This window comes from Treponema denticola, assembly GCF_024181645.1.
GTDB classification, from domain to species: Bacteria; Spirochaetota; Spirochaetia; order Treponematales; family Treponemataceae; genus Treponema_B; species Treponema_B denticola_A.
The window spans coordinates 2,303,346-2,361,016 of sequence record NZ_CP058624.1 but is presented as its reverse complement, the minus strand read 5'-3'; the positions used below and the strand labels follow the sequence as shown (position 1 = coordinate 2,361,016).

Here is a 57,671-nt window from a genome sequence, read left to right as displayed (position 1 = left end):
ACTTTTGAATACGGCTCCTGAGCATATTATTTTTACATCGGGAGGAACCGAGGGAGATTATATTCCTATGCTCTCTCTATTATCCCTGCCGTCTCCCTGTTCGATTGCGGTCAGCGGTATAGAACATTCCGCAGTCAGGGAACAGGCTGCCGTTATGAAGGTACGGGGTTATAAGGTTTTACAAATCCCTTCAGACAAAAACAGCTTTATAAGTGCCGATGCGGTTTTAAAAACCATAGAGCCCGATACGGCCTTTGTTTCGGTAATGGCGGTAAACAATGAAACCGGAGCAATCCAGCCCATCGCCGAAATAGGAAAGGCTCTTGAAGAATATTCTAAGGGAAAACGAAGAATCCATTTTCATACTGATGCAGTTCAAGCTATAGGAAAGATTCCTTTTGAACTTTCAAAACTATCCATTCATTCGGCTTCTTTTAGCGGACATAAAATAGGAGCACCCAGAGGAATCGGTTTTTTGTATCTTGCTAAAAATATGGAGGCCTTTATCCGCGGGGGCGGGCAAGAAAATGGCATAAGGCCAGGAACCGAAAACCTTGCAGGTGTTTTAGCCCTGTCCGGCTGTCTTAAAAAATATTATGAAAATTTAGATGGTTATGTTTGTCATGCAAAAGAATTAATGGATTTTTTAATTGAAGAACTTTCAGGTATTGAGGGTTTAATTTTTATCCCCGAAGCTCGTCCTCAGCTAAAGGATAAATTTTCGCCTTGGATTTTACAGTTTGCGGTTAAAGAATTAACCGGAGAAGTCCTTGTTCGCTGCTTGTCGGAAAAGGGTATCTGTATTTCTACAGGTTCTGCATGTTCATCAAAAAAACAAACCCGCCCCGTTTTAGAGGCTATGAAAATTGATGCTAAAGTGCAACAAAATTCAGTGCGGGTTTCAATAGGGCCTTTAACGCAAAAGAGTGAGCTTGAAATCTTTGTTAAAACTCTAAAAGAAACTTTGATAGAATTCCGCTGATTAAATTAGATGGGTTTATTGGGATTCCCTACTTGCTGTTTTCTTGTTCTTCTTTTAGTTTTGCCGTAATCTTTGATTGACGGGCCAGCCGGTTTGCTAACAGCCGGGATAAGAAAATACCGTAATGGGGATACTCCTCAATCAACTGCATAAACTTCATCTTAGGAATCTTTACAAGAGAGCCTTCTCCGATAGATACGACAGTCGCAGATCTTCTGTCATTCATTAAAAAGGCCATTTCTCCTATAAAAATATCAGCCGGTGTTAAAACCGACATCAATTTATTGTTTACATAGACGGCGTAGCGTCCCGAACTTATATAGAAAAGATCGCTCGAATCTTCATTTTCGCGGCAGACAATCTGCATGTGTTTGAAGGTTAGTAATTGCTGGGATTTTAAAATAGCCGGTGTCAAGTTTGCTATATTTCTTTGGTTATTTACCTCAAATGAAACCTCATTCCCAATATTATTATAGCGTAGATTTTTTACAAGGGTTTGAGAAAGTTTAATGCCCATTCCGTGGAGGCCTGCTTCAAAGTCGGCTTCAAGATGGCTTCTCCAGTCAAAACCGTTTCCTTCATCTTTGATGGTTATCTTTGTTTTTTCAGGCAGTACCGAATATGTGATATACACCTTCTTCTTTTTTATTTCAGGCTGTTTTTGTTTTTCGGCAATTAAATCGAGCATATTTTTTCCGCTTCGCAGCCATTTATTTTTTTCCTCATAAGAGATATTACAGTTTCCGTGTTCTACTGCATTAAGTAAAAATTCCATCATTGCAGTTTGTAAAGAAGACCTTTCTTCTTCATTGACTCTGTCGGTATTGTAAAGATAGGTTCCTATAAGGTTTGCATAAAAAACTATTTCAAAGGGGTCGGTATCGCTTACAAAATGACCTGTTTCTTTTTCATCAGGTCTCTGATGCATTCCTCTATTAAAAAGAAAATGCTGATGTTGGTTTAAAATCTTTATAATCTGTTCGGTATTTTTTTCAAAATCTTTTCTTGTACATACAAATAAAAAGTTAGGTTCCTTTATTTGTTCAAGTTTTGCTTTTTCTTGGCGGTCGTTGGTAATGGCTATAATCCCTCCGAATAAAAGCCACGGATCATCCTTTATAACCCTAACACAAGCTTCTGCATCAATATTAGGATCTCCGAAATCGATGATCTTGATTTCAGGCATTTCATATTTAAAAAATGAAACAATGTTTTCATATCTATCAAAAACTGCAATATCGACATTTTCTATGTTTTGTTTTTTTGCGGCTGCTTTTAAGCTGTTCACGGTAGTCTGTATTGTGCTTATTATAGGGACCTTTTTCATCATTATTTCCTTTAAAATGTTATTTGCATTATAGCATAAATTTGAAATACATACTATACTTTAATGATGAATATGAACGATTTATCTTTTTTTCAAGGAAAAGCTTCTCCCTTAGGCGCAAAATTAAGCCGCGGTGGAGTGAATTTCAGCATCTTTTCACGAAACGCAAAGGAAATAGTTCTCCATTTATTTGAAAATGTAGAGGATTCCGAGCCGATAATCTCATATAAACTGGATCCTCAAATAAATAAAACGGGTGATGTTTGGCATGTGTTTGTTTCCGGTTTAAAAAGTTGGGCGTTTTATTTGTATACGGCTGACGGAGAGTTTTTGCCTTCAGCGGGCTTTTTATTCGATGAAAATAATTACTTGCTTGACCCTTATGCAAGGCTTATAAGTTCTCATTCCGTATTTAATTCGGAACAAACTTTAAATCAAATAAACAGTAAAATTTCCGACGGTAAAAATCAACATAAAAGAACGGCAAAGGGATTCCCAAAATGTGTAGTTATCGATGATAAGGAATTCGATTGGCAGGGAGATAAACCCTTAAATATTCCGCTCCAAAGATGTGTGATATATGAAGCTCATGTAAAGGGTTTTTCTTTTTTAAACGATAAAATAAGTCCTACAAAACGAGGTAAATATTCAGGGCTTGTGGAGCTGATTCCGTATTTAAAGGATTTGGGAATTACTTCTCTTGAGCTCCTGCCTGTTTTTGATTTTGATGAAAACGAAAATATGAATATAAATCCCAAAACGGGCATTCGGCTAAAAAATTATTGGGGATACAGTACAATTGCTTTTTTTGCACCTAAGGCCCTCTATGCCGAAGATCCCGGCAATGCCGTAAACGAGTTTAAATTTATGGTCAGGGAATTTCATAAAGCAGGTATCGAAATAATCTTGGATGTGGTGTTTAACCATACTGCAGAAGGAAACGAAAACGGCCATATTTTTTCTTTTAAAGGATTTGATAATTCCATTTACTATCATCTTGAAGATAATAAGATTTATTATAAAAATTTTTCGGGCTGCGGGAACAGCCTAAAAACTTCGGAAATACCTGTTATAAAATTTATATTGGATTGTCTGCGGTATTGGGTAACGGAAATGCATGTAGACGGATTCCGTTTTGATTTGGCTCCCGTTCTGGCACGCGATAAAACCGGAAGTATAGATTTAAATTCTTTTATGATACAGGCCGTCGCAGATGACTCCGTGCTTCGTTCTACAAAGATTATAGCTGAAGCTTGGGATGCTGGCGGTGCGTACATGGTAGGAAAATTTCCCGGGCGTTGGGCGGAATGGAACGATTTATTCCGTAACTCTGTCAGAGAGTTTTGGTTGCAGCCCAATCCTGATATAAGACACTTGGCAACCAGAGTAACCGGTTCTGCGGATTTATATTCTCAAAAAGGCAGAAGGCCTTATCAGTCAATAAATTTTGTTTGCTGTCATGACGGCTTTACCCTTTGCGATTTGCTAAGCTATTCCGAAAAACATAACGAAGAAAACGGGGAAAATAACCGTGACGGCTCGAATGAAAATTTAAGCTATAATCATGGAATAGAAGGAGCCGCATCTATCGAAATTGAAAGAATGCGTATGAGGTCTGCAAAAAATATTTTGACAACGCTTATTCTTTCAGCCGGCACGCCTATGATTAATATGGGAGATGAGGTATTCCGTACACAAAACGGAAACAATAATGCTTATTGTCAGGATAATGAGATGTCGTGGTTTGATTGGGAGCTTTTAAATGAAAATAAAGACTTGCTCGAATTTACCAAAAAGCTTATCAATTTAAGAAAGACTCATTTTTCTTTTTTAAGAAAACATTTTTTTACCGGAGTCTCGAAGACTAACGGTACTCCAAGCGATATAACTTGGTTTGATTATCAGGCACAAAAACCTAATTGGAACGCACCGTCAAATTTCTTAGCCTTTTTAATAGACGGCAATAAAATTAATTTGGAAAGCGATGAGGACGATAGTGATTTTTATTTTATGGCAAATAGCTACAATAACGATATAACCGTGAGGCTTCCCCCTCCTTCTTCAGGCGGGAAGACATGGCATCGTCTTATAGACACCTCGTACACTGACGGAAAAGATTTTTTAGATGAAGAACATACCGAGCAGATTATGAATCAGCAAATATATGTAGTGCTTGCCCGTACGGTTGTTGTTTTAATTGCAAAATAAAGGGAGAAAAAAGATTGAAAAGATTTGAAGATTTAACATTTACAGATGATTTTATGTTTTGTAAAGTTATGCAAAACGAAGGTTTATGTAAAAAACTTATCGAAATGATTCTACCCGATACGATAGGTAAAATTACATATATTTCTATACAGCATGCTATTAATACCTATGAACAGGCAAAGTCTATAAGATTTGATGTTTTGGTACAAACAGAGAATAGTAAATTTTATGATGTAGAAATGCAGGTAAGCAATGAACGCAATATCCCAAAACGTATGCGATTTTACCAAGCTGCCATAGATATTTCTTTTTTAGACAAAGGTAATTCCTATAATAATTTAAATGACAGCTTTATAATTTTTATCTGTTTATTTGATGTTATAGGCAAAAATAGACCAATTTACACCTTTGAAAATATTTGTATAGAGGATAAAAATACCCCTTTACAAGATGGTACAAAGAAGATTATAATAAATGCAGAGGCTTTTACAAATACTGAAAATAAAGATTTAAAAGAATTTTTGGAGTATCTTAAAACAGGTAAAGCAAAAAATGAATTTACAAGGGGGATAGAAAAAATGATACAAACAGTAAAACAAAACGAACAAGCAAGACAGGAATACAGATTGATGTCTACTTTTGAAATGGATATTACAGATAAAACCAAGCGGGAAACAGCAAAAAATATGAAAATGGAAAAACTGGATATATCTTTAATTAGGAAGATAACCGGCCTTCCTATTGAAGAAATAGAAAAACTGTAAGAAATTATAAACGAAATAGGTAATAGAGCTTTCGGCCATGATGAGGACTCTTGGTGTAAAAAAGTTGGTATAAAATACGGTTCTAATTTTGAGCGTATAAAACAGCTTGTAATAAATTCAGGCTATCCTGAGAATAGGATACAAGTATACTCATACTAGTTATTTACTTCCCCTATTCGGCTTATTTCAGGATTTGATAATCCTTATAAAAAGTTTTTATGGTGGATAAATATAAAATTTTATTATTGCGGAAAAATTACGAAACCCGCAGAAAGGAGATTAAAAGATGAATTACTACAATTTTAGGATTGACAGAAGGCACATGGGTGAACTTATAAAAAGGCTCAGGGAAGAATCGAAAGTTTCTATGGGTTGGGGAGGTAACAAGGTTAATATCGACCTGACGAATAGCGAAAACATAAAAGAAAGATTTAGGAAGGCTTATCCGAATATTAAAAGTCGAAAAATAAACAATATCCGTAGAATAGAGTATTTAAAAGATGATGACGTTTTAGTGGTACCTCATCTTCCTGAAAACGGAAGATTTATTGTAGGTGTTGTCGATGGAGATTTCCCTGCCTGTTACAGTTATATCGAAAATGATAACACTCACTTAAACCATACTATTAAATTAAAAGAGATTTATGGTTTGGATGGAAACCTTGATATTCATAATATTGAAGTGCATGAATGGTATGCCAAGTTAAAAAATATGCAGTTGCCTATTTATCCTCTTTTTAGATACGAAAAAGTTTTTGCAAAACTGCTTCTTAAGTTGAGAGGCACGCCTGATTTGTCTTTACCTATAAGCGATTTGGATAAATACAATGAAGAACTAAAATTAAGCATAATACAAGTCCTTTGTAAAAAGTTAAATAACATAAGTCCTTCAAGCAGTAATATAAACTTTGAAAATATTTGCAAATATGTAATCGAATCTTATGGATATAAGTATTTAAGAAATCATCATTATGCAAATGGAGGAGATGCAGATTTAATTTTTGAAAGTTCTTCAAAAACTTCTTCACCCTTTGAAAGCGGAATATCAAAACTATATGTTCAAGTAAAAAAACAGACCGGAGATTCGAATACACGGGCTGTTGAACAGCTTGTTTCAATAATGAAAGAAGATGATTGTAGTGATGATGTTCAGGGCTGTGCAATTACACTCGGCTCATTTAATGAGGACGCAAAAAAATTAGCACAACTTGAAGATATTGTTCTTATTGAAGGTGAAGAACTTGCAGAATTATTTTTAGGCAGTTTATTTGCAAACACAGAAATATAAATAGTATTATCAACCATTCCCCTTGTTTAAACTGTCCGATAGTGTTATACTTATTTAACAAAAATTCTTAAAGGAGAACTTTTATGAAGACAATAAAGTTGGATGATTTTAAAAATTACGAATTTTTAAGTAACCTTAAATTTTCGGAAGACGGAAGATATGCGGCCTATATTTGTGCCCATGCCGATCTAACCGAAAACGATTATAACAAGGCTCTTTTTCTTTTGGACATGGAAACAAAAAAGACAAAGCAGCTTACGGGCGAGGATGTAAATTCTTTTTACGGCTTTGACGGCGACCGCCTTCTTTTTTCTGCAAGAAGAACAAAAAAAGAAAAGGAAGAAAAAGAGAAAACCTTTGTTTATTCTATTCCCGTTTCGGGCGGTGAAGCCTTGCTTGCTTACACCTTCCCCCATCCCGTTTTAAAAATGGAATTTGCCGATAAGAAGACGGCTGTTGTTTTACACTCATGGAAGGATGACCCGTTTAAAAAGCTGCCTAAAGAAAAGGCAGAAGAAGCAAAAAAAGATGAGGCCGATTATGAAACTTTTGAAGAGATTCCGTTTTGGAGCAACGGGGGCGGCTTTACCTCGCGCAAGAGAAACCGTCTCTTTGTTTATAATCTTTCAAACATGAAGGGTACGGCTCTAACCGATGAGTTTACTCAGGTTGACGGTTTTGATTTTGATAAAAAGACCCAAGAGATTTTATTTACAAAATCAACTTATACCGATAAGATGCCCATCTATAATGAGCTGATGCTCATGCCCTTAAAAACAAAAAAGGCAAAGCTCTTAAATGGCGGTCAAGATTTTATGTACGCCGATGCCAAATTTTTCAAAGATAAAATTCTTTATACGGGTGCCGACGGGAAAAAATACGGCGTAAACCAAGATGCCGATATTTATCTTATTCCCAAAACCGGAACAGGAGCGAAGATGATTTCGCCCAAGGATTACGACAAGAGCTTGTGGAATTCCGTGGGTTCCGATTCAAGGTACGGAGGCGGTGCTAACTCCCATGTCAAGGACGGAAAATATTATTTTATTACAACCGAGGATGATTCTTCCTTTTTAAATGTCATTGACGAAAAAGGAGAATTAAAACAGCTTATTACCGAAAAAGGTTCTGTAGACTGCTTTGCCGTTCATGAAGAAAAAATTCTTTTTATCGGTTTTAGAAAACAGGAATTACAAGAGGTTTATCTTTTTGAAGATAAAAAAGAAACCTGCCTAACAAAGCATAATACTTATGCTGCAAAATTACAAAAGATTGTGCCGGAAGAATTCGAGTTTACAAATGACGGGGTTAAACTCCACGGCTTTGTTTTAAAGCCCTTAAACTACAAGACCGGAAAAAAATATCCCGGAATCTTGACAATTCACGGCGGGCCTAAGACCGCTTACGGTTCAATCTTTTACCACGAGATGCAGTTTTTAGCCCAGTCCGGTTACTTTGTGTTTTATACGAATCCCCGCGGTGCCGACGGAATGGGCCGAGCCTTTGCCGATATTCGGGGCAAGTACGGAACAATCGACTACTCCGATTTAATGAAGCTTACGGATGAGGTTCTAAAAAAGTATAAGGATATCGACAAGGAAAGGGTAGGCGTTATGGGCGGCTCTTACGGCGGCTTTATGACCAACTGGATAATCGGCCACACGAACCGATTTGCTGCAGCCTGTTCTCAGCGTTCAATTTCAAACTGGATTTCCAAATTCGGAATTACCGATATAGGTTATTATTTTAATTCCGACCAAAACGGAGGAGTTACTCCTTGGAAGGGTGTAGAAAAAATGTGGGATCATAGCCCGCTCAAGTATGCCGATAAGTGCAAAACTCCGACCCTTTTTATTCAATCGGATGAGGACTACCGCTGCTTTGAGGCCTGTGCCTTCCAAATGTTTACGGCTCTAAAATATCACGGCTGCGAAGCAAAGCTTGTTTTGTTCCATGGTGAAAATCATGACCTATCCCGAACGGGAAAGCCCAAGCACCGAATCCGCCGCTTAACCGAGATATTTAACTGGTTTGAAAAGTATCTTAAAAAATAAGGTCTTGCTCTCCGCTTAATTCCAAATACTTAAACCCGAAAGTTTTTTGAGTAAATCTTTTTTGGATTAAGGCGGAGGCTCTTATAATTCTTTCCCTGCCCAGCTCGGCTATTGTTTTAAAGCCGGCCTTGAGGGCAGGGGAATCCTCGGGGCAAGGCTCGCCCCTTTGTACCAAAATAAATTTTCGGTTTTCGTTAAGCTCTGCGTTTAGGTCCATCACGGCATGGGCCGTTGATGCCGAACCCGAAAAAAAATCTAAAACAATCGCATCCTCCGAATTCGGAACCAGCTTAAAAAGATATTTTAAAAGAGAAACCGGTTTTGCATAATCAAAAATCTTTGCTCCGAATAAGACTTTTTGTTCATATACACTTTGTATATTTGTTTTAACATATTCTGCAGGAAGGAGCGATTTCGGAACCGTTTCTTCCTTTTTTTCAAGGTAGGTTTTTACATAGATAGTCCATTTTGTAGGCCGCCCATTTATATCGGTAAAAACGGATTTGTCCGATTTTTTAAATTCTATTAGATTTTTTTCTAAAAGATTAAAAAAACTTTTTTCGACAAAGCGGTAAATGTAGCCTGCCTTAGGAATGATAAAATTCCCGTCAGGCGTTTTTATAGGATATTTTTGCCTTTTTGCATCCGTTTTATTTTTCCATGCAAATTGCTGGTATCTAAAAAATCTTCCGTCAGCATCCCTGTATTTATACATTTTCTTTGCCTTTTTCGGTATCGGGGCTGTCATGGACTTAACCTTAGTTTTATCCTTGGCATATAAGATGATGTACTCATGCGATGTGTTGATATGCTTTTTACGTAAGCCTCCGCCGGTCGAGTTATTCCATACGAGGGTAGAAATAAAATTTTCCGTACCGAAGATTTCATCAAGGATTATTCTTAAATAAGGGCAGGCCTTATCGTCAATGCTTATAAAAATAAGACCGTCATCAGTTAATAAGTTTTTTGCAAGGCTCAATCTTACATAAAGATAATTCATCCATTCTGTCTTACTTTGAAAATTATCGGCATAAGTAAATTTTTTCCCCGTATTGTACGGAGGATCAATGTATATTATTTTAATTTTATCTTTATAATCTTTTTGTAAAAAAAGAAGGGCATAGAGATTGTCGGATTCAATGTATAAATTTTTTGTATCTTCAGAATTAAAACTTTTTACTTTGTTTTCCGTAAAAGAAAATTTATTTTGATTTTTTAATAAAAGGTTCAGTTCGGAAAGAGCCTTATCCTTTTCTTCCCATGTGAAAACGCCCATATTCTGCCCTGAAAATGACTATATAATAAAAAAGGCTTTTATTCAATAATGTGTTAAAAAAAGGTAAGCCCCTCTTTACATTTTTTCTATATATTATACAATGTTCAAAAATATTTTTATATGGAGAAATATTATGAAATCAAAAATTATGGTTCTTTTTTGCTTTGTTCTTTTTGTATTTTCGCTTAATGCTTCAGGTGCTGCAGAAACCTCTTCTTATGATGCAATAGGGGGCGCTACAGAAGGCAATTCGAAGGCCGGGATTGAACAAGCTGCCGTTCATTGTGAGTTAGAAATAGATTTCCCGATTTTTGAAGATGTTCCGGCTTTAAATGCTATCGTGTCAAAAACGGTAAAAGGCAAGGTTACCGCATTTTGGAATAATTATTATTCCGTTTCTCCCGATGATATGGCAAAATCGTCCACTCCTCAAAATTTTGAGCTGATTATCGGTTATGATGATATTGTACGGGATGGAAATTATATAAGTTTTGTTTTATCGGTCTATGAATATATGGGAGGTGCTCACGGCCTTACATCGTTGGTTCCTATAAACTATGATATAAAAACAAAAAAACTTGTATCCTTATCTGATGTTGTACGCCCTGCTTCAAAAAACTGGCTTGTCAAGTTATCGAATGAGGCAAGAAAAATACTAATGGACAAGGTTAAGAAAGGGGATTTATCATCCGATGAGTCGATGATAAAAGAAGGAACTGAGCCTAAAGTTGAAAATTTTAAAGTTTTTAAAATCGAAAACGGAAAAATCAAAATTATTTTTGAGCAATATCAGGTTGCTCCATATTCAGAAGGATTGCCTGAAATTATAATTCCGATAGATTTTTTTAGATAACACCCGCTTAACTACCGCTTAACCTGCAACAAGACTTGTCCTTGTTGTCAGAGTTGAAGCGGGTGTTATAAGTTTTTGAATTTTTGTAAATTAATATCACATTATAGTCTTTTGTCTATGATTTCTTGAATAATAACTGAAATCTTTTCGCTATCAATACCACCATTTTCTTGGTCTTCTGTAGTTTTCAAGATAATATTTTCAACACTTAGATAATCTTTCTTTTTCTTTTGCCATCGTTCTTTGTAATCTTTTCTATTAATGAGACCTAAATGCTCCCAGTAATATGTTTTACCATTATGGAATATGACAAAATCCGGTAAATACTTGTTACCATTAATTTCTATATAATTTCCATCATTTTCATAATGCCAATCAAGTCCTGCATTTTCTAATTCATTTGCTATTATTACCTCTGATTTAGAACGAACCATTACACCGGTTTTTGTTCTATGAATTTTGCCTTCTTCATACCATCCCTTATTTTCTATATTAATGAACTTTGGTGCCGTAAACAAATCGGTACACCGCCTAGCTAAATCTGAATGCTCATCCGAAGAAAATCGCAAGAGATTTCTAAATTCATCGTTATATAAAATTACAAGTCCATTTTGTTGACGAGTTATTGCTGTATACAGAAGTTCCCGAGATAACATTCTGTTGTTTCTGTTTAATACAAGAATAACATTGTTAAATTGACTTCCTTGTGCTTTATGAACGGTAATGGCATAAGCAAGTTCCAAATCCCCGTCTGCTTCATCACCATAATATTGCCAATGATACATTTGACCAGAATACTTTTTTCCATAATAAGTTACTCCAAGTTGAGTAGAAAATTCAACATTTGGATATTCCTTTCCTTTTGCACAACCAACTCTTATACCTATTTCACCGTTTGCTATATAATTAAAATTATTAGGAGGATATGCGTCAGAGTTTCCATTTTTGGTACAAATAACCTTATCCCCAACACCAATTTTTTGAAGACCAAATACTTCAGAATTGTAGTTGTTGAGTTCTTTATGTCCATAGTATTTTGTTGGGCGGTATTTTTCGTGGATTGTTTCATTAATACTATAAATCCCATCAGGAGAGTTTTTTACAGGAGTTAGGATTTGCCAAGCTTCAGCCTTCGAACCAGAGCCACCGTTTATATCTATACCAAAAATTCCTCCCGCATTAAAATTTGTGTATTTTCCATTAATAACAGCCCCTAAACTTATGTCAAAATTTTTAATGTCATCTTTGTCTTTCATTCCAGTAACTTTTACAATTTCATCAATAATGGCATCATTTAGTTCTTCATCTTCGTATTTTCTAAAACGAATACCTGTTGTACTGTTTTCTTTTTTTTCTATGGAATCCAAAATACTTTCATCTGGATTGCTATTACTTTTAAACCAAGAAGCAAAATCATTAGTTTCTGAAATATTACTTCGCATGGTCTGAGAAAGTTTAGCGATATGGGAAGGATGTTCCTTTGTAAAATAGTCGACTAAATCAGAAAATGGTTTACCACAACCTATTGGGGGCAGCTGATTTGGATCGCCTACAAAGATAATTCTTTTTGCACATGATGAAGCCTTTAAAACAGCTGCAAACATTTCGGTTGTAAGCATTGAACTTTCATCTATAATTACTGTACTATCGGATAGTTCCATTTTTGAAGTTTTTGGAAGCAGATATCGTCCTGTATCCCAGTTATAACTTTTATCTGCAATTAAAAATCCAGCAATGGTTTTTGATTCATATTGTTTACCGGTCGCGTCCCACATTCTAACTCTAGCTTTACCTGTAGGTGCAAGTAATAATACTTTTGTACTTATTTCTGAGTGTGCACACAAAGCAGAAAGTACTGTTGTTTTACCGGTTCCTGCACCTCCAATTAAAACAGAAATTCTATTCTGGGCAAGCTTTGTTAATGACTCTAGTTTTTCTTTTTCTGCCAATTTGCCTTTTTCAGTATCATTACCTTCAAAGTTTGAGATTTTCTTCTTTAGAATATTCTTAAAGCAATCTATATCTAAATTTATTTTTTCAGACTTTACTCTTTCTTCTATCTCCTCACGAGCAACTTCATCAAACTGTTCTATACTCTTTAATTTTAAATAAGTTGTTCCTTCAATTTCTTTGATGATTATTTTTTCTTTTAAAAAATCTTCAAAGAGCTCTATACTGTCACTATCAAAATGCAAATCTTGTATCAAGTTTCTTGTATTTATTAACTCAACTAAACGTGTAACCGGCAATGTCGTATGACCATAGTTTTGTGCTTGCTCATCAAGTTCACGTATTAAAAAAGCCCTAAGTCTTTCTTTAGAATCTGCCTCAATTATAACTAAATCATTATCGTTTTTTTGTTTTTTTAAATTAAAAAACATTCCGTTATCAAGAATTGTTAATGGAATCTGTAAATCAAATTCGTTTTGCAAAGAGTTCTCAAATAATAAATATGGATTAACTATGTAATCACCATATTTTGCTTCATTTTGTAAAATATCTTTGAATTGTTTCTCGGTACAAATAAAACGAGAAAGATTTTTAATTATTTTAAGTTTTTCCTCTATGAATTTTTTTGCTTTAGCCTTTTGTGTTGCGGAAAAATCACCATTGTAATTAACAATTGCCTTATTTAATTTATCAACAGAATCTTGAGTTCCGTCAAATAGAATGTTTTTGATAATATCAATAGCAATATTTTTATTTTCATCATCAACTTTAGTCGTAAACTTTTCCGAGGAAAGAAGCAGCGTTCCTAAAGCCGGATATATCCCTCGTTCATTTTGTAAGCGTTCAATTTGTGTATCTATCCAATTAGAAATTTTATTATAATTAAAAATAATGGCAGGAATGTCTTTTGAAATTTCTTTATAACATTTTTTAGATTGTTTTAAAATACTGATTAATGCATCGTATGATATTAATTCTGACCCGTTACTAAATTGGTCACGATAATCGTCATCTGCAAATATAATATATTTGTCAATGTTAGGCTGGCTGTTTGATTGCCAATAATCATACAATTCCTTATAAGGAAATACAAAACCATTGTTAACAATATCATGTTCAATGATTTCGTCCCATAAATAAGGCGTAATCTTCTTTGTAACATCAGATGAATTATAAACTTGTATATCGTGTACGCTTTTTACAAATCCAATACCCAAAACAACACGACGGCTATCTTCTGTAAAAGGAACATTCTTTAAATAAGGTACAATCAAAGAGTTATTATTAAGACCGTCATAGTAATATTCCAGTACAGCTTTTTGATTTTGCGGTTCATTTATCCAAATTTTATTTATTGGATAATTACTAGAACTTTTATGGGAAAGTTTATACTCTTCCTCACGCTTTTTACTGTAATTAATAATAATAGAAGCAGGTGAATCTTCTGTTCTAAGCCATCGGTAAGGACGAGAAATTAAAGAGTTTGGTGAAACATCAACTTTTGTAGGCTTAATATGTCCAAGACCTGAATATGATGAATATGGGTACACAGCCACAAAAGAAAAAGTATTTTCTGATAAAAATGCTGCGTTTTCTTTAATACAGGGAATCTTTTCTTTTTCTTCTTCAGTAAGTTCTATAAATTTTTTAGAAGCAAGGGGGCATTCAAAATCAGAATTTTTATTTTCTGCTATGTTTTTTAAGTACTTGCATGAAAAGTTATTTTGTGGATTATTGCATACTGTTCCTTTCCAACCGTTATCCTGCCACGGAACCCTTATTGTTATGTTTTTTGAATTCTGCATAGGTTACCTTTTACTCAATTTTATATAAGCACCCCTGAGGGGCTTCCTCTAACACGTATTATACGGCTTTTAAAAAAAGATAAAAGCCGTACAAATTGATATTTTTTTCTTAAAAATCTAAAACCTATTTTGCTCCCAAGGCAGCCATAGTTATGTAATTATACGGCTTATTAAAGTGGGGCAAAAAGAAGATGTCTAAAAGTTTAAGCTTATCGATTGTAAGTTTTTCTTGGATTGCGAGGGAGAACATGTGAATTCCCATAGACATATCATAGGTTGAAGCCATTTGAGCACCGATTATAATCCTCGTTTTTTTGTTATACACAATTCTTAATTTTACCGGAGGATTATTGTGTTCCATAAATTCGGGACGCTGCAAATCTTCAAAGTCGGTAAACTCAACATCAAGCCCCAGCTTTTTTGCACGCTCTACAGTAATGCCGCTCGATACCATCTTCAAGTCATAGATATTGATTCCGTTGGAACCTTGAACGCCTATTCCTTCTAAGGGAACTCCTGCTGCATTATGGGCGGCTATAATTCCGCTTCTTACTGCATTTGTTGCAAGGGCAATATAGGATTTTTCTCCTAAAGAGTTATCAAAAACAGTTGCACAGTCTCCTATTGCGTAAACATCTTTTATGCTTGTTTCTTGTTTTAGGTTGACCGAATAGGCTCCGTTTTTAAAGGTTTCAAGTTTATCTTTTCCAAGGTCGGTATTGGGCCTAAAACCGATGCAAACCACTACCATGTCGGCAGGATATTCTCCTTTGTCCGTAACAACGGCTTCTACCTTTGTTGTTCCTTTGATTTCTTGGACGAGCTGATTATATGCAAGTTTGATTCCGTGATCGCTTAAATTTTTATCCATTAAATCGGTAAAAGGTTTATCATAATAGTTTGAAAGACTTGACGGCATCGCATCAATGAGCACGACTTCCTTATTATGCCTTTTAAAAGCTTCGGCAAGTTCGACACCGATGTATCCGGCTCCTACGACTGCAATTTTTTTAATATCAGGATTTTTTAGCTTGTCGATAACTTCTTGAGCATTTTGAAAAATCTTTACCTGCTGAACATTTTCCAAGTCCATGCCCTTAATCTTCGGCATTATAGGAATTGAACCTGTTGCAAGGATTAATTTATCGTAGGATTCTTCGATAGGCTGTGAACCCTTTACCGTTCCGTACACGATTTTTTTATCGAAATCTATGCGTGTAATATCGGCTTCCATTGTAACCTTAGCGCCCTTTGCTTCCAGTTTTTCCTTATTGGAATAAAAAAGCCCTTCGGAACCCCTGATTTGATTTCCTATCCAGAGGGCCATTCCGCAGCCTAAGAAGCTGATATTGGTATTTCTGTCAAAGACAACTACTTCATTTTCTTTTGAAAGGTCGGTTAAAAAATTAATGGCCGATGTTCCGGCGTGATTTGCTCCTACTACTACAATTTTGCTCATATTTAGCTCCTTCGCTGCCTTAAAACGCAGCTCTTATATTCTACATATAAATTCTTATTTAGTATAGGGTGTAAGTTGTATTGTGTAAGATGATAATTTATTTTATTATATATACGAAAAAAAAGGTGGGAATCCACCTAAATTTTTCGCGTTGGGAGGCCGGTATGATAAGATGAGATTATTATCTAAAACGGCTTATATGTAAAAAAGACCCGCAACAGCGGGTCTTTAGTTTTATGGATAAATCTTTACCTAAAGATTTTATGGCCTCAAAATGTTTACAAAATTAGATTGTAAAGTAATTGATTCCTACATAAGCTTTCCAAACAAGGGGCTGCTCTTGAATTTTTTCCTGCGGTATTAATATTTCAGATCTTTGAGGGTTTCCGCTTTTTCTGTTTGACTTAATAAATCTTAATAATGTTTTCATTTTGTTCTCTCCTTAAAGATATTGGCAGTTTTATCTGCTCTTGATACATCTAATATACATTAAAAGAATAAATAAGTCAAGTGAATTTAAAAGAATTTTATGTATTTTTATGTAAAATTAAAGAAAAGCTTGCTATTTCTTACGGTTTGTTACGATAATCTCTAAAAAATCTAAGTCCAGTCGCCTGCAAAAATAACTTCCGGTTCAAGTAAAAAGCCTGTCTTCTCTTTAACTGTTGATTGAACCTTTTCTATTAAAGTTTTTACGTCTGAAGCCGAAGCATTATGCTTATTAATTATAAAATTACCGTGCCAAGGTGCGACCTGTGCCCCTCCTTCGCAGAGACCTTTTAATCCTGCATCCTCTATCAGCTTGCCGCTGGGCTGCCCGAATGTCCTGTTATTTTTAAATGTACTTCCTGCAGAAGGCGCCTTAAAATGCCCCTTTGAAATTCTATCTTGAACTTTTTCCGCGGTTTTTGCAGTAATTTCTTCTTTTATTCCATGGCTTAAGGTAAATACGGCAGAAAGCACTATCTTTCTATTTTTTGTAATCTCTGTACTTACCGGACTTTGTTGAAAGGGCGAAACCTTATAATCCCAATCGGAAGGATTGTATTCATATTCTGCAAATTCCGTTTTTTCATCATCGGCTAAGATATATTTTATCGATTTTAATCTATCCGAGACTGAAACATCATAGCAGCGTGCATTCATAAATACGGCTCCCCCGACGCTTCCCGGAAGGCCGCCGAAACATTCCAGACCTGAAAGAGAATTTTCAACAGCCCATTTTGTAAGATTATCGGTTAGGACTCCCGCTCCGGCTCTTATAAAAACTTTTTCCGCAGATTCGCCTATAATTTCTATCTTGTTTAAGTTTTTTAGGCTTATTAAAACGCCTCTAAACCCCTTATCGGAGACAAGAATGTTTGTCCCGCCGCCTATTAATGATGCAGAAATCTTATTTTTGCTTAAAAAAATTAAGGCCTTTTTTAAATGCTCCTCATCTTTAGGACAAAAAAGAGCTTCTGTAGGGCCTCCGATTTTGTATGCTGTAAGAGGCTTTAGAGGCTTATCGAATTCTATAGTTCCCTCTTGAAATAAAGGGGTATTATGAAGTATACTAAATAAATTATTCATTTGATTTTAGTATATACTATTATGTATTAGGTAACAAGATAGGGGAGACGTATGAGCTTAAAATTACACAATACCTTAGGTAATAAGAAAGAAGAATTTATTCCCATTCATGAAGGCAAGGCAGGTGTTTACGGCTGCGGGCCTACAGTATATGATTATGCACATATAGGGAACTTACGCACCTACGTTTTCCAAGATATTCTTGTTAAGACTTTAAGATTTTTAGGTTATGATGTTACCCATGTTATGAATATAACCGATGTCGGGCATCTGACCGATGACGAAGATTCGGGCGAAGATAAGATGGTAAAGTCTGCAGAAGAACGCGGAAAATCGGTGCTTGAAATTGCAGAATTTTATACAAAGGCCTTTTTTAACGATACTGAAAGGCTGAATATCGAAAGGCCCGGTATTGTCTGCAAGGCTACAGAGCACATAAACGAAATGATAGAGCTTATAAAAAGAATAGAAGCAAACGGGCACACCTACATGGCGGGCGGAAACCTTTACTATGATATTTCTACATTTCCTAAATACGGAGAATTGGCAAATATAAACCTTGAAGACCTTAAGGCCGGAGCCCGTATCGAAATAGATAAAAATAAACGCAATCCTCATGACTTTGTTCTTTGGTTTACAAAGAGCAAGTTTGAAAATCAGGCCCTTATCTGGGATTCGCCTTGGGGACGAGGCTATCCCGGCTGGCATATCGAGTGCTCTGCCATGAGTATGAAGTATCTTGGAGAACAAATCGATATTCACAAGGGCGGTATAGATCATATAAGGGTACATCATACCAATGAAATAGCCCAATCCGAAGGAGCAACGGGTAAAAAATGGGTAAATTATTGGCTTCATAACGAATTCCTGGTTATGAATAAGGGCAAGATGTCTAAGTCTTCCGGTTCTTTTATCATTTTGGAAGATGTTATCAATAAGGGTTTTTCAGCACTTGACTACCGTTTCTTGCTCTTGGGCGGACACTACCGAAGTCAGCTTACCTTTTCATGGGAAGCTATGGAAACGGCAAAAAACGGACGAAAAAACTTAAATAACAGAGTTGCAAAATGGTTGGATGGATTATCAGATGCTGAAATAAGGGAATATGTATCCTTAACGGGAAACCTTAACCTTAAAAGTGCAAAAGATATGATAAAAAATGAAAAAGCCTGCAGATACTTTGATAATTTTATTGCCGCTATGGAAGATGATTTATCTACGCCCAAGGCCTTATCGGAGTTGCAGCTTTTGATAAAAGAAAAAGACATTCCGCAAAAGAATGTTTTAACGGTTCTTGCCGCTATGGATTCGATTTTGGGCATCAAACTGATAGAAGAATCCTTTAATACGCTAAAGGATAAAGGTCCTATTGAAATTGATGAATCCGAAATTCTTAAATTAATAGAGGAAAGAGCTTCGGCAAAACTTGACAAAAATTATAAACTGGCTGATGAAATTCGGGATAAGCTAAAGGGTATGGGTATTATCCTTGAAGATCAGGCCGGTAAAACAATATGGAAAAAATTATAAATTGTATAAATTTTTTATAAAATTGTAACATTTTGGAGATAAGAGTGTTTAACGAGAAAGGTAGTTTGAGGGCGGCATCAGATGAAGACTTTAGGTCAATCTACGAGGCTCTCATGCCTGTTATTTATAAAGTAGCCTACAATATAGTCAGAGAAGGGGACATAGCCGAAGATATCTGCCATGATTCTCTGATAAAAATGACCGAAAAAAAGATGGAGTTTCCGTCTATAGATGATGCTAAATACTGGCTCATTAGGGTTACGAGGAATGCATCTCTTAATCATGTAAAAAGATGCAGCCGTGAGCGAAAGGCTTATGCTAAAGCGCTAAAGGAAGACACGCGCAAAGTCGATACTGGTGAAGAGATTGTATTGAAGCAAGAGTCTATAAATTCGGTTCAAGTTGCTCTTGAAAAATTGCCTAAAAATTTAAGGGCTGTTTTACAGCTTAAAGAATACGGCAGTTTGAATTACAAGGAGATAGGGAGCATTCTTGGAATAAGCGAAGGTAATGTGAAGGTTCGGGTTTTTAGAGCTCGAGAGCAATTAACAAAGTATATAGGAGAAAATGATGTCTACATGCCCTGATAAAGATTTATATTCAGTCTATGTTGATGGAGAATTAGAATCCCCATGGAAAGAAAAAATTGAAGCCCACTTGGTTTCTTGTGAAAAATGCAGGAGTGTGGTTGACTCATATAGAAAAATCAGTTTAAAATTATCTGAAAACTCCTTTTCTGTTCTGGACATTGATGCTTCTTTTCTTAAGCTCTATGCTAAAAGGCAGGATTGCTTAAAAAGAATGGAAATAAACAAGAACAAGCCTACAAGCTGGTTCTATAAATCGAATAAGATTCCTGTTCCGGCCTTAGCCGCTGCAGCCTTGTTTCTTTTTGTATTAACTCCTATTATTGTTTTGAGTACGCAAAAAACTTTAGCTCCATCCGGAGCTGTTGCAGCTATTGAATTTAAATCCGTTGATTCTGTAGTTAATGATTTAAAACCGATAAATAAATTCAAGTTAAATGTTTCAAATGTTTTGGGTGTAAATAAAAATTCGTTGAGTTTTGAAGATAAAAATAAGGAAATAAATTTAAGTCAATATGTAAATTTATACTTGCCTCCCTCAAATAACACAGAATTTGATATATTAAAGCAAGAAATAAAGCCTCAAGTTTTATTTCTTAACACTCAAAATGCAATAACCCGTACCTCTGAAAACAATGGGAAATAGATTTACTTATTTATTTAGAAAATATTTTATCTTTAGGTTTTTTATATTCCTTCTTCTTTTCTGCGGTCTTGCAGCTTTTATTTTGTACTTAACATCCTTGACTGCTAAATATCCGTTGATCACCGAAATTAGTCCCCCGATTGCCAAAGCCGGTGATGAAATTGTAATAACCGGAGAGTATTTCAGGAATGAAGTAGACTCCTCATGGATTGAAATCGGAGATGCAATCATTCAAGCGGAAAATTGTACTGTCTGGACCGATAAAAAAATTGTTTTTAAATATCCCGAATATCAAAATGGAGGCATAGTATATGTTGTTGTACAAAATAAAAAATCTTTACCTTCATTTATGGCTTCAGTTGCATCAATGCCTGTAATAAAAGATAAGGCGCACTCAGGAGGTATTCCTTCAATAATTGCTTTGGATAAAGATTTTGCTGAAGTAGGAAGTATTATAAAAATTTCAGGCGAAAATTTTGGGAAGACAAGGGGAAACTCTCAAGTTTTATTTGTATCCGATTTTAATTCTTCAATGATTGAACAAGTTGAAAAAAAAGAAGAGATAGAGGCCGCCCGTTGTTCGGACTATGATTACGATTTTGTGCTTTGGTCAAATCAGGAGCTTCATGTAAGGGTTCCGGATGGAGCGGATTCCGGAATGCTTTTGGTTGTAACGTCTTCCGGAGCAAGCAACTCTGTTCCCTTTAGAGTGAAAAACAAGATAGGTACAAAGACTTATTCAAACAAAAAGAATTTTGCAATTGCTGCTGAAGTTGATATTTCGAATATAGAGGCCGTAGAAAAAAATTCTCTTTTTATAAAGGTTCCGCTTCCGATTCAATCTTATTCGCAGAGGGATGTTAAGGTTTTGTCTATTAATCCTTCTCCCTTTGTAGCCGATTATCAGGGAGCGGCCATCCATCAGTATGAAAATATAAATTCTTCTACAAAAATTCACATAAGACAAGAGTATGGCGTAAATACCTATGAGGTAAATACAAGGATTAATCCCATTAATGTAAGAGTGAACTCCCGTCAAAACAAGGCTATCTATGATAATTATGCTATTGCTACCGAGTTAATTCCGGCGAATGATCCTCTTATTCAAAAAACGGCAGCCGAAATTGTTCAAAATGAAAGTAACCCTTACAATAAGGCAAGACGCATATATAATTATTTATTAAAAAATGTCGAAATAATTCCGGCTTCAATATTGAATTCCGGGGCTTCGCCTGTAAATGCATTAAAAGAAAAAAAGGCCGATACCTACGATATAGCTATTTTGTTTGCGGCTCTTGCAAGAGCTGCCGGTATACCCGCTCAGCCGATTGCCGGAATCATTGCAGATGTTTCTCAAACAAGTTATCTTCACTGGTGGGCAGAGTTTTATCTGGAAGGCTTCGGATGGATACCTGTAGACCTCGGTTTAGCAAAGTCGGTTCCCATTGATATGGGTATTCCTCAAAGTGAAAGCTGGTACTTCGGTAATTTGGATGCTTTTAGGGTTGCGTTTTCCCGAGGTGAGAATATTCAGCCGCCTATGGCATCTAACAGCACAATGGTATCAAAAGAAAGAAGTTATGCCTTTTATAACGGTTGGGAAGAGTTTTCGGGTCTTACAAAATATAATTCCGTTTGGAGAACTCCGAACATAATCGCTATTTACTAAAAAGAATATCCACAAATACTGCTGTCGTAAGTTTATCTTTTCCAGAAAGCAGGCATAAAATAAATTATCATTGTGTATAATTCCAATCGTCCTGCAAGCATTATAAAAGAAAAGAAAATCTTAACAGGGGATGAAAAAAATGCAAAGTTTCCGGCAGGGCCGACACTTCCAAAACCGGGGCCTATGTTTCCGATAAGAGCAAGGGAAGCCGTAAACCCGCTCAATAGATCAGCTCCGTCGGCAGCTGCAACCAAGGCTGTAATAAGGGTTAAGAGGAAGTAGCAAAACATAAAACCTGCAACGCTGTAAACTATATCCTTTCTTCCCGGGCGGTTATTAAGCTGAATACCGAAAACACCGTGGGGGCTTAAAAGCCGTTTTGCTTCCATTCCGGCTTGCTTTTGTAGAATCAGCCAGCGGATTACCTTGATGCTTCCTGCCGTTGAGCCTGAGCATCCCCCGACAAACATCAAGAAAAACAAGACCATTTTTGCGAATTCCGGCCATGCGTTATAGTCGGCCGTTGAAAAGCCTGTAGTCGTTATTACTGAGGCGACTTGGAAAAAGCTTTGTCTTAAACCTCCTCCGATTCCGTAAATTGGATAGATAGAAAGAGCAATTAAAACGGTTGATACAAATACTATTTTAAGATAGGCTTTAAGTTCCGAATTATGGAAAAATTCTTCCGGATGGCCGGTAAACAGATGAAAATAAAGACTGAAGTTTACACCTGCCAAAATCATAAAGACAGCACAAATAATTTCAACCGACGGAGAATTAAAGGCACCGACGCTTGCGTTTCTTGTTGAAAAACCTCCTGTGCCCAAAGAGGCGAATGTGTGGCAGAGAGCTTCGAGGAATGGAAGTCCTGCAATCATTAAGAGGATTATCTGCACTACAGTCATTCCAAGATATATAAACCAAAGAGCTTTTGCCGTATGGGTTATCTTCGCCGTTACCTTTCCCTTGTCGGGGCCTGTTGTTTCACTTTTGATGAGCTGAAAACCTCCTACTCCCAAAAGAGGAAAAAGGGCAACGGTGAGGGCTACGATTCCCATTCCTCCAAGCCAGTGCATCTGGGTACGCCATACATGCATTGTTATTGGGCAGGCTTCAACATTGGTAAGAATCGTTGCTCCCGTTGTTGTAAAACCGGATACGGATTCAAAGACTGCATCTGCAAAGTTGGGTATTACGCCTGAAATACATAATGGTATTGCTCCTAAAATACCCGCAGCTATCCATGCTGCTGCAACCAATATTATACCGCCCGAAACCGAAAGTCTGACTTTTTTGTTTCTTAAAAAAAAGAAAAAAACTGCTGCAACAGCAAAGACAAATGCTGTAGGAATTAAAAAAGACGGAATCAAATAAGTTTCGTTTTCATAAATGGCGGTTCCAATCGGGATGATGAAGCTTATGGAAATTATTGCAAGAATCATAAAAATAATTCGTACATATTGGAGTGCTTTCATTTAAAATCTAATTACCTCCGAACATTTTTATAATTTCGTCGCTTCGCGAAGATTTTACTATAAAGACAATTTTATATCCGGCCTTGACCTCCGTATCTCCGGTAGGAATCTGTTCTCCGTTTTCATCCGTAACAAGAAGAACAAGATAGACTCCATGCTGAGATATATCTTTTAGTTTTTGTCCGAGAACAGGGCTTTTTTCGGAGACTTGCAGTTCTATTATTTCAAGTTTACCGTCACCCATTGTATGAACACTTGTTACGTTTTCGCTTACAAGATGGCTCATTATAGAGTCTACGACTACATCTTTAAAAGAAACTGCGACATCGATACCGATCTTATATGCAACATTTTCAAGTACGGCGCTTTGAACTAGGGATATTGTTTTATAAACACCAAGGGTTTTTAAATATGCACAGGCAATCATATTAAATTCGTAGTTCGGTGTTGTGCATATTACCAAGTCGAATGAGTCAAGGCCTATTTCGTCTACAAAGGATTCGTCTGTAACATCAGCTTTATAGATAGAAGCTTCGGGGAATTCGGCAGCGACTTCCTTTGCTTTTTTATCATTTGTTTCGATAATAGAAATTTTCCATTTTTGATTTAGATTGATCGGCAAAAGTTTTGAAAGAAAAGATTTTCCTTTTGAATTTTTAAGCAGATATTCCGCAATGCTTTTTCCTATTCGGCCCATACCTACCAAGGCAATTTTTTTAAATTCTTGAGTTTCGAAGCCTGACAGTTCATAAAATCTTTTTATATGCTCCGGCTTTGTTAAAATTGAAACCCGTGTTCCTGCCGTTAAAATAGTGTCGCCTGACGGAATTTTATTTTTTCCGTTTTGCTCAACACTTACGACAATGAAGGGAATATCGACATATTTTCTGATATCAAAAACGGCAAGACCGTCCAGAGTGCTTTTTTCGCAAACATTAAAGCGGGAAAGTTCATAGCTTGAATTTTCAAAGGATAGAATATCGCTGACGGCTCCGTGTTCGATAGCTTGAATAACAGCGAGGGCAGCTTCTTCGTCAGGATAAACCAAAGCGTTTATACCCAGAGTTCTTTCTTCCGAAAAATTTAGAGCTTTTACATAGTCTTCATTACGGACTCTGGCGATTTTTATAACTTGGGGGGCAAGACTTTCTGCGATGCCGCAGATTATCATATTGAGCTCATCCGAGTCGGTTACTGCTATCATGGCTTCGGTTTTTTTTATGCCTGCATCCAAGAGGATTTGCGTATCGTTTCCTGCGGCCTGTACTACCATACAGTCTAGCCTGTTTGCTGCATGGCGGGCTGTTTCTTCATCTCTTTCTATTAAAACAACATCATGTTTTTTTCTTATAAGCCTTCGGGCTAATTCCGTTCCGGTAACACCGCCGCCAACTATAATTATTTTCATATTTTTATGATACTATAAATTTTGTTTTTTGAAAAGGGCATAAAAATTCTTAATTGAAGTATTCATAATTTAAGGAAAAATAAGCTCTTAATAATTTTTATATTTTATGATATAATCACTCTTGATATGAATTTAATAGAACAAACAATAAAAACTTATGGAAGAGATTTAAAAAACGTTTTTGTGTTTCCTTCGAGGATTGCTTCAAGGCTGTGGTTTCAAAAATCGCTTAGTATTACCGGATTGGGAACCGTTCCTTCTGAAAATTATATGTCGTGGGACGGCTTTAAAGAGTCTTGTCTTGTTTCTAAAGCATCTTCTTTAAGTCCCGTATCAAATACGGTGCGCAGAATTTTTGCCCAATATATAAGCCGTCTTAATTCGGAAAAGGCAAAAGACGGTACGCCTCTGTTTACATCTCTCATTCCGCAAGACTATGCCGAAACGGGTGCCGTATTTTCCGAATGGATTGCAGGGATTTTGCCCCAGCTTGATCACTTTGAAAAGCGCTATGCCGATAAAGGTTCCGATTTTTTAGAAGATGATGAAATGAAGGACTATCTTGTTTTAAAGAATGAATATGCCGATTTTTTAAAAAAGAATTCTTTGTTTGAGCCTTCTTGGGTTTCTTCGGAATTTTATTCATATCAAAAAAAATATATTATTATTTATCCCGAATTAATGGAAGATTTTAGTGAACATGCAGAGCTTTTAAGCCGGCAAAAAGAAATAAGTTATATTCCATGTCCCAATTTCAATCAAAAAGGAAACTTAATTGATGTCTATAAAAATTCCAGAAGCGAATTAAAAAATACCGTTTTACAAATTGAAAAGCTTCTGATTGAGGGAGTGAGAGCCGATGAGATTGCCGTAAGTGTTCCCGATATTGAAAACTATGCGGCTTATATAAAAAGAGAATTTTCTCTTAGAGGGATTCCTGCAGAATTCCGGTCTGGCTTTAAACTGGGGCTTGAACAAGCCGGTAAACTTTTTTCCCTTATTTATGATTGTGTTCAAAATAATTTTGCTTTTGAATTTATGAAGCCCATCCTTTTAAATAAGCACATCCCTTGGAAGGATAGGGAAGGGGCTGAAGCATTAATAGATTACGGTGTAAAAAACAATTGCGCAGTATCGTGGAAAGAAAATAAAGAAGATAATGTTTATAAAAATATTTGGATTGAATCTTTTAAAATAAATTATGAAATAGATGAAATTGAAGTTGAGCAAAAGAAAAAAGCGAGGGATTGGTTTTATAGTTTTTATTATGCAGTAAATAGGATTTGCGAATCTAAAACTTTTGCGGATTTGCAAAAAAATTATTTTTTATTTAGAAATGAATTGATAGATGAAAATCTTTTTTCCGAAAAAGATAATGCAATCTTGGGCCGCTGTATTTCTTGTCTTCAAGAACTTTTATATTTGGAAGATAAGTTTGAAACCTACATGCCCTGTGATAGGTTTAAGTTTTTTATTTCGGAATTGGATAAAGCTATCTATGTTCCTCAAAATACAGGGCTTGCTGTAAGTATATTTCCTTACAGAGTTGCCGCCGCAACTCCTTTTAATTATCATTTTGTTTTAAATTGCAGTCAAGACCATACAAATATTATTTATAATAAACTTTCTTTTTTGCGTAAGGATAAAAGAGACTCCTTGGGTGTTTTTGAAACCGATGCATCTTCTTATTTTTTTGAAGCCTATACAGAATCTCCCAATGCCGTTTTTAGTTTTAGCCCTCACACTTTTAATTCGTATTTGATTATAAATAATCTTTTTGAAATTTCTGAAGATGAAGAAATTAAAAATGCTGAACGAATGGATAAAAAAATAGAAGAATTAAAATCCTATGATTCTTTTTTACTCGATTATCCGGAAGAGAAAGAAGATGCATTAGAGGAAACTTCTGCAATATATAAGATTCAAAAAAATGCAGCCTCAACATTTTCAACATTAAAGAGGAAAAAAGATTTTTCTTATTTGCAAAATTCATACGATAAGATTAGCGAAGAATTAAATTCATATATGGAAGAAAATTTATTTAAGGAAGGCGCTCTTAAATTAAGTCAAACCGATTTAAAAATATTTACCGAGTGTCCCGTTTCATGGTTTTTAGAAAAAGTTCTTTCCGTCTTTTCAGAAAACTATGATGCCAATATCTTTGATGCCAGAAATATCGGTAATCTTTCACACAATGTTTTGGAAGTTCTTTATAAAGAGATAGGTTCAACGGATAAATATTTTAATTCTAAAAACTTAGATAAGTATATTGAAAGAGCTTCTTTAATATTCGATGATCTTGCAGAAAAATCCATGGATTTTAGAGGTGCTTTGGCAAAGCCCTTTATTCAATCCTTAAAAAAAAGGGTAATGGAAGCCGTCAATTTTGTTTTAGAAAGCGATGCTTCTCTTTTGGACGGCTATGCTCCTAAGTGGGTGGAAGAATGGATCGAAATAGAAAATGACGGCATTTTATATCGCGGCAAAATAGACAGAGCTTCTTTTCCGCAAGATGAGAGGAGCGGAGTAATCATAGATTATAAAACAAATAATATGCCGACCTATTCTTCATATGGTAAAAAAAATTCAAGTGCGGAAGAAATAGAATTGACAGATTTTCAGATACCGATGTATATCTTCTTGGCTGAATCCAAATTAAAAAAGGATTCAAAAAATGAAAATTTTGAAACTATAGAACATGCATGGTTTTTAAGTTTTGTACAGCAAAAAATAAACAAGGTTGTAAACGATAATGAAGCTATTCCGGTTACACGGAACGGATCCGAAAGATCGCGTGAAGATTTTCAATCTTCAATAGATGTATTTGTCAATGAAGCGGAAAGATTTGCAGAGCAGGTGAAAACCCAAAATTTTACAAAACCTTCTTCAGTTTCATTTGAAACATGCAGTACATGCGGGTTTAAACATATTTGCAGGACAGCTTATTCGGTTAAGTAAATTTTATTGGAGATAAGATTAAGATGAATGATTATATAAAAAATATAATGGATAGTTTAAATGAAAATCAAAAAAATGCGGTAAGCGTCGAAAAAAATTCCGTAATTGCGGCGGGAGCCGGTTCCGGAAAAACGAAAGTTTTGGCTGCGCGTTATGTTTATTTTGTTGTTGAAAAGGGTGTCAGCATAGAAAAAATAATAGCTCTAACATTTACCGAAAAAGCCGCAGCAGAGATGCACAAAAGAATTTATAACGAGTTAAAAAAAATAGATCATCCTAATGCAAAAAACGCTATCGAAAAATTTCATCTTGCTAAAATTTCAACAATAGATTCTTTTTGTAATAGAATAGCAAGAGATGCATGTAGAAACTTAGGTGTTTCTCCCGATTTTACCATTGATAATACCGAATCGGAAAAGCTGGCTTACCGCATAAGCTTGGATTTCTTTTTGAAAATGCGCTCGGATAAAACCATGCAGTTTTTTTTGGGTGATAACGGAATAGATGATTTTGTGTCGGGCCTTTTTGTAAAATTATTAAGTAATTATGTTTTGATTTCAAGACCAATTGATTTTAAAAAGAGTTTAGAAGCCCAAATAAAATATCATGATGATGAGGAAAGAAAAATCCTAGCGGAATGTTTTGATGTTTTTGAATTTATAAAAGAAAACGATCCTTCTAAAAATTTTACGGAAGAAGCTATGAGCGAGTATTCAACTCTTCCTAATTTCCCTGAGTCGGTAAAAGATGAAGCATTTATTAAGCTGCTTCCTATTGTCGATAAAATTTCTAAAACAGCAAAAGGAAGAGGAAATGATACCGTAAAAGAAATAAAAGAAAAATTAAAAGCCATATATGAAAAACTTGTGTGTATTTATAATTTTGAGTACTCGAGGGAGTGCTTAGCTCCTTTTTTTGATATGCTTGAAGAACTTCAAAAAGAATATATATATGAAAAAAAACAAAGAGGTCTTTTAACTTTTTCGGATGTGTCACAGCTTGCTGTAGATGTTTTAATAAATGATGTAGATTTAAGAAACTTTTATAAAAAGAATGCAGACATTATTATGATAGATGAATTTCAAGATAACAATAGTCTGCAAAGAGATTTACTTTTTTTAATTGCCGAAAAATTTGAACGCTCCGAAAAATCCGTTCCCGGTCCTCAGGAGCTTTGTCCCAATAAACTTTTTTTTGTCGGAGATGAGAAGCAGTCGATTTATGCTTTTAGAGGAGCTGATGTTTCCGTATTCCGGAAACTTGCGGATGATATTTCGGATAAAGAAAGACTTGCCGCCACAAGACTTTTGATAAATTACCGCACAGAGCCTTCTCTTATAAATTTATTTAATACAATATTCTCTAAAGTTTTTTATTCCGAGATAAATAAGCCCTTAGAAAAAAACGGAGCTGTTCCCGCCTATGAGGCGGAATATGTGCCGACTGAAACGAGAGCTCCTGTAAAAGGGGTTGAACCTAAAATTGAAATAATCTTTTTTGATAAAAAAAGATTTAATGCATTGGAAGATTCAAGTGACTTTCTTAATCCTGTAGAAACGGAAGCTATGTTTCTTGCAAAACGAATTTTAGAATTGCATAATCAAGGTTTTAAAATTAGAGACGGTAAAGCAGCAAGAGCTTGTTCATGGAGTGACTTTGCCGTCTTGCTTAGGGCATCGACAAAGCAAAGTGTTTATGAAAGAGTTTTCCGTAATTTTGGTATTCCTTATAGGAGTGTGCAGCAAAAAGGCTTATTTAATGATGCACCTATAAACGATATTTATGCTATGCTTAAAATTATAGCCTATCCTTCCGATAAAAAAACTTATGCTCAAGTTTTACATTCGCCTTTTGTAAATATAGATGATGATGCCTTTGCAGTTTTACTTTTAAATTTTACAAAAGCCTTCGATGTTTCTTTATCGGAAAAATTAAGCGAAAAAAATAAGGATGCCTATTTGCGGGCTTGCGATTTATTTGCTCGCTTAAATAAAAATGTTTTAACTATGAGTTGTGCCGAGTCGGTTACATATCTTTGGTATGAAGAAGCCTATAGATATTTTTTATTGAGCAATGAAGAAAACCATCACTATATGGATTTATATGATTATCTTTTTGAACTTGCCTGCCAAGCCGATATAAACGGATTAACTTTTTCTCAATTTGTAGATTTACTTTCATCTCATATTGAAGATAATGAAAGGCTTGATGATATGGAGCTTCCCTTAGATGATGAAAAAGACTCTGTTCAATTTTTAACTGTGCATAAAAGCAAGGGTTTGGAATTCCCTATTGTTATAGTTCCCGACTGCGGAAACAGGGGTATCCCTCAAAAAAAGGAGGGGCTAGTTTTTTACAATGAAGATATGGGGCCTGTTTTGTATTCTCCCAAGGCGCCGGGTTTGTCTGCGAAAGCGGATAATTTGATTTTTGAATCATTACGTGATGAGGCTAATGCAAAGCTTGTTGCAGAAACGAAACGGCTGCTTTATGTTGCAGCTACAAGAGCCGAATCCTATTTAATTATAAGCGGTGTATATAATCATTTACAAAATGAAGATAACGATTGTTCATCTTCAGACTCGCGAAGTCTTGAAGAAATAAAAAACTTGCTCACACTTTCGGACAAGACTATAAGTTTTTTTGAATTGCTTTTGCCAGCTCTTCCCGATAAACATGAAGATATTATTTTTGATGAAATCTTACCTTGTAAAAGAGAGGTCTTATTTAACAATTTAAAAACACAAAAGCATGAAAAAGTCAATTTTGAAAAACTTTTTGCTTCTTCTAAAATAAAAGAATTTAATCTTGCAAAAAAAAGAATAACAACCGCTACAGGCCTTGCCCATGAGGTAAATAAAAAGCGGGGCGAAGAATCCGTTTATTCTTTAACTTCCGAAAAAGATAAGCTGCCTGATTCTTTTGAAGATAAAGATGAACAAAAAGAATTTACGGCTGCCGAGCTGGGAACTCTTACCCACTCCTTAATAGAAGCCCGTCTTTTAAATAAGGAATTTATCTATCCGAAAGGTCATTCCGAAGCTGAAAGAAAAAAGATTTATGCTTGGGCCGATAATTTCTTTAATTCGGATATGTATGCTCTTGCAAAAGAAGCCGAAAAATTAAAAAGCGAATACGGTTTTTTAACGGATTATGAAGGACAAATTGTAAGCGGGCAGATAGACTTACTGTTTAAAAAAGACGGAATAGTCTATGTTGTAGATTATAAAACCGATGAGATAGAAAACCCCGATGCACACTTAACCCAGCTGAAGATTTATAAAAAAGCCGCCTCAGATCTTGCAAAAACCGAATCGGAAAATCTTAAAGAAAATTCTGATAAGCCAATCGAAGTCAAGACCTTTATTTTCTATCTAAAAACGGGACATTGTGTTGAGCTTGAGATATAGGTAATGTAGTGTTTTAGACAAACCGGAGAAAGCCGAAGGCTCCGGACTGAAACTCTACCGTTTTGGAGCAATGTGTTTTTCTTTTAATTTTTCTAAAAAAGAATGATGCCTTGAGATAATAGCAAGGAGTTTAGCCTCGAAGCTTCGCTGGCTGTACGCCTCGAAGCTTCTCCGGCTGTACTTCCCCTAATTTACAGTTCCTCAATTTCGGATTCGGAAAGACCGGTCATTAATAAAATTTCAGAAAAAGAGTAAATTACAAAAAGATTTTTGTAATCTATATAAAAAAATCTCAGCGGCCTTTGCGTCCCCTGCGGTTAAATAATCAATAAAATTTAATTCTTTAATTCAAATTTTACTATTTATTGCAAACTTTTCGTACAATAATTATGAAAGGGGAAAAATTTTTCTTCTTTAAAAATAATTTTTATGAGAGGTAAAAAATGCACAAACTATTTAAAGTAACCCTCCGCAACGACTACGCTTTTAAACGAGTCTTCGGCACTGAGGAAAACAAGGACGTTCTTCAAGATTTACTGGAATGTATCTTAGACATTCCGCCTGAGGATATCGCGGGTTTGGAACTTCTCGATAAGGAGTTTCATAAAGAGATTTTAAGTGAAAAGCTAGGAATCTTAGATATCAAGCTAAAACTAAAAGACGGAACCTTTATCGATATTGAAATTCAAAATATATGGCATCGTGATTTTGCTGAGAGAACTTTGTATTATTGGTCCAAGATGTACAATGAAGGAATAAAACAAGGTCAAGACTATTGTAAAATCTTTAGCCGAATGTTATTATAATAATGGTAATATACTTTAATATATCAAAAGTTAAGAAGGGGTTTCCAAAGGGAGCTCCCTTTGGCAGACGGAAAAGATAGGAGGGGTTATAGGGGAGGAAAGAAAACCTGTTCTGTCGGGTTGTCTTTCCTCCCCTAATTGATTAGGAGGTAAGAAAAATGTTAGCACAAGAATCACCTATGATGAGAAAAGCCAATGCAACAATAAACATAATGGAAATGAGTCCAAAAGAAAAGTGGTTATATGAAAACCGAATGAAATATGAATACGACAAAGCATCTTGGAAGCATGTAGGTTATCAAGAGGGAATGTTGCAAGGTGAAATAAAGGGTATTGATAAAGGTGCCTACCAAGCCAAGCTTGAAACAGCAAAGCTTATGAAACAAGCAGATTGTGAGCTTGACTTTATCATGCAAATGACAGGGCTTAGTAAAGAAGAAATTGAAAAACTATAATGAATAAGGGATATAAACAAATATTTTGTTGTTTGTACGTCAAAAAAGGCAAAAATTTTAAAAAAATTATAAAAAAATGCAAATTTTGTGTAACTTTTTTGTGTTTTTGCTTGACAAGTGATTTTAGGTGTGTTACAATACCGATAAATAAATAACAAGGAGGAATTTTTTATGAAAAAAATTCTGTCAATTTTGATGATTTTGGTACTCGTGGGCGGAGTTGCTTTTGCCCAAGTAGAACCTACTTTTACAGGTGAAGCTACTCTTTCATGGGGTATTGACCTCGGAAAAGGTACGGATAAAGACGGCAGTGCAAAGCTTTCACACGGTTTCTTGAATGAGGCTTCTGCTTCCGTAAGTCTTCCGTTTGTAAAAAGCGGTGCTTCAAAAGGTGAGGGTGATGTATATGCCTATATCGACCTTTCAAAGGTAAACCTTGGTCTTTCTGCAGACATGAAAGGTGCTAAAGCTACAGGAAAAGTCGGTGCAGTAAATGCAAAAATTGTATTTTATGGTGCTTATATAACATTGTACAATGCTCCTAATATGACTACAGACTATGCAACACGCATCGTAAATGGTGATAACTATGATCCTTTTAAAACAGGGTTTGAAGGTTACGGAACAAAGATCGGTTATGCCAACAAGGAAGTGATGGATCTTGATGTAGGTCTTAAGTTTGTTTCCAACGGTTCTTGGAAAGACAGAGATGGTAATGTAGCAAAACAGTTTGTTAAAAAGATTACTGTAACTGGTGCTACTGGTTGGGTTCAGGTTCCTGATGGTCACACATTAGAAAGGCTTGGTGCACCTGTTGTTCCCCTTGCTGTTTTTAAGGACTATGTAAAGGTTCCAGGTGGTGAGTATGAACTTTATAAAGATCCTTACACAAAAAAGGATGAAAATGGAAAATATGGTTTTGGTATTGATTTCCATATGACTCCTGTTGAAAAATACTTAACTGTAGATGCTAACTTCAATATGACTTTTGATGCAAGGAAGAAATATCAAAAAACTAATACTGATTGGAACGACAGTGCTGCAATGAACTTCGGTGTTAACCTTAAATCTTCACCCCTCGATGGCTTGAACCTGGTATTGGGCTTTGACGGCGGCAGTGCTTATGCATATACAGACAAAGATGGTAAAACTTCAGGAATTTTTGCTTGGGCATTAGGATTCGGAGCTGATTATAAAGTCGAAAAAGTAGGTACATTCGACTTCGGTGTTTATGTTGCTTCTAAAGCTACTCCCTATGGAAAAGACACTGTAGTAGATGCTGACAAAGGCATAAAAGATGGCACGGATATGGCTATGACCTTCGGTTATTCCGGTCTTCCTATCGTAGAAGGTTTGGACATACATGCACGTGTAAACGTATTCCGCCTTTTGAGCCAGATATCAGATGCTGCGAAGAAGGGTGGAAACACTATTCCTGTAGGTCTTAATGTAGGTGTTGCTTATACGGCTAAAATCTCGGATTCTATGTCAATTAAACCTTATGCTGATGTTTGGGGCGAAACAAATGCTGATGCATATGCAGATGGTACAGCTCCTGCAGATCAAAAGGCTTACTTTGGTCTTGCATACAAACTCGGTGTTGCATTTATGCCCATGGAACGCTTGACAATTGATGCAAGCTGGATGCATGGTAAACTTGGTACAGATGATAACTTAGGAGTAGGAAAGGTTACCCCTGTTCAGCACAAGGCTAATAACGGTAAGTTCATCTTATCAGCAAAAATTACTTTCTAATCTATACATAGTATAGTTTAAAACCCGCCGTAAGGCGGGTTTTTTTGTGTTTAAAAATTTAATGCTATCCTTAAAACATTGAATAATCCTGTGTCTTATGCTATAATCATTTTTAGGAGGCTTAATATGGATTTTGATTTTTCGCGCAAGATACCGATAGGGGTACAAAGTTTTGAGGTAATGCGTAACGATAAATTTCTCTACGTTGATAAAACACCTTTTTTATTTAAACTTGCTCATTCCAATCGCGTATACTTTTTAAGCCGTCCCCGCCGGTTTGGAAAAAGTCTTTTTCTCTCGACTCTTAAAAACTATTTTTTAGGGCAAAAAGAGCTTTTTAAGGGTTTGTATGTCGAAAAAGCCGAAGAAAAGCGAGCCGAAATCGAGAAGACAGAAGCTTGGGTAGAGTACCCTGTTTTGTACATGGATTTTAATACAAAATATTATAAGAACACAGAAGCTCTTTTAACAATTATAAATTTACACTTAGATGACTGGGAAAAACTTTATAATCTTACAAAGACTTCCGGAGAAATTGAAGATAGATTTAAAGCTGTAATTTCAGCCTTATATCAAAAAACCGGCAAGCAGGTGGTTATCCTAGTTGATGAGTATGATAAACCTCTTTTACAAACAATGGGTGTAAATGAAGCTCTAAATGAAGAATACCGTAATACCCTCAAGGCCTTTTATTCGGTTATAAAAACCTGTGACCAATATATCCGTTTTGCTTTTTTAACAGGGGTAACAAAGTTCAGTAAGGTAAGCATATTCAGCGATTTAAATAATCTGCAAGATATAAGTATGATAACCGAGTACAGCGATATTTGCGGTATAACCGATGAAGAGTTAAAACTTAACTTTGAACCCGAAATAAAAACTTTGGGCGAAAGAAAGAAGAAAAACCTTGCTGAAACGTTATTGGAATTAAAAAAGAAATATGACGGCTATGTATTTGCAAAAGAAGGAGTAAGCGTATATAATCCTTTCAGTGTTTTAAGTGCTTTTTCTGCAAAGGACTTAGGCAATTACTGGTTCGCCACAGGAACGCCGACCTTTTTAGTAAACTACCTAAAAGATGCATATTACAATATTCCCGACTTAGACGGAAATGTTGAATTAAATGAAGCGGGGATAGAATTATATAGGGCTGATGCAAAAGACCCCTTACCTATACTTTTTCAATCGGGCTATTTAACGATAAAGGAATATGTAGAAAATGGCAATATCTACCGTTTAGGTTTTCCTAATGATGAGGTGAGATACGGCTTTTTAGAAAACCTTGTACCTGCCTATTCTTCACTTCGTCCTTATGAAACGGCTTCATCCGTATGGAAGTTTGTAGAGGATATTCGTGCCGGAAATATTGATGAGTTTATGGAAAGGATGCAGGCGATAATAGCAGGTGTTCCTTACGATAACCTTCCAAAAGATAAACTTAAATTGAGGGAGCAAAACTATCAGACTGCCGTTTACCTAATCTTTAAGTTGATGGGGCAATTTGTAGAAACTGAAATACACTGTGCAAAGGGCAGAGCCGATTGTATAGTGCATACTAAAGATTCAATATACATCTTTGAGTTTAAGCTGATGAGTGCAGGCACGGCAGAAGATGCAATAGTCCAAATAAAAGAGAAGGGTTATGCTTCTCAATTTAAGGCAGAGAGCAAAAGAATAATTCTGATAGGTTCGAGCTTTGATGAAGAAGAAAGAACTATCGGCGAATGGAAGATGGAAGAGGTTTAGGAGGCTTAAAATGGATTTTGATTTTTCGCGCAAGATACCCATCGGGGTACAGAGCTTTGAAAAGATGAGGAATGATAAATATTTATATGTAGATAAAACTAAATATGTGTATAATCTAGTGTGTACTTCCTCCCCATACTTTTTAAGCCGTCCCCGCCGTTTCGGTAAAAGCCTTTTTCTCTCGACACTCAAGGCCTATTTTTTAGGGCAAAAAGAGCTTTTTAAGGGTTTGTACATCGAAAAAGCCGAAGAAAAGCGAGCCGAAATAGAAAAGACAGACGCTTGGGTTGAATACCCCGTTTTGTATATGGATTTTAACATAGGCAGGTATGATGAGCCTAATTCTTTAAAAAGTCATTTGAACATTGTCCTAAGCCAATTTGAAGAAATATATGGAGCCAATAAACAAGAAGAAGAACCAGCCCAACGTTTTGCAGGTATAGTACAGCGTGCTTATGAAAAAACCGGCAAGCAGGTAGTTATTCTTGTGGACGAATATGATAAGCCCCTTTTGCAGACCATGGGTGTAAACGAGGCTCTAAACGAAGAATTCCGCAATACCCTTAAAGCCTTTTATTCTGTAACTAAAACATGCGATCAATATATCCGCTTTGCTTTTTTAACCGGTGTAACGAAGTTCAGTAAAGTAAGTATCTTCAGTGATTTAAATAATCTGCAAGATATAAGTATGCTGAATGACTATGCCGAAATATGCGGACTAACTCAAACTGAGATAGAAAAAACCTTTAAGCCTGAAATAGAAAGACTGGCAACGAACACCAAAAACAGCTATGATAAAATGCTTGAAGAACTAAAAAAGCGGTATGACGGCTATAAGTTTAGTGTTTTAGGAGAATCGGTCTATAACCCCTTTAGCATATTAAATACTCTTAATTCAGGAGAATTAAAAAACTATTGGTTTTCCACAGGCACACCGACCTTTTTGGTAAATTACCTAAAAGATGCTTATTACAATATTCCCGACTTAGACGGAAATGTTGAATTAAATGAAGCAGGAATAGAACTGTACCGTGCAGATGCAAAAAATCCATTACCGATATTGTTTCAATCGGGCTACTTAACGATAAAAGAATACATAGAAGAAGTTAATATGTATCGGTTGGGCTTTCCTAATGATGAGGTGCGTTACGGCTTTTTAGAAAATCTTGTACCTGCTTATTCTTCACTTAGACCCGATGAAACCGGAGTTTCGATATGGAAGTTTGTAGAAGATATCAGGGCCGGAAATGTGGATGATTTTATGGAAAGGATGCAGGCGATAATAGCAGGCGTTCCTTACGATAACCTTCCAAAAGATAAACTTAAATTGAGGGAGCAAAACTACCAGACTGCTGTTTACCTAATCTTTAAGTTGATGGGGCAATTTGTAGAAACTGAAATACACTGTGCAAAGGGCCGAGCCGATTGTATAGTACATACTAAAGATTCAATATACATCTTTGAGTTTAAGCTGATGAGTGCAGGAAGTGCTGATGATGCAATAGCCCAAATAAAAGAGAAAGGTTATGCTTCTCAATTTAAGGCAGAGGGCAAAAAGCTAATTCTAATAGGTTCAAGCTTTGATGAAGAAGAAAGAACTATCGGCGAATGGAAGATGGAAGAGGTTTAGGAGGCTTAAAATGGATTTTGATTTTTCGCGCAAGATACCGATAGGGGTACAAAGTTTTGAGGTAATGCGTAACGATAAATTTCTCTATGTCGATAAAACACCTTTTTTATTTAAACTTGCTCATTCCAACCGCGTATACTTTTTAAGCCGCCCCCGCCGCTTCGGTAAAAGTCTTTTTCTCTCGACTCTTAAAAACTATTTTTTAGGCCAAAAAGAGCTTTTTAAGGGCTTGTACATCGAAAAGGCCGAAGAAAAGCGAGCCGAAATCGAAAAAACAGAAGCATGGGTGGAATACCCTGTTTTGTATATGGATTTTAATGTGGGCCGATATGACTTGGATGGTGCTTTAGCAGAAAGTTTAGATTATTTTTTAAAAAAGCAAGAAAAAGTCTACGGCTTAAAAAATGAAGGCGGTTCTTTTGGAAAGCGCTTTCAGTCACTCATAGAAACCGCCTACAATAAGACCGGCCGCCAAGCGGTTATTCTCGTAGACGAATATGATAAGCCTCTTTTACAGACCATGGGCGTAAACGAAGCCTTAAATGAAGAATACCGAAACACTCTAAAAGCCTTTTATTCGGTCATAAAAACTTGCGACCAATATATCCGCTTTGCTTTTTTGACCGGTGTAACGAAGTTTAGTAAGGTAAGTATCTTCAGCGATTTAAATAATCTTCAAGATATAAGTATGCTGAATGACTATGCCGAAATATGCGGCCTAACTCAAGGAGAGATAGAAAAAACCTTTAAGCCTGAAATAGAAAGACTGGCAACGAACACCAAAAACAGCTATGATAAAATGCTTGAAGAACTAAAAAAGCGTTATGACGGCTATAAGTTCAGTGTTTTAGGAGAATCGGTATATAATCCTTTTAGCATATTAAATACTCTTAATTCAGGAGAATTAAAAAACTATTGGTTTTCCACGGGCACGCCGACCTTTTTGGTAAACTACCTAAAAGATGCCTATTACAATATTCCCGACTTAGACGGAAATGTTGAATTAAATGAGGCGGGGATAGAATTATATAGGGCTGATGCAAAAGACCCCTTACCTATACTTTTTCAATCGGGCTATTTAACGATAAAGGAATATATAGAAAATGGCAATATCTACCGTTTAGGTTTTCCTAATGATGAGGTGCGTTACGGCTTTTTAGAAAACCTTGTACCTGCCTATTCTTCACTTCGGCCTTATGAAACGGCTTCATCCGTATGGAAGTTTGTAGAAGATATCCGAGCCGGAAATGTCGATAGCTTTATGGAAAGGATGCAGGCGATAATAGCAGGTGTTCCTTACGATAACCTTCCAAAAGACAAGCTTAAATTGAGGGAGCAAAATTACCAGACTGCCGTGTATTTAATCTTTAAGTTGATGGGTCAATTTGTGCAAACTGAAATACACTGCTCAAAGGGCCGAGCCGACTGTATAGTGCACACTAAAGATTCAATATACATCTTTGAGTTTAAGTTGATGAGTGCAGGCACGGCAGAAGATGCAATAGTCCAAATAAAAGAGAAGGGCTATACCGCTCAGTTTAAAACAAGCGGCAAAAAGCTAATTCTAATAGGTTCAAGCTTTGATGAAGAAGAAAGAACTATCGGCGACTGGAAATTTATAGAACAATCATAAAACAAAAAAGCTGCCCAAGCATTTAAGCTTGGACAGCTTTTTAATTATCGGTTTAAAATAAAAGACTTATTTTGTCTTTAAATATTCGTTAATTGCAGCAGCGGCTTTTCGGCCTTCGCCCATTGCAAGAATTACGGTAGCGGCACCTAAAACTATGTCGCCTCCTGCCCAAACTCCCTCGATCGAGGTTTTTTGGCTTTCATCAACGACAATGTTTCCCTTTTTGGTAACTTCCAAGCCGTGACTTGTTTGAGCCATGAGGGGGTTGGAGTCGTTTCCGAGGGCAACGATTACGGCATCTACCTTTATTTGGTGCTCGGTACCGGGTTTTGCTACAGGCTTTCTTCTGCCTGACTCATCAGGTTCACCCAATTCGTAGTCTAAGACTTCGATTGCACAAACCTTTCCTTCTTCATCTCCGATTATTTTTGTGGGATTTTGAAGGAAGCAGAACTCTACGCCTTCTTCCTCGGCGTGGGCAACTTCTTCGATTCGGGCGGGCATTTCGGCACGGGTTCGGCGGTAAATACAGTAAACCTTCTTACAGCCAAGGCGGTATCCCATTCTTGCGGCATCCATAGCAACATTTCCGCCTCCGATTACGGCCAAGGTTTCAGCCTCATAAAGAGGGGTATCGGAGTGTGTTGCATCATAGGCCTTCATAAGGTTAGCCCTTGTCAAATATTCGTTTGCACTAAAAACACCGATGAGGTTTTCGCCTTCAATTCCCATAAATTTGGGAAGACCGGCACCGGTTCCGATAAAGGCGGCATCATATCCGTCTTCTTTTAAAAGCTGCTCAAGGGTTTCGGTTCTTCCTACCAAGAAGTTGGTTTTGAATTCAACGCCCATCTTTTCGAGGTTTTCGACTTCCTTTGCAACGATTTCTTTCGGCAAGCGGAATTCGGGGATTCCGTAAACCATAACGCCGCCTGTTTTGTGGAAGGCTTCAAAGACGGTTACCGAGTGGCCTTCCCTGCGGACATCTGCTGCAACGGTCAAACCGGCAGGGCCTGAACCGATGATAGCAACTTTTTTTCCGGTTTCGGGAGCAACGGGCGGAATGGTAATCTTATTATTGTTTCTTTCCCAGTCGGCGACAAAGCGTTCAAGACGGCCGATGGCTACAGCCTGTTCCGTGGATTTGAGCATCTTACCTACAGTACAAAAAGCTTGGCACTGCTTTTCTTGTGGACAAACGCGTCCGCAAATTGCAGGTAAGAGGTTTGTTGTTTTTATAATATCGACAGCCTTTTTATAATCGCCTTTTTGGATTTCGGCAATAAATTCAGGAATCGGTATACCTACGGGGCAGCCTTTAACGCAGGGCTTGTTTTTGCAGTTTAAGCATCTTTCCGCCTCAATGCGGGCCTGTTCATCGGTATAGCCCATAGCAACCTCATTCATCAACGAGGCTCTTTTATGGGGATCGAGGGTCGGCATTTCCTGAATAGGAATCTGAGTCCTTTCTTTAGGGGTTAAGGTTTTGCCCTTTAAGTCGGCCCAAAGCTGTTTGGCCCGATCTGAAAGCTCTTCATGGCTTATGTGTTTATGACATTCTTTATTTATATTTTCCATATTTTTCCGCTCCTTAATTAAAAATACCGGACTTGCACTTATGCCTATCCTGATCTTCGCGTCCGCGGAAGGCCTTCATTCTCATCATCATATTATCGAAGTCAACTTTGTGTGCATCGAATTCGGGGCCGTCAACGCAGACAAATTTTACCTGATTGTCTACGGTTACACGGCAGCCGCCGCACATTCCCGTACCGTCAATCATAATCGTGTTAAGCGAAACCGTTGTTTTTATTCCGAAGGGACGGGTGGTTTCGGCACAGAATTTCATCATTATGGGCGGGCCGATTGCAAAAACTTCATCGGGAGGCGTTTGACTTTCGCAGAGCTCTTTTAAGGGTACGGTTACAAGGGCCTTTCTTCCATAAGAGCCGTCATCTGTTGTAATGATGAGCTCATCGGCGATAGCTTTCATTTCATCTTCAAAAACGATTAAGTCCTTGTTTCTTGCTCCGATGATAACTATGAGTTTGTTCCCTGCTTCTTTAAAAGCTTGGGCTATAGGGTACATGGGGGCAACACCAATACCTCCGCAGACACAGGCAACCGTTCCGCACTTTGTGATGTGGGAGGGGCGTCCAAGAGGGCCTAAAATTGCAGCGATAGAATCACCTACATTTTTATTGCAAAGTTTAATGGTTGTGGCTCCTACGGCCTGAATGACGAGGGCAATCCAGCCTTCTTCGGCGTTCGCATCGGCAATTGTTAGGGGAACTCTTTCACCGAAGTTGGTATCTATTTGAACGATTACAAACTGTCCCGGATGTCTGTTTTTTGCGATTTCCGGTGCTTCTACGCGCAAATAAAAAACCTCAGGCGAATATTGCCGTTTTTCAAGTATTTTGTGCATAATCATACTCCTTAAGGTTTATAATCTATAAAAAAATAATGATTTAAGATGTTAGATAAGTCTTCAAATCAATGACAACCTTAACAGGTCATTATATCAAAATTTAAAAAATCTTTCAACAGGCAGGAATTTGTTTTGTCAATACACCATAGAAATGTGCCGTGGAAATGAATTTCACTAAAAACTACCGATAATAAAAACTGGACAATTGGCTTTTTTTGTGATACAATTTTTATATAAGAAGGAGGTTCTTATGAAAAAATCTAAGATATTGTGTTTGCTTATGTTTTTTGCTGTTTTGGGAGTACTGACAGCGGAAAAATCTTCTAAAAAAATGTATGTGAATATAAAAGAAACTTGGATAAAATCCGACTCGGGCTTTTTTGCTAAAGACCTTGTACAGGTAAGGTACGGGGATCAGGTATATCTTTTAGAAGAAAAAGGAAAATGGATGAAGGTTTCTCCCGTTTCAAACCCGAACATTGTAGGCTGGCTTCCGAAGGCAAATCTTACAAAGAAAAAAATAGTCGGCTCTTTTGATACAAAAACCTCTGCAGAAGCAAAGGAATTGTCTCTTGCAGGGAAGGGTCTAACGGAAGGTTCGGGAGCGGAGTTTTCGTCCTCGGGTAAAAAAAATTATGAGGCAGTTGACAGCGTTGAAGGCATAAAGGTAAACCCGAAGGATTTACAGTTTTTTATTAAAGAAGGCTTATTGAAGGACGGTGAATAATGAAGAAAAAATTCGGATTATTTGTAATTATAAGTTTAATACCGGTCGTTGTTCTATCTTGTGCCCTATTGGGAAGTTTAAATGATCCTCTTGCTTTTACAAAAAATGTTGTCGATGCAGCTGCCCCTATTGTTGAAGCTTCGAAGCCTATTCAAAATGAGGAAGAGTATTATATAGGAAGGGAAGTTGCTGCCATCATTTTAAGTAATTATAAACTTTATAGAAACAAGCAGTTGGAAAACTATCTTAACCTGATTTGTATGACCTTGGTCTTGAATTCCGACGTACCTGAATCCTATAACGGCTATCATGTTGCGATATTGGATACTGACGAAATAAATGCCTTTGCAACGCCCGGCGGCCATGTGCTGGTTACCAAGGGGCTATTGTCTTGTACTGATTCTGAAGATGCTCTTGCCGGTGTCATAGCCCATGAGCTTGGGCACATTCAACTAAAGCACGGTATAGGAGCCATTAAGGCTAATAGAATAACTGCCGCCGCAGTAGAAAGTTCGGCAACAATGGCTGTAGGCTCCGATAAAAAAGCGGAACTTAAATTTTTAGAAGATGCATCAAAAGAAATCGTAACAACCTTGGTAAATTCGGGTTATTCTAAAAGCCAAGAATATGATGCAGACCGTTTTGCCGTCAAGCTGATGGCAAGGGCGGGATATGATCCCAATGCTATGACCGAAATGCTTAAAATTATGAGTGAGAAACAGAAGAATGACAGTAGAGGTTTTGGCAAAACTCACCCATCTGCCGTTTCCCGTATAAAATCTGTAGAAAAGGAATCGAAAAAGCTTGCAGGCGACTATAACCGTTCCGCAAGGCTTAACCGCTATCAAAAGAATAAACTGAAATAAGGAAAAGTTTATGAAGAAAATACGAAGGCTGTTTTTTATTTCCATTCCGGTTTTTTTCATTGTGCTTTTTTTTATTTATTTGGGAGTTTTTAAGCAGGCGGAATATTTTTTTTATGATGATAGAATGAATAGGACGGCTTCTTATTTTTCTCCCTCCGATGAAATTGTTTTAGTTTTAGTAGATCAAAAAAGCTTAAACTATGCAGCTTCCGAAAGGGGATGGACGTGGCCTTGGCCGCGTGAAGCCTATGCCGAGATAGTCGATTTTTTTTCAGGCGGCGGAGCAAAGTCTGTAGCCTTTGATATGCTCTTTACGGAGTCTTCTTCCTATGGGGATGCTGATGATAAAAAATTTGCTGATGCGTCAAAGGAAAGCGGCATAGTTATTCAAACCGTTTTTTTTGATAGGGTCCAAGGGAATACGCAAAGCTGGCCTGACAGTGCTCCTAAGCCTGAACCTATAGATGAGACTTCTTTAAGTAAAAATGGATTAGGCCCTGCTAAGGAATTACCGGGTATTTTTCCTATAGATGAAATTGCTTCATCCGCCAAACTTATAGGAAATGTAAACAGTCTTCCCGATTCTGACGGAACTATCAGGCGTGCTCGTCTTTTTTATTCGTGGAAAAATTATAAGATTCCTACTCTGGGAATTGCTTCTTATTTTGTAGGCGGAGATGAAGATGAGGCCTTGCCTGAGGAGCTTAATCTCCGCTTTACAAAAAGTATTGATGATTATTTGCCTTACAGTGCAGGCGATATTTTAAAGGCTCAAGCCGATATAAGGGCGGGAAGGGAAAGCGAGCTCCGGCCTGAAGATTTTGAAGACATGTATGTTTTTTTCGGGCTATATGCTCCCGGTCTTTTCGATATTTGTCAAACCCCCGTTTCTGCTTCATATCCGGGAGTCGGTATTCATATAACCCTTTTAGATAATATTCTTTCGGGTAATAGGATCGTAAAAACCGGCTTTTTGATTAATGCTTTGATTATTTTAATTTGTATTATTCTTGCAGGCTTGCCCGAAATTTTTTCTGAAAAAATAAAATCCAGAGCTGCTTCGATAAGTATAAATGCTGTGAGCTTTTTGGTTTTTGTTGCCCTCTATCTTTTTATCGCATATTATCTATTCCGTTTAGGGATTGCGATACCCGCGGCTTCGGTACTTGTCGGAATGGTCTTGTCTTTTGTTGCCTCCCTCGCAGTCAGTTACATGGTTGAAGGAAAACAAAGGCGTTATTTAAAAAATGCATTTAAGCAGTATTTAAGCCCTGCCGTTATTGAACAGTTGATTGCCGACCCGTCCCAATTAAAGCTCGGCGGGGAACGTAAAGAAATATCGATTTTCTTTTCGGACTTGCAAGGTTTTACTTCAATCTCGGAGAGTTTAAGTCCCGAAGCCCTTACCGAGCTTTTAAACGATTATCTTTCGGATATGAGTAAAATTATCTTGGACTCAGGCGGAACAATCGACAAGTATGAAGGCGATGCTATAATCGCTTTTTGGAATGCTCCTGCACGAGTGGAACATCATGCCCGTTCTGCCGTAGAAGCGGCTTGGGCTTGTCAAAAAAAACTTGAAGAAAGGCGTGCCGATTTTGAAAAAAGAGCTCAAGGCAGACCCTTTAAAATGCGCATAGGGCTTAATACGGGTTTTGCCATAGTCGGCAACATGGGCTCGGTAAGCCGCTTCGATTATACAATGTTAGGTGATTCGGTAAACTTGGCCGCCCGCTTGGAAGGTTTAAATAAGCAATTCGGTTCTTACACAATGTGTGCGGAGGCCGCAAAAAAACAAGCTGAAGAAAGCGGCACAATTCTAAAATTTAGAGAGCTTGCCCGCGCCGCAGTTGTAGGAAAATCCGAACCTGTGGTTGTTTATGAAGTCATGGATGAAAAAACTTATAACGAAAAAAAAGCTTTGCTCGATTCCTTTGATAGAGGTTTAAAAGAATTCTACGCCGGAAACTTTAAAGAAGCCTTAAATATTTTTGCTCAAACGGAAGAAGCCGATCCTCCTTCAAAGCACTATGCAGAAAAATGTAAAACCCTTATTTCCCAAAAACCTGAAGGCGAGTGGCTGGGCATTTGGAAGGCCGATACAAAATAATTTTTAAATTATTAAACCATAAACATGGAGGTTATAATGAAAAAAGATAAATTACAGCTTATCGTTATCTTAATATTGACGGCCTTTTTATTTTCGTGTAAAGCTTCTGATACAAAAAGCGGCAGAGAAATGAGAATAGAAAAATTTTCTAAAATGATAGAAAATAATAAAGTATCGGGGAAAGGAAAAGAAAATGAGTTTGAAAGAACTCCTTTTGTATTAGATGACTATGATTTGGTATACATTCAAGCATTGTATACAGGGACGAATATAGGAAAAGATAACAGGATTTGTTATACCGATGTTGAGGTTATAAAATTCGAAAGAGAAAAAGAAATAGAATGCAGACAAAAAAGAACGGCAAAAAACGGCAAGGATTTTTTTTATAGTATAAAATATGAGTGGGATAAAATAGCAAAAAAATTCATAAATACAAAATACGAATTTGAGCAAGAATTAAACATAGGGGTAATTAATGAAAAAATAATAAAAAAACAAGTACACGGGTTTGTAATAGAATCAAAAGAAGATCCCGATAGAGAAAGCTTAATACCTATGTTTGAATCATATATGACAAAACTTGATAAAAATGATAAATATCATTATACATATTATGTGTTGGACTATATAAGAGGAAACTTTACAAATTCGGGATATGATGAATATATAGTTTTTTTTACCAATGATTCTAGAAAAGAGATGGAAGAAGCCGGAGAGCATCACCCTAATTTTTATAGTAAGGATGGAAAACTATCTGATATAACATGGAAAAATAATATATCAGATGCAGCTTGTTTTATTGTTGAAGGTAATACATTTAAAAAAGTATATGATATTTTTTTTGTTGGTAGTCTTTTTTTACCTGCTTATGAAAAAAGTTTAAGCTTATATGGTTCGTTGAATACGAGGCAAATGCCTTATATAACTAATTTCGGTAAACAATTTTTTCAAGGGTGGGTAGCCGACCTTAATCAAAACGGAATAAATGAAATATATATATATTTCCCATGGAAGGGTACTGTACGTATTACTATGGCCGAATTTATCGATAATGACTTTGAATTTAAGTTTATAGAAATTTTGGGAGATGAATTTAACAATGTAGATTGGCATAAAAAAACTTTTAACGGTAACTATTACAGTATAGAATTGAGATACAACATCTACGGTATAATATGGTATAAAGAGATCTTTCAATGGAATGAAGATGACAATAGCTACTGGCTTCAGTCATGTAATATATCTCCGAATAGGTCATATAAGATGTCATGGGATTGGACTAAAGATGATTGGGTAAATATAAAATATTAGGGGCAATTATTGTGAAACTAAAAATATCTTTAGTAATCTTAGCCGGTATTCTTTTATTTTCGTGTTCTAAAGAAATTAAAGAACAGAAGCCTGAGGAGACAAAAGTTGAATCATCTGCAAAAATTGAACCGAAAGAAAATGAATTTTTATCAAAGCCCGAATATAGTGCTCCTAAGAAGACAGCTGAACAAATTGAATTGGAAGAAAAATATAAAAAAAGTAAAGAATACGAAGAAAAACTTAAACAGCTTGGAGCCGAGCTTGATAAGAAAGAGAGTGCTATTATAGCACAAATACCCATAGACGCAACTGATGCAGACCTGGAACAGAAAGAAGCTAGAACATGGTTGTATGATCATAACAAAAAGGTTTATAATTATACAAATTTTAAAGAAGTAATAAAAGAAGGTGATGTTTATTATTGTAAACAAAACGTAAAAAGCTAAAATGGAGGAGTATTGGAGTATCATGTGAAGTTCGAAAAAGATAGATATACCCATAAAGAAGATAGTTATACTGTTTCTGCGATTGAGCTTTCAAGTCAAATTGATATAGGTCAAATAAGTGAAGAAATAATAGAAACTCCTGTTCATGGCAAAATATATGATTTAGCTCATGATGAAAAAAAAGATGATATAATAAAACTGTTTGAAGAATATGAAAATACACATTATCCTTTATATCATGAAAATATCGATTTATCTGCAAAATTGCTGAAAGATTATCAGATAAAGTTAGAAGCTGTTGATTATGTAAAAGGAAATTTTACCGATTCTGGGTATGATGAATATTTTGTAGTATTTTGTAAAGAAGTTCCGGGACCTGAATATGGTCAAACTGTGAAAAGAGTGCGATGTTTTGTAGTTGATGAAGATAAGATAATCAAAGATTACTATATTACTGTTCCTAGTGCATCATTTTTTCCACCGCATATTGAACGAGGCGGTCTTTTTGGGTTAAAAAATTTTGGATTTGGGTTTTCTCAAGGGTGGGTGTCGGATTTTAATCAAAACGGTAAAAATGAAATATATTTCGTAACTCATTTTAGCACAGGTAGGAATTTCTTATTTATAATTGAATTCAATGGCGAGTTTTTTGTTACCGGGTATGTATCTGCCGAGTATGGACTTGATATAGAATCTGTTGACTGGAATAAAAAAATGATAGTGTTAAGAAAAGGTGGGAGTTTTATTAGATCTGAAAAATTTAAAGGATGGGAATATTGGTATGATACGGTTATATGGAATGAGAAATTAAAAGAATACATTCTTTTAAAACGCGAATATAAATATGAAAAATATGAGGGGGCTGGAGATGAAGAAGGTTTTGGGCCTGGAGTTGGGGCGTGAAGAGTTATTACTGGTAAGAGGCGGAACGGATAAAGAAAAATATAATTCTGTGGGTGAAATTGTAAGAAGAACTAATTTAAAATATGCACAGGATGTTGTGCGTGAAGCGGCAATTTATCGTCTATGTTAAAATATTAAGGTATGGAGATTATAATGAAAAAAGACAAATTAAAACTTATTTTTATCTTAATGTTAGCGGTTCTTTTATTTTCGTGTTCTAAAGAAGTTAAAGAACAGAAACCTGTTGAAGGAAAAGTTGAAACATCTGTGAAAACAGAGTCTCCATCTAAAGAAAGTCAGGCAAAAGAGGAAGCCGATTTAAAAACTAAAAATTTGACAGAAAAATTAGCAGAAGAAAGTAAGACTTGTCTTTTAAGAAATCTTAACGGCGGACCAAGCAGCGGATTTATGTCGAGGAGCACTCCATATCGTTCAAATGATGAACACTATTACAAGGAAGGAAGTTTGCTCTTTTATAATTTAAATATAAATGACACTTATGACGAAGTTGTATCAAAACTACGGAAGTTTGGCGTAGATGGATTCTATCCTGCCTCAATAATTATGCCTAAAAAATTGCAAGAACTTGGTTGTAAAGCATATATACCCGATGATTCATCTTATAAAAGAGACTTAAGTAATGATTTTTATATAATTTTCAAAGATAATAAAATAATAAGATTTATAAAATATCAAGCGGAACATACGGCGTTTGAGAAATTTTATAATGCCGGCACTTCTAATAAATTAACCATAGTTGATGATATGAAAACAGATTCAAGCGGCTATGATTATTATAAAAAGGAAATGGGATGTGTTATTTATCATAATCAGCATTACTCACCTACAGCTTTAACTACAGTAATTATGACAAGAGTCGGTTATGAATCTTATTTTGAAAAAGCAGATAAAATTGCAGATGAGATTTTTGAATTCGGTGATTTATATTTTTACGGACTTAATATCAAAGATAATATTGAAATAGTCAAGCAAAAAATGAATAAATTTAATGTAGATTATGAAGATGAATTCTTTTCTTATCATTCGACTTCTGTAAATCTTGATGATTTTATTTATGCACTTAAAACCAAAAAAAATCTGATTGGGTTGCCTGTTGCGGAAACAAGATAGTTTTATTGGATGTACATGCAGACGAAGGAGATTCATATATTTTAATGCAGTATTTTAAAAGAAAATATCCTCTCATCAGTGCCGACGATCCTTTTTATTATTGTTGCGGCACTATGATGGGCCCCTATATATTTATTTTAAGGCGGCTTGAAGGCTACGGCAGTGATAGAGATGAAAAAGATTATCTATTTTCATTAAGTCTTGTAAATGCAGGTATATTTAATTATGGAGGAAACGAGAGATGAATTATCCGCCTTACAGCCTATAACAAGTTTAAATGTTGTAGGGCTTCCTGTAAATGATACTGCAATAAAGACAGAACAGTTTGGGGCGTAAGGAGCCGTGTTTAATAAAAAATCCAATTTAACCGTGGTCTTGCAGCAAGATACTCAGGACTGCGGTCCTGCCTGTCTTGCAACTCTTTGCAAATATTACGGGAAAAGAATACCTATTTCTTATATACGCAAAATAGCGGGTACAGATAAAACAGGTATATCAGGATACGGAATTGTTCGCGGTGCAGAAGAATTAGGATTTTCATGTCAGGGAGCTTTAAGTCCCGAAAAAGAATTTTCCGAGGATATCGTCTTCCCCATAATTACTCATTTAAAAAGAAATGATTCAGAACATTATCAAGTATACTCTTAAGTTTTTTAGGTATAATCGTTGCTTTTTATTTTCGGTTTTTGGTTGATGAAGTTTTATATTCAGGTACAAAAATAACGCTTAACTTGGTTTCTTTAGGATACCTTGTTGTAATTATTTTTCAAACGCTGTTAAATATTTCGCGTAATCAACTTATGCTTCATATGAGCAGTAAGATGGAAGCTGCTTTAAGTTTTGAATACTTTAACCATGTTCTTCATCTTCCAATGGATTTTTTTACTACACGCAAAACAGGAGAGGTCCTTTCCCGTATTCATGATGTAAATACTATAAGACAGGTTCTGTCTTCTACAGGAATGAATATTATCTTGGACTCTCTAATGTTGGTTGTAGGCGGAGCTTTTTTATGTGCATCGGGCGGTATACTCATGCTGATTGCCGTTATTCCGGTTATTATTTCCGCTATTGTAATATGTTTTTTGTGCAGCCATATAGGAGAATGATAAAAGAAAAGGCTGTAATAGATGCCGAAAAATATTCAGGCATGGTAGAGTCCATAAACGGAATAGGAACGGTAAAGGCTCTTTCAAGTGAAGATCTTGCATTTGAGCGAACCGAGGTAAAAATGGTAGATTCCGTAAATAAGGGGATTGAAATAGGTACGCTTGCAAATATAGAAAATGCCGTGCAAATGACTCTTTCACAGCTTGGAACTTTAGGCGTTTATTGGGTAGGCAGTTTTAAAATATTAATTTAAATATAAAACCCGGAATGAAAATTGCTTTTGTAGGAGCCTCAGGTTCAGGCAAAACAACACTTGTAAAACTGCTTATGAAATTTTATAATTTTCAAAGCAGATATGGCAGAGCTGGATTTGACTACTTACAAAAATAAATTTATCAATTCTCTTCTTTCTGAACTGGATAACTTTTTAATAGAAAAAGAAAAAATATACAGTCAATTAAAAGATGCGAATCTTTCTTTAAAAAACACTTGCATTAGATCGCCCATATCAGGTTATGTACAAGAAATTTCTCCCATATCATGAATTCGGCGGCGGAACCGGGGAAGTGGTTAATATAGAACCGGATTCATTTGTAGCCCGTGATGGCTCGGTCTATTTTGCCGTTACAGGAACTCTCGATAAGAATGTATTACTTGACAAAGAGAAAAAAGAATACTTTGTAAAACCCGGTTTTGAAATTGATGCACGCATTATTTTAAGAGAACAAAGTATCTTATGGCATTTTTTAAAAACAATGGATCTTGTATGGTAAAGAAACTTTTTTTTATGTTTATGTGTTGTATATTATCTTCATTGTATGCAATTGAATATGAAGAATTTATTGCCGGGGTTTTAACAAACAGTAATGAATATCAAAAGGCTCTTAGTAAATATAATATAAAAAAAACGGCAGCACAAAAAATACAATATAGATGGATTCCTAAATTATCTTTAAAGTTAAACTATATTAGCAACGTGGAGATTAAGACTCATGATCAAATACATGCCTTTACAACAGGTCTCAATTTAAAACAAACCCTGCCTATGGGAATGGGATTAACTTTTAATATTGATAATACATTTGCTTTAAGTAAAATAAAAGGTGCAAAAAATGAATACAGCTCTTCTTCCAAGACTCAATTTTCAATGCAGCTTTATTTTTTTGCTCCGGCTATTTTAAAACCGTATTCAGAGCATGAGTTTTATTTGGGTGAAGATAGTATTAGTTTTGTCGATTTGGAATTACAACGAATAAGAGAAAAAATAATCGCAGAGGCAATATATGTTGCTGTTTCTTATTGGCTTCAAAAAAAGACTATAGCAATTGAAGAAGAAAAGTCACAAATAGATTTACAACTCGGTCTAAATGATGAAGCTTTATGGAGGCAAGGAAAACTTTCTACGCTTGAACTTTCGGAAAGAAATACAAAAAGATATAATAATCAATTAAATTTGTTAAATTCAAAAAAAAGATACCTTCAAATGCTTCATACTTTAAATTTGACAGGGATGAGTGCAGATGCAATGCCGAGTAATATTGAATCTTGGATAAAAAAACTTGAAAGCTATATTTCTCATGAGTATATAAATACCGATACCGAATTTTTACTTAAACAAAAGCAATTGAAAGTAAATCAATATTATACATTGAAAGAACAGCTTAATCGGCTTCCGTCGTTTATATTTTCATTTACACTTGATCCGGCTTCTAAATCAAAAGGCGGTGTGAAATTTAAAGATACTATTCAAAATTACTGGAAGGCCGAGAAAAGCTGGCTTTTTAATTTTGCTGTTGGAATAAATATTCCGCTGTCTCCACTTGATGAAGTCTATGATATAGATAAGACTACTAAAGAACTGCTTAATTTAAATAAACTAGAAATTGAAGCTCTTAGTATGAACTATCAAAATAAAAAAGAAGTTCATGAAATAAATTTAAATATTTTAAACGAGGTTTGTATTTTAGCAGAAAAGAATAAAGAGAATATACAAAATCGTTTAGCTTCTTCAGAAGTTTTACTAAAACAAGGCTATATAACCGAGATCGATTTTAAAATTCAAAATCTTGATTATCAGCTTTCACAATTAAATAGTCTAAAAGCCAGGCTTGATTATATAATTGAAGTTTTAAAATATTAACAATTATTTTCCTTCCATTTCAGCCAAGGCTTCGTATGCTTGTTTTTTGTATTCGATGGCATCTTCTTTAATTTTATCAATATTGTCCGGATCCAATTTGATAGCCATATCAAAGTCTTCAATTGCTTTTTTGTATTCTTTTAGGGCTAAATAAGCTTTGCCTCTTGTCAGATATGAGTCTGCAAAACCTGAATTTAGTTTTATTGCTCTATTAGAATCGGATATTGCTTCATTATATGATTGCAGCATTAAAAATAGATATCCTCTTGTACTATATAATATCCAAGATTGTTCAATATTAATAGCTTTATCTGCAACTTCAAGGCCTGCTTCATAATTTTGAGTCTGTAAATATATACTTAGTAATGATTTGTAGGGTGCTATAAACTCAGGCATAAGTTCGATGGATTTTTTATAATCGATAATTGCATCATTATATTTATTTAAATATTCATTTAATAGACCTCTTAAACTGTATAGTATTCCATTATTTTGATTTAATTTAATTGCAATATTTACATCGTTATAGGCTTTATCATATTCACGGAGTTGTTTATAAACCAAGCTTCTAAGTTCATAATATTTGTAATTTTTATCGTTGAGTTGTATCGCTTTATTTAAATACACAAGTGAACTCTCGTATTGTTTTAAATATTCATATACTAATCCTTTCCAGTAGTAAGCTTTATCTTCTTTCGGATTAAGCTCAATTACCTTATCAAAATCAGCTAGAGCCTTTTCGTGTTCATTTACATAATAATACATTTCTCCTCGATTTAGATAGGCTTCAATATAATCAGGATCTGCTTCAATAGCCTTTGTGTAATAGGTTACTGCTCTTGGTATATCTTTTTTTTCTTTTGCAGTGCTCCCTGCCATGTTAAAATACTCGGCTTGACTGTAGTTTTGTTTTTTACTTGTATCGGTTGTTTTACAGCCATATAGTAAGATTAGGATAAATAAAAATAGAATTGTGATAAAAAGTCTATTTTTAGATTGCATTTGCGCCTCTCCGTTTATTTCTTTCCTTCCATTTCGGACAAGGCTTCGTAGGCTTTTTGTTTGTATTCGATGGCATCTTGTTTTTCTGTATTTTGGTTTTCTAAAGCAAATTTAATAGCCATATCAAAGTCTTCTATTGCCTTTTTATATTCTTTGAGATCAAAATAAATTTTTCCTCGAATATTGTATAGAGAAGCATTATGAGGATACATCCTTATACCGGTATTACATTCTTCTATGGCTTCTTTATATTGCCCTCTCATTGAAAATAATGTTCCGCGTATTCCATATAGTATACCTATCCATGAAGGCTTCATTTTTATCATCTTATTGACAATTTCAAATGCCTCATTATTTTTATCCATTTCCAGATATATAAAAAGTAGTCCATTATACGGCCATATATCATCAGGATCCAATTTAATAGCTATTTTAAAGTCGTTTATTGCATCATCAGTTCTTTCAAAATGTTCGTGCAATCTCCCTCTTAAATTGTATAGTTTTGCAGATTTCGGATTTAATTTAATTGCAGTATTTATATCCTCAAAAGCTTTTTCATATTCATTGATTTGTTCATAAGCACGGCTTCTTGCTTCGTAATATTCATACGCTTTATCGTTTAAGTTTATCGCAGTATTTAAGTTTTCAATAGCTTTATTATAGTTGCCGTCATCATTCAGCAACAAACCTTTCCAGTAATAAGCTCTATCTTCTTTCGGATTAAGCTCAATTACCTTATCAAAGTCAGCTAGAGCCTTTTCGTGTTCATTTACGTAATAATACATTTCTCCGCGATTTAGATAGGCTTCAATATAAGCCGTGTCTGTTTCAATGGCTTTTGTATAATAGTATATAGCCCTTGTTCCGTCTTTTTTCTCTTTTGCAGTGTTTCCTGCAATGTTAAAATATTCGGCTTGGCTGTAATTTTGTTTTTTTCCTGTATCGGTTGTATCGCTATTTGTTGTTTTGCAGCCGTAGATTAAGATTAATAAAAATATGATTGTGATAAAAAATTTATTTTTAGATTTCATCTTTTAAGCCTCTTTTTAAGAATATTATAATAGACAAAGTTTGTGTTGTCAATTATTTTTCCTGCCCTCTTTTACTCTTTTAAAAATAGAGTTATACTAAAATATAGGCTTTTGTTTTTAAAGAATGAGTTTTTACTCTGTGCCCCTTTTTAAGAACATTAGTCAATTTTATACTAATAGGAGAAGAGTATGCAATCATTAAAAGGAACAAAGACCGAACAGAATATTCTTTCGGCTTTTATCGGTGAGTCTCAGGCTCGTAATAAGTACACATTTTGGGCAAGCACAGCCGAAAAAGAGGGCTTTGTGCAAATCGCAAGGATTTTTATTGAAACAGCAGAGCAGGAAAGGGAACATGCAAAACGCCTCTTTAACTTTTTAGAGGGCGGAGAGGTTACCGTTTCGGCTACGGCCCCTGCAGGCGTGGTAGGCACAACTTTAGAAAATCTAAGGCAAGCTGCCGCCGGTGAAAATCATGAATGGCAGCACATGTATCCGGAGTTTGCTAAAACTGCAAGGGAAGAAGGCTTTCCTTTAATCGCTGCCGTTATGGAGAGCATAGCTGTTGCCGAAAAATACCATGCAGAAAGGTATGAGGCCTTTATCAAAAGGCTCGAAGAGAATTCTATGTGGGTACAAGAAAGTCCGACAACATGGAAATGCTTAAACTGCGGCTTTATCGTGGTCAGCAAAAACGCTCCCGAAAAATGTCCTGCCTGTGCTCATCCTAAAGCTTACTTTGCCCGTTTAGAAGAAAGTTTTTAAACTTATCAAATTTTAAACTTAATCTAAACACTAAGCTTATCCTTCCAAAGAGGGGTTTTCAGTTTTTTGATAAGCCCCTCTTCGAGAAGCTCTGCACTTAAACGCTTTACGTCCCCTGCTTCCCAAAATGTTTTCTTTGAAGAAAAAAAATCGATTGCTTCATTTTGAGTAAAAATTCTTTTATTTGCTTTTATAAGCTTTATAAAAAGCTTTTCATCCTCGGGATATTGAACCGCCGTTTTATTACAAATATCGCAGCCCGAACAGGCTATTACTTCTTCATCAGGATTGGAAGCTTCTGCCCTTGTTTCACCGAGGGCCTTTAATAGAACCGCCCTGCGGCACTTTCCGCTTTCGGCAAAGTCTTTAAGAACACCGGCCCTAAGACGCTGTTTTTCGGGCAAAAGCTCTATCCGTTTTCTATCGGCAGGCGACCATAGCAGAACTGCCTCGGCAATGCTTCCGTCACGCCCGCCCCTTCCGGCCTCTTGAATATAGGCTTCGGCAGTAGGAGAAGGATCCATGTGAATTACAGTTTTAACATCCTTCTTATCGACACCCATCCCCCAAGCACAAGTACATATCAGTATACCGCTTTTATGTTCATGGAACCATTTTTCTGTTTCAGCTTTTTCTTCTCTTTCGAGGCCTGCATGATAAAATCTTATATTTTCGTCATTTAAGCGGAGCCGCAAAAATGAAGCTGTCTGTTCCGTTCCCTTTCGGCTGGAACAAAAAATAACCATAGGTCTTTTTCTTTTTTTAACCTCTTCCAGAAGGGCAGGATTTTTTACCCTGCAATGCTTTACAAAATAAATTATATTTGTTCTATCCGATTCGCCTCGAACCAAATGAGCCCTGCCCTCAAAAAGAATTTCGGCTATACGCTGTAAAACCGGAGGACTCGCTGTTGCCGTAAAAGCTGAAACGGCGTAGGGATGAAGCTTTTTGATTATGTTTGTAAGTTCAAGATAGGCCGGCCTAAAACTGTCTCCCCATTCGGTAACACAGTGTGCCTCGTCTATCGCCAAGTGAACCACATTGCATGCAGCAATCCTATCTATAAGAGTTCCGCCTGAAAGAACTTCGGGGTTTGCAATTATGAGCTTTGCAGGAGGCTTGCCGTCGCTCCCTTCCATGCGTGCAAGCTGGGCTTCTCTTTCTTCTTTAGTTTGCCCTCCCTTAAAGATGACAGGCTCGAGCCCGCCCTCCGCCATTCGCCTAAACTGATCGCTCATAAGGGCTAGAAGTGGATAGATGATTACTGTAGGTCCGTCCAGCAGAAGGGCTGGAACTTGAAAGCACAAAGATTTTCCGGCTCCTGTGGGAAGGAGAATAATTTGCCTGCCACGCATAATTCCGTCCTCATCATAAAGTGAAGTTATTTTTTCTTCTTCGGTGTTTGAGGTAATTTTTTGAAGCAATTTTGTTTTTGCATCTTTGCCCGAATCTTCCTCATCTTTATTTTTAAGTTTGGTTTGTTCGGCTTCAATGCGGGCTTCCACTGCATGAACCGCATCTAAGATATTGGCTATTGCAAGCCTCTGCCACGGATAGAGCGACGGAATACCGAAAACGTTTTTTGCACAAACAGCAACGGCATCTTCGGTTTTTTCCAAACTGTATTCGGGGTTGTCGGTCTCGCAGACAAAGGGACAGTAAAGATCGTCCGGCGTATCATCCCATCGGTAAAGCTCATCGGTTTCTTGTAAATTTTGATTTTTCATTTTCACCTCTCAATATTATTGTACGAGATAGATGAAAGAAATCGTAATTTTTTAAAAAGAAAATTATAAATAATATTTTATGCCTCTGCCGCTTCCTTCTTTTTGAACATAGTTTTTTTCAAGTAAAGAACCGATAAGTCTTACAACCTTATTTTTTCCAAAGCCGCTTTTTAAAACCAGCTCACTGCTGGATAATCGTATTCCTTTTGACAAAATTTCCAGAATAGTCATTTCATCCGAATTTACTTCTTTTTTTCTGTCGACAACGGGAAGAGTTACACAAATATTGTTTTCTGAAATATCAAAAATCGGCTTTACTTCATATTCTTCATAGCAGGTCATGATACGCTTAATACCTGTTCCAAACATTTCTATTAGGTGTAATCTAAAAAAAACATTGGCGATAATCGGATTCCGCAATCTGGAGATATAGCCCTTCAAATATTCTTCCTTGCTGATACCTGAGGGTAATCCGCCGGGGGAATAAATTTCTATTCTATCGGGGTACATAGCAATACGAATATGTGCCGGAATATCCCAAACCCTATGAACGATTGCATTAGCAAGAGTTTCTCGGAAAGCTTCTATCGGTATGCGTTCAATTAGATTCCGCTCCATTCCTTCAATTTTTTCATATTGATAATATTTTTCAAAAAAGAAAATTGCCTGATTATATTCTTCTAAGATTGATTTATTTGTCAAAATATCCCTATCTAAAATTTCGC

General features: G+C 36.1%; 39 protein-coding genes and 4 pseudogenes (2 of these 43 cut by a window edge). 29 read left to right on the top strand and 14 right to left on the bottom strand.

Annotated features, from left to right (window positions below):
• Positions 1 to 982, top strand: the 3' portion of a protein-coding gene (locus HO345_RS11135; protein WP_253682960.1) for a cysteine desulfurase family protein. The gene continues 161 nt to the left of window position 1, outside the view; the window shows 982 of its 1,143 coding nt (coding positions 162-1,143); its start codon lies beyond the left edge, outside the window; it ends in the stop codon at positions 980 to 982.
• Positions 983 to 1,010: 28 nt separating this feature from the next.
• Here the strand turns inward: HO345_RS11135 and HO345_RS11130 are convergent, their stop codons facing one another.
• Entirely contained in the window at positions 1,011 to 2,309 is a 1,299-nt protein-coding gene (locus HO345_RS11130; protein WP_366796680.1) for a cyclic nucleotide-binding domain-containing protein, read from the bottom strand.
• A 63-nt stretch (positions 2,310 to 2,372) separates the two neighbouring features.
• On the opposite strand from HO345_RS11130, the gene glgX reads away from it, so the two are divergent.
• From glgX to HO345_RS11110, 4 genes are all read left to right on the top strand, one after another.
• A complete protein-coding gene (gene glgX, locus HO345_RS11125; protein WP_253682958.1) occupies positions 2,373 to 4,517 on the top strand; it encodes a glycogen debranching protein GlgX in 2,145 nt (714 codons plus the stop codon).
• Positions 4,518 to 4,570: 53 nt separating this feature from the next.
• A complete protein-coding gene (locus HO345_RS11120) occupies positions 4,571 to 5,281 on the top strand; it encodes an Rpn family recombination-promoting nuclease/putative transposase (protein WP_253684603.1) in 711 nt (236 codons plus the stop codon).
• A 286-nt stretch (positions 5,282 to 5,567) separates the two neighbouring features.
• Positions 5,568 to 6,569: a restriction endonuclease gene (locus tag HO345_RS11115; RefSeq protein WP_253682957.1), complete on the top strand. Its 1,002-nt coding sequence runs from the start codon at positions 5,568 to 5,570 to the stop codon at positions 6,567 to 6,569.
• An 83-nt stretch (positions 6,570 to 6,652) separates the two neighbouring features.
• A complete protein-coding gene (locus HO345_RS11110; RefSeq protein ID WP_253682956.1) occupies positions 6,653 to 8,623 on the top strand; it encodes an alpha/beta hydrolase family protein in 1,971 nt (656 codons plus the stop codon).
• Here the strand turns inward: HO345_RS11110 and HO345_RS11105 are convergent.
• Complete coding sequence (locus HO345_RS11105) at positions 8,613 to 9,899, bottom strand: site-specific DNA-methyltransferase (RefSeq protein WP_253682955.1); 1,287 nt, start codon at positions 9,897 to 9,899, stop codon at positions 8,613 to 8,615. The genes HO345_RS11110 and HO345_RS11105 overlap by 11 nt on opposite strands.
• A 133-nt stretch (positions 9,900 to 10,032) precedes the next feature.
• Here HO345_RS11105 and HO345_RS11100 point away from each other — a divergent pair, with 133 nt between their 5' ends.
• On the top strand, positions 10,033 to 10,752 hold the full coding sequence (locus tag HO345_RS11100) for a DUF3298 and DUF4163 domain-containing protein (protein WP_253682954.1): 720 nt from the start codon (positions 10,033 to 10,035) through the stop codon (positions 10,750 to 10,752).
• A 101-nt stretch (positions 10,753 to 10,853) separates the two neighbouring features.
• On the opposite strand, the gene HO345_RS11095 is transcribed toward HO345_RS11100, so the two are convergent.
• From HO345_RS11095 to murB, 4 genes are all read right to left on the bottom strand, one after another.
• Positions 10,854 to 14,507, bottom strand: coding sequence for an ATP-dependent DNA helicase (locus HO345_RS11095; protein ID WP_253682953.1), 3,654 nt, complete (start codon positions 14,505 to 14,507; stop codon positions 10,854 to 10,856).
• Between the two features lie 124 nt (positions 14,508 to 14,631).
• Positions 14,632 to 15,966, bottom strand: coding sequence for a H2O-forming NADH oxidase (gene nox, locus HO345_RS11090; RefSeq protein ID WP_253682952.1), 1,335 nt, complete (start codon positions 15,964 to 15,966; stop codon positions 14,632 to 14,634).
• 286 nt (positions 15,967 to 16,252) lie between these two features.
• The gene (locus HO345_RS11085) at positions 16,253 to 16,396 is read right to left on the bottom strand and encodes a hypothetical protein (protein WP_253682951.1); all 144 of its coding nucleotides are present in this window, start codon (positions 16,394 to 16,396) and stop codon (positions 16,253 to 16,255) included.
• A 170-nt stretch (positions 16,397 to 16,566) separates the two neighbouring features.
• A complete protein-coding gene (murB, locus tag HO345_RS11080) occupies positions 16,567 to 17,538 on the bottom strand; it encodes a UDP-N-acetylmuramate dehydrogenase (protein WP_253682950.1) in 972 nt (323 codons plus the stop codon).
• A gap of 51 nt (positions 17,539 to 17,589) precedes the next feature.
• Between murB and HO345_RS11075 the strand changes: the two genes are divergently transcribed.
• Genes HO345_RS11075 through HO345_RS11060 form a run of 4 tightly spaced genes read left to right on the top strand, consistent with a single transcriptional unit; the run spans position 17,590 to position 21,970 of the window.
• The gene (locus HO345_RS11075; RefSeq protein WP_253682949.1) at positions 17,590 to 19,068 is read left to right on the top strand and encodes a cysteine--tRNA ligase; all 1,479 of its coding nucleotides are present in this window, start codon (positions 17,590 to 17,592) and stop codon (positions 19,066 to 19,068) included.
• A 44-nt stretch (positions 19,069 to 19,112) separates the two neighbouring features.
• Entirely contained in the window at positions 19,113 to 19,655 is a 543-nt protein-coding gene (locus tag HO345_RS11070; RefSeq protein WP_253682948.1) for an RNA polymerase sigma factor, read from the top strand.
• Positions 19,636 to 20,301 carry an anti-sigma factor family protein gene (locus tag HO345_RS11065; RefSeq protein ID WP_253682947.1) on the top strand — a complete coding sequence of 222 codons (666 nt, stop codon included), beginning with the start codon at positions 19,636 to 19,638 and terminating at the stop codon, positions 20,299 to 20,301. Before HO345_RS11070 ends, HO345_RS11065 begins: the two co-directional genes overlap by 20 nt.
• Positions 20,291 to 21,970 (top strand): transglutaminase domain-containing protein, encoded by a 1,680-nt coding sequence (locus HO345_RS11060; protein WP_253682946.1) that lies wholly within the window; start codon positions 20,291 to 20,293, stop codon positions 21,968 to 21,970. Before HO345_RS11065 ends, HO345_RS11060 begins: the two co-directional genes overlap by 11 nt.
• 32 nt (positions 21,971 to 22,002) lie before the next feature.
• Here HO345_RS11060 and HO345_RS11055 read toward each other — a convergent pair whose 3' ends face one another.
• Both HO345_RS11055 and trkA read right to left on the bottom strand, forming a co-directional pair.
• Positions 22,003 to 23,445 carry a TrkH family potassium uptake protein gene (locus HO345_RS11055; protein ID WP_253682945.1) on the bottom strand — a complete coding sequence of 481 codons (1,443 nt, stop codon included), beginning with the start codon at positions 23,443 to 23,445 and terminating at the stop codon, positions 22,003 to 22,005.
• Positions 23,446 to 23,452: 7 nt separating this feature from the next.
• The gene (trkA, locus tag HO345_RS11050; RefSeq protein WP_253682944.1) at positions 23,453 to 24,853 is read right to left on the bottom strand and encodes a Trk system potassium transporter TrkA; all 1,401 of its coding nucleotides are present in this window, start codon (positions 24,851 to 24,853) and stop codon (positions 23,453 to 23,455) included.
• Positions 24,854 to 24,979: 126 nt separating this feature from the next.
• Between trkA and HO345_RS11045 the strand changes: the two genes are divergently transcribed.
• The 7 genes and pseudogenes from HO345_RS11045 to HO345_RS11010 all read left to right on the top strand — a co-directional run bounded on the left by HO345_RS11045 (position 24,980) and on the right by HO345_RS11010 (position 39,246).
• Positions 24,980 to 27,811 carry a PD-(D/E)XK nuclease family protein gene (locus HO345_RS11045; protein ID WP_253682943.1) on the top strand — a complete coding sequence of 944 codons (2,832 nt, stop codon included), beginning with the start codon at positions 24,980 to 24,982 and terminating at the stop codon, positions 27,809 to 27,811.
• Between the two features lie 23 nt (positions 27,812 to 27,834).
• A complete protein-coding gene (locus HO345_RS11040) occupies positions 27,835 to 31,221 on the top strand; it encodes a UvrD-helicase domain-containing protein (RefSeq protein ID WP_253682942.1) in 3,387 nt (1,128 codons plus the stop codon).
• Between the two features lie 443 nt (positions 31,222 to 31,664).
• Positions 31,665 to 32,482, top strand: a pseudogene (locus HO345_RS13235) (Rpn family recombination-promoting nuclease/putative transposase).
• A 171-nt stretch (positions 32,483 to 32,653) separates the two neighbouring features.
• Positions 32,654 to 34,237, top strand: a complete 1,584-nt coding sequence (msp, locus tag HO345_RS11025; protein WP_253682941.1) for a major outer sheath protein Msp — start codon at positions 32,654 to 32,656, stop codon at positions 34,235 to 34,237.
• Positions 34,238 to 34,363: 126 nt separating this feature from the next.
• Positions 34,364 to 35,983, top strand: a complete 1,620-nt coding sequence (locus HO345_RS11020) for an ATP-binding protein (RefSeq protein WP_253682940.1) — start codon at positions 34,364 to 34,366, stop codon at positions 35,981 to 35,983.
• 10 nt (positions 35,984 to 35,993) lie between these two features.
• Positions 35,994 to 37,613: an ATP-binding protein gene (locus HO345_RS11015; protein ID WP_253682939.1), complete on the top strand. Its 1,620-nt coding sequence runs from the start codon at positions 35,994 to 35,996 to the stop codon at positions 37,611 to 37,613.
• Positions 37,614 to 37,623: 10 nt separating this feature from the next.
• Complete coding sequence (locus HO345_RS11010; RefSeq protein WP_253682938.1) at positions 37,624 to 39,246, top strand: ATP-binding protein; 1,623 nt, start codon at positions 37,624 to 37,626, stop codon at positions 39,244 to 39,246.
• 66 nt (positions 39,247 to 39,312) lie between these two features.
• On the opposite strand, the gene gltA is transcribed toward HO345_RS11010, so the two are convergent.
• Both gltA and HO345_RS11000 read right to left on the bottom strand, forming a co-directional pair.
• Positions 39,313 to 40,824 (bottom strand): NADPH-dependent glutamate synthase, encoded by a 1,512-nt coding sequence (gltA, locus tag HO345_RS11005; RefSeq protein ID WP_253682937.1) that lies wholly within the window; start codon positions 40,822 to 40,824, stop codon positions 39,313 to 39,315.
• Between the two features lie 13 nt (positions 40,825 to 40,837).
• Entirely contained in the window at positions 40,838 to 41,674 is an 837-nt protein-coding gene (locus HO345_RS11000; RefSeq protein WP_010693605.1) for a sulfide/dihydroorotate dehydrogenase-like FAD/NAD-binding protein, read from the bottom strand.
• 253 nt (positions 41,675 to 41,927) lie between these two features.
• On the opposite strand from HO345_RS11000, the gene HO345_RS10995 reads away from it, so the two are divergent.
• The 11 genes and pseudogenes from HO345_RS10995 (at position 41,928) to HO345_RS10925 (ending at position 52,421) form a co-directional block, all read left to right on the top strand.
• On the top strand, positions 41,928 to 42,404 hold the full coding sequence (locus HO345_RS10995; RefSeq protein WP_253682936.1) for a hypothetical protein: 477 nt from the start codon (positions 41,928 to 41,930) through the stop codon (positions 42,402 to 42,404).
• The gene (locus tag HO345_RS10990) at positions 42,404 to 43,270 is read left to right on the top strand and encodes a M48 family metalloprotease (protein WP_010693601.1); all 867 of its coding nucleotides are present in this window, start codon (positions 42,404 to 42,406) and stop codon (positions 43,268 to 43,270) included. The genes HO345_RS10995 and HO345_RS10990 overlap by 1 nt, the downstream gene beginning before the upstream one ends.
• 10 nt (positions 43,271 to 43,280) lie before the next feature.
• Entirely contained in the window at positions 43,281 to 45,380 is a 2,100-nt protein-coding gene (locus HO345_RS10985; protein WP_253682935.1) for a CHASE2 domain-containing protein, read from the top strand.
• Between the two features lie 36 nt (positions 45,381 to 45,416).
• On the top strand, positions 45,417 to 46,691 hold the full coding sequence (locus HO345_RS10980; RefSeq protein WP_253682934.1) for a clustered-type lipoprotein: 1,275 nt from the start codon (positions 45,417 to 45,419) through the stop codon (positions 46,689 to 46,691).
• 11 nt (positions 46,692 to 46,702) lie between these two features.
• A pseudogene (locus HO345_RS10975) lies at positions 46,703 to 48,040 on the top strand (clustered-type lipoprotein).
• Positions 48,006 to 48,170 carry a hypothetical protein gene (locus HO345_RS10970; protein ID WP_002666080.1) on the top strand — a complete coding sequence of 55 codons (165 nt, stop codon included), beginning with the start codon at positions 48,006 to 48,008 and terminating at the stop codon, positions 48,168 to 48,170. Before HO345_RS10975 ends, HO345_RS10970 begins: the two are co-directional and overlap by 35 nt.
• 23 nt (positions 48,171 to 48,193) lie before the next feature.
• Positions 48,194 to 49,416, top strand: a pseudogene (locus HO345_RS10965) (hypothetical protein).
• A 97-nt stretch (positions 49,417 to 49,513) separates the two neighbouring features.
• Positions 49,514 to 50,626: pseudogene (locus HO345_RS13230) on the top strand (ABC transporter transmembrane domain-containing protein); the annotation flags it as partial.
• Positions 50,627 to 50,636: 10 nt separating this feature from the next.
• Positions 50,637 to 50,825 (top strand): hypothetical protein, encoded by a 189-nt coding sequence (locus tag HO345_RS10935; RefSeq protein WP_010693586.1) that lies wholly within the window; start codon positions 50,637 to 50,639, stop codon positions 50,823 to 50,825.
• Positions 50,797 to 51,054 carry a hypothetical protein gene (locus HO345_RS10930; protein WP_010693585.1) on the top strand — a complete coding sequence of 86 codons (258 nt, stop codon included), beginning with the start codon at positions 50,797 to 50,799 and terminating at the stop codon, positions 51,052 to 51,054. Before HO345_RS10935 ends, HO345_RS10930 begins: the two co-directional genes overlap by 29 nt.
• Positions 51,048 to 52,421, top strand: coding sequence for a TolC family protein (locus HO345_RS10925; protein WP_253682930.1), 1,374 nt, complete (start codon positions 51,048 to 51,050; stop codon positions 52,419 to 52,421). Before HO345_RS10930 ends, HO345_RS10925 begins: the two co-directional genes overlap by 7 nt.
• A 3-nt stretch (positions 52,422 to 52,424) precedes the next feature.
• On the opposite strand, the gene HO345_RS10920 is transcribed toward HO345_RS10925, so the two are convergent.
• Positions 52,425 to 53,423 carry a tetratricopeptide repeat protein gene (locus HO345_RS10920; RefSeq protein ID WP_253682929.1) on the bottom strand — a complete coding sequence of 333 codons (999 nt, stop codon included), beginning with the start codon at positions 53,421 to 53,423 and terminating at the stop codon, positions 52,425 to 52,427.
• Between the two features lie 14 nt (positions 53,424 to 53,437).
• Entirely contained in the window at positions 53,438 to 54,454 is a 1,017-nt protein-coding gene (locus HO345_RS10915; protein ID WP_253682928.1) for a tetratricopeptide repeat protein, read from the bottom strand.
• Positions 54,455 to 54,643: 189 nt separating this feature from the next.
• Here HO345_RS10915 and rbr point away from each other — a divergent pair, with 189 nt between their 5' ends.
• A complete protein-coding gene (gene rbr / locus HO345_RS10910; RefSeq protein ID WP_002672707.1) occupies positions 54,644 to 55,219 on the top strand; it encodes a rubrerythrin in 576 nt (191 codons plus the stop codon).
• Positions 55,220 to 55,242: 23 nt separating this feature from the next.
• Here rbr and HO345_RS10905 read toward each other — a convergent pair whose 3' ends face one another.
• The gene (locus tag HO345_RS10905) at positions 55,243 to 56,946 is read right to left on the bottom strand and encodes a RecQ family ATP-dependent DNA helicase (protein ID WP_253682927.1); all 1,704 of its coding nucleotides are present in this window, start codon (positions 56,944 to 56,946) and stop codon (positions 55,243 to 55,245) included.
• A gap of 63 nt (positions 56,947 to 57,009) precedes the next feature.
• On the bottom strand, positions 57,010 to 57,671 hold the 3' portion of the coding sequence (locus HO345_RS10900; RefSeq protein ID WP_253682926.1) for an ATP-binding protein. It continues 589 nt past the right edge of the window; only the last 662 of its 1,251 coding nucleotides appear in the window; its start codon lies beyond the right edge, outside the window; the stop codon is at positions 57,010 to 57,012.

What these genes read in the sequence shown, in the direction of transcription:
- HO345_RS10990 (WP_010693601.1), top strand. Translation starts at nt 42,404, where the DNA reads ATGAAGAAAAAATTCGGATTATTTGTAATTATAAGTTTAATACCGGTC.
- HO345_RS11010 (WP_253682938.1), top strand. Translation starts at nt 37,624, where the DNA reads ATGGATTTTGATTTTTCGCGCAAGATACCGATAGGGGTACAAAGTTTT.
- HO345_RS11100 (WP_253682954.1), top strand. Translation starts at nt 10,033, where the DNA reads ATGAAATCAAAAATTATGGTTCTTTTTTGCTTTGTTCTTTTTGTATTT.
- HO345_RS11040 (WP_253682942.1), top strand. Translation starts at nt 27,835, where the DNA reads ATGAATGATTATATAAAAAATATAATGGATAGTTTAAATGAAAATCAA.
- rbr (WP_002672707.1), top strand. Translation starts at nt 54,644, where the DNA reads ATGCAATCATTAAAAGGAACAAAGACCGAACAGAATATTCTTTCGGCT.
- gltA (WP_253682937.1), bottom strand. Translation starts at nt 40,824, where the DNA reads ATGGAAAATATAAATAAAGAATGTCATAAACACATAAGCCATGAAGAG.
- glgX (WP_253682958.1), top strand. Translation starts at nt 2,373, where the DNA reads ATGATGAATATGAACGATTTATCTTTTTTTCAAGGAAAAGCTTCTCCC.
- HO345_RS11120 (WP_253684603.1), top strand. Translation starts at nt 4,571, where the DNA reads ATGTTTTGTAAAGTTATGCAAAACGAAGGTTTATGTAAAAAACTTATC.
- HO345_RS11045 (WP_253682943.1), top strand. Translation starts at nt 24,980, where the DNA reads ATGAATTTAATAGAACAAACAATAAAAACTTATGGAAGAGATTTAAAA.
- HO345_RS10985 (WP_253682935.1), top strand. Translation starts at nt 43,281, where the DNA reads ATGAAGAAAATACGAAGGCTGTTTTTTATTTCCATTCCGGTTTTTTTC.
- HO345_RS11055 (WP_253682945.1), bottom strand. Translation starts at nt 23,445, where the DNA reads ATGAAAGCACTCCAATATGTACGAATTATTTTTATGATTCTTGCAATA.
- HO345_RS10915 (WP_253682928.1), bottom strand. Translation starts at nt 54,454, where the DNA reads ATGAAATCTAAAAATAAATTTTTTATCACAATCATATTTTTATTAATC.
- HO345_RS11085 (WP_253682951.1), bottom strand. Translation starts at nt 16,396, where the DNA reads ATGAAAACATTATTAAGATTTATTAAGTCAAACAGAAAAAGCGGAAAC.
- HO345_RS11110 (WP_253682956.1), top strand. Translation starts at nt 6,653, where the DNA reads ATGAAGACAATAAAGTTGGATGATTTTAAAAATTACGAATTTTTAAGT.
- trkA (WP_253682944.1), bottom strand. Translation starts at nt 24,853, where the DNA reads ATGAAAATAATTATAGTTGGCGGCGGTGTTACCGGAACGGAATTAGCC.
- HO345_RS11065 (WP_253682947.1), top strand. Translation starts at nt 19,636, where the DNA reads ATGATGTCTACATGCCCTGATAAAGATTTATATTCAGTCTATGTTGAT.
- HO345_RS10925 (WP_253682930.1), top strand. Translation starts at nt 51,048, where the DNA reads ATGGTAAAGAAACTTTTTTTTATGTTTATGTGTTGTATATTATCTTCA.
- HO345_RS11130 (WP_366796680.1), bottom strand. Translation starts at nt 2,309, where the DNA reads ATGAAAAAGGTCCCTATAATAAGCACAATACAGACTACCGTGAACAGC.
- murB (WP_253682950.1), bottom strand. Translation starts at nt 17,538, where the DNA reads ATGAATAATTTATTTAGTATACTTCATAATACCCCTTTATTTCAAGAG.
- HO345_RS10920 (WP_253682929.1), bottom strand. Translation starts at nt 53,423, where the DNA reads ATGCAATCTAAAAATAGACTTTTTATCACAATTCTATTTTTATTTATC.
- HO345_RS11095 (WP_253682953.1), bottom strand. Translation starts at nt 14,507, where the DNA reads ATGCAGAATTCAAAAAACATAACAATAAGGGTTCCGTGGCAGGATAAC.
- HO345_RS10995 (WP_253682936.1), top strand. Translation starts at nt 41,928, where the DNA reads ATGAAAAAATCTAAGATATTGTGTTTGCTTATGTTTTTTGCTGTTTTG.
- HO345_RS10970 (WP_002666080.1), top strand. Translation starts at nt 48,006, where the DNA reads ATGAAGAAGGTTTTGGGCCTGGAGTTGGGGCGTGAAGAGTTATTACTG.
- HO345_RS10930 (WP_010693585.1), top strand. Translation starts at nt 50,797, where the DNA reads ATGTACAAGAAATTTCTCCCATATCATGAATTCGGCGGCGGAACCGGG.
- HO345_RS11015 (WP_253682939.1), top strand. Translation starts at nt 35,994, where the DNA reads ATGGATTTTGATTTTTCGCGCAAGATACCCATCGGGGTACAGAGCTTT.
- HO345_RS11105 (WP_253682955.1), bottom strand. Translation starts at nt 9,899, where the DNA reads ATGGGCGTTTTCACATGGGAAGAAAAGGATAAGGCTCTTTCCGAACTG.
- HO345_RS11020 (WP_253682940.1), top strand. Translation starts at nt 34,364, where the DNA reads ATGGATTTTGATTTTTCGCGCAAGATACCGATAGGGGTACAAAGTTTT.
- HO345_RS11075 (WP_253682949.1), top strand. Translation starts at nt 17,590, where the DNA reads ATGAGCTTAAAATTACACAATACCTTAGGTAATAAGAAAGAAGAATTT.
- nox (WP_253682952.1), bottom strand. Translation starts at nt 15,966, where the DNA reads ATGAGCAAAATTGTAGTAGTAGGAGCAAATCACGCCGGAACATCGGCC.
- HO345_RS10905 (WP_253682927.1), bottom strand. Translation starts at nt 56,946, where the DNA reads ATGAAAAATCAAAATTTACAAGAAACCGATGAGCTTTACCGATGGGAT.
- HO345_RS11060 (WP_253682946.1), top strand. Translation starts at nt 20,291, where the DNA reads ATGGGAAATAGATTTACTTATTTATTTAGAAAATATTTTATCTTTAGG.
- HO345_RS11115 (WP_253682957.1), top strand. Translation starts at nt 5,568, where the DNA reads ATGAATTACTACAATTTTAGGATTGACAGAAGGCACATGGGTGAACTT.
- HO345_RS10935 (WP_010693586.1), top strand. Translation starts at nt 50,637, where the DNA reads ATGGCAGAGCTGGATTTGACTACTTACAAAAATAAATTTATCAATTCT.
- HO345_RS11000 (WP_010693605.1), bottom strand. Translation starts at nt 41,674, where the DNA reads ATGCACAAAATACTTGAAAAACGGCAATATTCGCCTGAGGTTTTTTAT.
- HO345_RS10980 (WP_253682934.1), top strand. Translation starts at nt 45,417, where the DNA reads ATGAAAAAAGATAAATTACAGCTTATCGTTATCTTAATATTGACGGCC.
- msp (WP_253682941.1), top strand. Translation starts at nt 32,654, where the DNA reads ATGAAAAAAATTCTGTCAATTTTGATGATTTTGGTACTCGTGGGCGGA.